66 protein-coding genes (2 of these 66 running past the window's edge) are annotated in these 53,595 nt (G+C 69.1%); 43 read left to right on the top strand and 23 right to left on the bottom strand.

What is annotated here, in order from left to right; translation table 11 throughout:
• Positions 1-74: the 3' portion of a hypothetical protein gene (locus P2Q00_RS38410; RefSeq protein ID WP_275778892.1), read on the top strand. It extends 55 nt beyond the left edge of the window; 74 of the gene's 129 nt are visible here — the last part of the coding sequence; its start codon lies beyond the left edge, outside the window; it ends in the stop codon at positions 72-74.
• Between the two features lie 101 nt (positions 75-175).
• The gene (locus tag P2Q00_RS38405; protein ID WP_275778890.1) at positions 176-1,960 is read left to right on the top strand and encodes an ABC transporter ATP-binding protein; all 1,785 of its coding nucleotides are present in this window, start codon (positions 176-178) and stop codon (positions 1,958-1,960) included.
• A 306-nt stretch (positions 1,961-2,266) separates the two neighbouring features.
• Here the strand turns inward: P2Q00_RS38405 and P2Q00_RS38395 are convergent, their stop codons facing one another.
• The 3 genes from P2Q00_RS38395 to P2Q00_RS38385 form a co-directional block, all read right to left on the bottom strand.
• A complete protein-coding gene (locus P2Q00_RS38395) occupies positions 2,267-3,037 on the bottom strand; it encodes a PH domain-containing protein (protein WP_275778888.1) in 771 nt (256 codons plus the stop codon).
• A gap of 55 nt (positions 3,038-3,092) precedes the next feature.
• The gene (locus P2Q00_RS38390) at positions 3,093-5,135 is read right to left on the bottom strand and encodes a pectinesterase family protein (RefSeq protein WP_275778887.1); all 2,043 of its coding nucleotides are present in this window, start codon (positions 5,133-5,135) and stop codon (positions 3,093-3,095) included.
• A 95-nt stretch (positions 5,136-5,230) separates the two neighbouring features.
• Complete coding sequence (locus tag P2Q00_RS38385; protein ID WP_275778885.1) at positions 5,231-6,115, bottom strand: helix-turn-helix domain-containing protein; 885 nt, start codon at positions 6,113-6,115, stop codon at positions 5,231-5,233.
• A 187-nt stretch (positions 6,116-6,302) separates the two neighbouring features.
• Here P2Q00_RS38385 and P2Q00_RS38380 point away from each other — a divergent pair, with 187 nt between their 5' ends.
• Entirely contained in the window at positions 6,303-7,064 is a 762-nt protein-coding gene (locus tag P2Q00_RS38380) for a D-Ala-D-Ala carboxypeptidase family metallohydrolase (RefSeq protein ID WP_275778884.1), read from the top strand.
• A 77-nt stretch (positions 7,065-7,141) separates the two neighbouring features.
• Here the strand turns inward: P2Q00_RS38380 and P2Q00_RS38375 are convergent, their stop codons facing one another.
• The 6 genes from P2Q00_RS38375 to P2Q00_RS38350 all read right to left on the bottom strand — a co-directional run bounded on the left by P2Q00_RS38375 (position 7,142) and on the right by P2Q00_RS38350 (position 10,236).
• The gene (locus tag P2Q00_RS38375) at positions 7,142-8,203 is read right to left on the bottom strand and encodes a peptidoglycan recognition protein family protein (protein ID WP_275778882.1); all 1,062 of its coding nucleotides are present in this window, start codon (positions 8,201-8,203) and stop codon (positions 7,142-7,144) included.
• Positions 8,203-8,580 carry a hypothetical protein gene (locus tag P2Q00_RS38370; protein ID WP_275778880.1) on the bottom strand — a complete coding sequence of 126 codons (378 nt, stop codon included), beginning with the start codon at positions 8,578-8,580 and terminating at the stop codon, positions 8,203-8,205. Before P2Q00_RS38370 ends, P2Q00_RS38375 begins: the two co-directional genes overlap by 1 nt.
• Positions 8,581-8,600: 20 nt before the next feature.
• The gene (locus P2Q00_RS38365; protein ID WP_275778879.1) at positions 8,601-9,020 is read right to left on the bottom strand and encodes a DUF2690 domain-containing protein; all 420 of its coding nucleotides are present in this window, start codon (positions 9,018-9,020) and stop codon (positions 8,601-8,603) included.
• 26 nt (positions 9,021-9,046) lie between these two features.
• The gene (locus P2Q00_RS38360; RefSeq protein WP_275778878.1) at positions 9,047-9,478 is read right to left on the bottom strand and encodes a DUF2690 domain-containing protein; all 432 of its coding nucleotides are present in this window, start codon (positions 9,476-9,478) and stop codon (positions 9,047-9,049) included.
• 171 nt (positions 9,479-9,649) lie between these two features.
• Complete coding sequence (locus P2Q00_RS38355; RefSeq protein ID WP_275778876.1) at positions 9,650-9,841, bottom strand: hypothetical protein; 192 nt, start codon at positions 9,839-9,841, stop codon at positions 9,650-9,652.
• Between the two features lie 77 nt (positions 9,842-9,918).
• A complete protein-coding gene (locus tag P2Q00_RS38350; protein ID WP_275778875.1) occupies positions 9,919-10,236 on the bottom strand; it encodes a hypothetical protein in 318 nt (105 codons plus the stop codon).
• Between the two features lie 263 nt (positions 10,237-10,499).
• Here P2Q00_RS38350 and P2Q00_RS38345 point away from each other — a divergent pair, with 263 nt between their 5' ends.
• The 8 genes from P2Q00_RS38345 to P2Q00_RS38310 all read left to right on the top strand — a co-directional run bounded on the left by P2Q00_RS38345 (position 10,500) and on the right by P2Q00_RS38310 (position 14,914).
• A complete protein-coding gene (locus P2Q00_RS38345) occupies positions 10,500-11,333 on the top strand; it encodes a helix-turn-helix domain-containing protein (RefSeq protein ID WP_275778954.1) in 834 nt (277 codons plus the stop codon).
• The gene (locus P2Q00_RS38340; protein WP_275778874.1) at positions 11,330-11,533 is read left to right on the top strand and encodes a DUF397 domain-containing protein; all 204 of its coding nucleotides are present in this window, start codon (positions 11,330-11,332) and stop codon (positions 11,531-11,533) included. Before P2Q00_RS38345 ends, P2Q00_RS38340 begins: the two co-directional genes overlap by 4 nt.
• Positions 11,530-11,745 (top strand): DUF397 domain-containing protein, encoded by a 216-nt coding sequence (locus P2Q00_RS38335; RefSeq protein ID WP_275778873.1) that lies wholly within the window; start codon positions 11,530-11,532, stop codon positions 11,743-11,745. Before P2Q00_RS38340 ends, P2Q00_RS38335 begins: the two co-directional genes overlap by 4 nt.
• Before the next feature lie 136 nt (positions 11,746-11,881).
• A complete protein-coding gene (locus P2Q00_RS38330; protein ID WP_275778872.1) occupies positions 11,882-12,232 on the top strand; it encodes a hypothetical protein in 351 nt (116 codons plus the stop codon).
• Positions 12,229-12,588, top strand: coding sequence for a hypothetical protein (locus P2Q00_RS38325; protein WP_275778870.1), 360 nt, complete (start codon positions 12,229-12,231; stop codon positions 12,586-12,588). Before P2Q00_RS38330 ends, P2Q00_RS38325 begins: the two co-directional genes overlap by 4 nt.
• A 136-nt stretch (positions 12,589-12,724) precedes the next feature.
• Positions 12,725-13,936: a hypothetical protein gene (locus P2Q00_RS38320; RefSeq protein WP_275778869.1), complete on the top strand. Its 1,212-nt coding sequence runs from the start codon at positions 12,725-12,727 to the stop codon at positions 13,934-13,936.
• Between the two features lie 27 nt (positions 13,937-13,963).
• On the top strand, positions 13,964-14,626 hold the full coding sequence (locus P2Q00_RS38315; protein WP_275778867.1) for a hypothetical protein: 663 nt from the start codon (positions 13,964-13,966) through the stop codon (positions 14,624-14,626).
• Between the two features lie 21 nt (positions 14,627-14,647).
• Positions 14,648-14,914: a hypothetical protein gene (locus tag P2Q00_RS38310; RefSeq protein ID WP_275778866.1), complete on the top strand. Its 267-nt coding sequence runs from the start codon at positions 14,648-14,650 to the stop codon at positions 14,912-14,914.
• Between the two features lie 9 nt (positions 14,915-14,923).
• Here P2Q00_RS38310 and P2Q00_RS38305 read toward each other — a convergent pair whose 3' ends face one another.
• The 6 genes from P2Q00_RS38305 to P2Q00_RS38280 form a co-directional block, all read right to left on the bottom strand.
• Positions 14,924-16,375 (bottom strand): HAMP domain-containing sensor histidine kinase, encoded by a 1,452-nt coding sequence (locus P2Q00_RS38305; RefSeq protein ID WP_275778864.1) that lies wholly within the window; start codon positions 16,373-16,375, stop codon positions 14,924-14,926.
• Positions 16,372-17,109 (bottom strand): response regulator transcription factor, encoded by a 738-nt coding sequence (locus tag P2Q00_RS38300; protein WP_275778862.1) that lies wholly within the window; start codon positions 17,107-17,109, stop codon positions 16,372-16,374. The genes P2Q00_RS38305 and P2Q00_RS38300 overlap by 4 nt, the downstream gene beginning before the upstream one ends.
• 96 nt (positions 17,110-17,205) lie before the next feature.
• On the bottom strand, positions 17,206-17,406 hold the full coding sequence (locus P2Q00_RS38295) for a hypothetical protein (protein WP_275778860.1): 201 nt from the start codon (positions 17,404-17,406) through the stop codon (positions 17,206-17,208).
• 33 nt (positions 17,407-17,439) lie between these two features.
• Positions 17,440-18,513 (bottom strand): S1C family serine protease, encoded by a 1,074-nt coding sequence (locus P2Q00_RS38290; protein ID WP_275778858.1) that lies wholly within the window; start codon positions 18,511-18,513, stop codon positions 17,440-17,442.
• A 166-nt stretch (positions 18,514-18,679) separates the two neighbouring features.
• Positions 18,680-19,702, bottom strand: coding sequence for a LacI family DNA-binding transcriptional regulator (locus tag P2Q00_RS38285; RefSeq protein ID WP_275778857.1), 1,023 nt, complete (start codon positions 19,700-19,702; stop codon positions 18,680-18,682).
• 97 nt (positions 19,703-19,799) lie between these two features.
• Positions 19,800-20,579: a winged helix-turn-helix transcriptional regulator gene (locus P2Q00_RS38280; protein WP_275778856.1), complete on the bottom strand. Its 780-nt coding sequence runs from the start codon at positions 20,577-20,579 to the stop codon at positions 19,800-19,802.
• 183 nt (positions 20,580-20,762) lie between these two features.
• Here P2Q00_RS38280 and P2Q00_RS38275 point away from each other — a divergent pair, with 183 nt between their 5' ends.
• The 8 genes from P2Q00_RS38275 to P2Q00_RS38245 all read left to right on the top strand — a co-directional run bounded on the left by P2Q00_RS38275 (position 20,763) and on the right by P2Q00_RS38245 (position 26,051).
• A complete protein-coding gene (locus P2Q00_RS38275) occupies positions 20,763-21,626 on the top strand; it encodes an alpha/beta hydrolase (protein ID WP_275778854.1) in 864 nt (287 codons plus the stop codon).
• Positions 21,627-21,702: 76 nt separating this feature from the next.
• On the top strand, positions 21,703-21,957 hold the full coding sequence (locus P2Q00_RS38270) for a MoaD/ThiS family protein (RefSeq protein ID WP_275778852.1): 255 nt from the start codon (positions 21,703-21,705) through the stop codon (positions 21,955-21,957).
• Positions 21,958-21,959: 2 nt separating this feature from the next.
• Positions 21,960-23,132, top strand: a complete 1,173-nt coding sequence (locus tag P2Q00_RS38265) for a hypothetical protein (protein WP_275778851.1) — start codon at positions 21,960-21,962, stop codon at positions 23,130-23,132.
• 145 nt (positions 23,133-23,277) lie between these two features.
• Positions 23,278-24,036 (top strand): LmeA family phospholipid-binding protein, encoded by a 759-nt coding sequence (locus P2Q00_RS38260; protein WP_275778850.1) that lies wholly within the window; start codon positions 23,278-23,280, stop codon positions 24,034-24,036.
• Positions 24,037-24,241: 205 nt separating this feature from the next.
• Positions 24,242-24,322 (top strand): putative leader peptide, encoded by an 81-nt coding sequence (locus P2Q00_RS51015; RefSeq protein ID WP_350310325.1) that lies wholly within the window; start codon positions 24,242-24,244, stop codon positions 24,320-24,322.
• Between the two features lie 134 nt (positions 24,323-24,456).
• Positions 24,457-25,296, top strand: a complete 840-nt coding sequence (locus P2Q00_RS38255; RefSeq protein WP_275778849.1) for a sulfurtransferase — start codon at positions 24,457-24,459, stop codon at positions 25,294-25,296.
• 99 nt (positions 25,297-25,395) lie between these two features.
• Positions 25,396-25,683, top strand: coding sequence for a DUF1416 domain-containing protein (locus P2Q00_RS38250; protein WP_003991226.1), 288 nt, complete (start codon positions 25,396-25,398; stop codon positions 25,681-25,683).
• Between the two features lie 107 nt (positions 25,684-25,790).
• On the top strand, positions 25,791-26,051 hold the full coding sequence (locus tag P2Q00_RS38245; protein WP_275778845.1) for a DUF3099 domain-containing protein: 261 nt from the start codon (positions 25,791-25,793) through the stop codon (positions 26,049-26,051).
• Between the two features lie 23 nt (positions 26,052-26,074).
• Here the strand turns inward: P2Q00_RS38245 and P2Q00_RS38240 are convergent, their stop codons facing one another.
• Positions 26,075-26,437: a DsrE family protein gene (locus P2Q00_RS38240; RefSeq protein WP_275778843.1), complete on the bottom strand. Its 363-nt coding sequence runs from the start codon at positions 26,435-26,437 to the stop codon at positions 26,075-26,077.
• A gap of 162 nt (positions 26,438-26,599) precedes the next feature.
• Between P2Q00_RS38240 and P2Q00_RS38235 the strand changes: the two genes are divergently transcribed.
• The 6 genes from P2Q00_RS38235 to ygfZ all read left to right on the top strand — a co-directional run bounded on the left by P2Q00_RS38235 (position 26,600) and on the right by ygfZ (position 31,445).
• On the top strand, positions 26,600-27,358 hold the full coding sequence (locus P2Q00_RS38235) for a hypothetical protein (RefSeq protein ID WP_275778841.1): 759 nt from the start codon (positions 26,600-26,602) through the stop codon (positions 27,356-27,358).
• Positions 27,355-28,218: a hypothetical protein gene (locus P2Q00_RS38230; RefSeq protein WP_275778840.1), complete on the top strand. Its 864-nt coding sequence runs from the start codon at positions 27,355-27,357 to the stop codon at positions 28,216-28,218. Before P2Q00_RS38235 ends, P2Q00_RS38230 begins: the two co-directional genes overlap by 4 nt.
• Entirely contained in the window at positions 28,215-29,072 is an 858-nt protein-coding gene (locus tag P2Q00_RS38225; RefSeq protein ID WP_275778838.1) for a hypothetical protein, read from the top strand. The genes P2Q00_RS38230 and P2Q00_RS38225 overlap by 4 nt, the downstream gene beginning before the upstream one ends.
• Before the next feature lie 300 nt (positions 29,073-29,372).
• Entirely contained in the window at positions 29,373-29,948 is a 576-nt protein-coding gene (locus tag P2Q00_RS38220) for a heme-binding beta-barrel domain-containing protein (RefSeq protein WP_275778836.1), read from the top strand.
• Between the two features lie 83 nt (positions 29,949-30,031).
• Positions 30,032-30,469, top strand: a complete 438-nt coding sequence (locus P2Q00_RS38215) for a Fur family transcriptional regulator (RefSeq protein WP_275778834.1) — start codon at positions 30,032-30,034, stop codon at positions 30,467-30,469.
• 10 nt (positions 30,470-30,479) lie between these two features.
• Positions 30,480-31,445: a CAF17-like 4Fe-4S cluster assembly/insertion protein YgfZ gene (gene ygfZ, locus P2Q00_RS38210; RefSeq protein WP_275778832.1), complete on the top strand. Its 966-nt coding sequence runs from the start codon at positions 30,480-30,482 to the stop codon at positions 31,443-31,445.
• Between the two features lie 4 nt (positions 31,446-31,449).
• On the opposite strand, the gene dtd is transcribed toward ygfZ, so the two are convergent.
• The gene (dtd, locus tag P2Q00_RS38205; protein ID WP_275778830.1) at positions 31,450-31,887 is read right to left on the bottom strand and encodes a D-aminoacyl-tRNA deacylase; all 438 of its coding nucleotides are present in this window, start codon (positions 31,885-31,887) and stop codon (positions 31,450-31,452) included.
• Positions 31,888-32,043: 156 nt separating this feature from the next.
• Between dtd and P2Q00_RS38200 the strand changes: the two genes are divergently transcribed.
• Both P2Q00_RS38200 and P2Q00_RS38195 read left to right on the top strand, forming a co-directional pair.
• Entirely contained in the window at positions 32,044-32,673 is a 630-nt protein-coding gene (locus P2Q00_RS38200; protein WP_275778828.1) for an RsiG family protein, read from the top strand.
• Positions 32,674-33,018: 345 nt separating this feature from the next.
• Complete coding sequence (locus P2Q00_RS38195) at positions 33,019-34,275, top strand: GNAT family N-acetyltransferase (RefSeq protein WP_275778826.1); 1,257 nt, start codon at positions 33,019-33,021, stop codon at positions 34,273-34,275.
• A 286-nt stretch (positions 34,276-34,561) separates the two neighbouring features.
• Here P2Q00_RS38195 and P2Q00_RS38190 read toward each other — a convergent pair whose 3' ends face one another.
• Positions 34,562-34,747: a hypothetical protein gene (locus P2Q00_RS38190; RefSeq protein ID WP_275778824.1), complete on the bottom strand. Its 186-nt coding sequence runs from the start codon at positions 34,745-34,747 to the stop codon at positions 34,562-34,564.
• A gap of 256 nt (positions 34,748-35,003) precedes the next feature.
• Here P2Q00_RS38190 and P2Q00_RS38185 point away from each other — a divergent pair, with 256 nt between their 5' ends.
• On the top strand, positions 35,004-35,843 hold the full coding sequence (locus P2Q00_RS38185; protein WP_425579669.1) for a GntR family transcriptional regulator: 840 nt from the start codon (positions 35,004-35,006) through the stop codon (positions 35,841-35,843).
• A gap of 54 nt (positions 35,844-35,897) precedes the next feature.
• Here P2Q00_RS38185 and P2Q00_RS38180 read toward each other — a convergent pair whose 3' ends face one another.
• Entirely contained in the window at positions 35,898-36,086 is a 189-nt protein-coding gene (locus tag P2Q00_RS38180; RefSeq protein ID WP_275778822.1) for a hypothetical protein, read from the bottom strand.
• Between the two features lie 194 nt (positions 36,087-36,280).
• On the opposite strand from P2Q00_RS38180, the gene P2Q00_RS38175 reads away from it, so the two are divergent.
• The 9 genes from P2Q00_RS38175 to P2Q00_RS38140 all read left to right on the top strand — a co-directional run bounded on the left by P2Q00_RS38175 (position 36,281) and on the right by P2Q00_RS38140 (position 44,866).
• Complete coding sequence (locus P2Q00_RS38175) at positions 36,281-37,174, top strand: GntR family transcriptional regulator (protein WP_275778820.1); 894 nt, start codon at positions 36,281-36,283, stop codon at positions 37,172-37,174.
• Entirely contained in the window at positions 37,123-37,905 is a 783-nt protein-coding gene (locus P2Q00_RS38170; protein WP_425579670.1) for an HAD family hydrolase, read from the top strand. The genes P2Q00_RS38175 and P2Q00_RS38170 overlap by 52 nt, the downstream gene beginning before the upstream one ends.
• Positions 37,906-37,910: 5 nt before the next feature.
• The gene (locus tag P2Q00_RS38165) at positions 37,911-38,408 is read left to right on the top strand and encodes a GntR family transcriptional regulator (protein WP_338059385.1); all 498 of its coding nucleotides are present in this window, start codon (positions 37,911-37,913) and stop codon (positions 38,406-38,408) included.
• A complete protein-coding gene (locus tag P2Q00_RS50860) occupies positions 38,405-38,620 on the top strand; it encodes a hypothetical protein (RefSeq protein ID WP_338059384.1) in 216 nt (71 codons plus the stop codon). The genes P2Q00_RS38165 and P2Q00_RS50860 overlap by 4 nt, the downstream gene beginning before the upstream one ends.
• Before the next feature lie 177 nt (positions 38,621-38,797).
• A complete protein-coding gene (locus P2Q00_RS38160) occupies positions 38,798-39,895 on the top strand; it encodes an aminoglycoside phosphotransferase family protein (RefSeq protein WP_275778817.1) in 1,098 nt (365 codons plus the stop codon).
• A gap of 126 nt (positions 39,896-40,021) precedes the next feature.
• Positions 40,022-40,927 carry an ATP/GTP-binding protein gene (locus P2Q00_RS38155; protein WP_275778815.1) on the top strand — a complete coding sequence of 302 codons (906 nt, stop codon included), beginning with the start codon at positions 40,022-40,024 and terminating at the stop codon, positions 40,925-40,927.
• 89 nt (positions 40,928-41,016) lie between these two features.
• Positions 41,017-42,102 carry a phosphotransferase gene (locus P2Q00_RS38150; RefSeq protein ID WP_275778813.1) on the top strand — a complete coding sequence of 362 codons (1,086 nt, stop codon included), beginning with the start codon at positions 41,017-41,019 and terminating at the stop codon, positions 42,100-42,102.
• A gap of 9 nt (positions 42,103-42,111) precedes the next feature.
• Positions 42,112-42,717 carry a TetR/AcrR family transcriptional regulator gene (locus P2Q00_RS38145; protein WP_275778812.1) on the top strand — a complete coding sequence of 202 codons (606 nt, stop codon included), beginning with the start codon at positions 42,112-42,114 and terminating at the stop codon, positions 42,715-42,717.
• A gap of 55 nt (positions 42,718-42,772) precedes the next feature.
• Positions 42,773-44,866, top strand: a complete 2,094-nt coding sequence (locus P2Q00_RS38140) for a HelD family protein (RefSeq protein ID WP_275778810.1) — start codon at positions 42,773-42,775, stop codon at positions 44,864-44,866.
• Here P2Q00_RS38140 and P2Q00_RS38135 read toward each other — a convergent pair.
• Entirely contained in the window at positions 44,863-45,738 is an 876-nt protein-coding gene (locus tag P2Q00_RS38135) for a nitroreductase/quinone reductase family protein (protein ID WP_275778807.1), read from the bottom strand. The genes P2Q00_RS38140 and P2Q00_RS38135 overlap by 4 nt on opposite strands.
• Before the next feature lie 175 nt (positions 45,739-45,913).
• Between P2Q00_RS38135 and P2Q00_RS38130 the strand changes: the two genes are divergently transcribed.
• The 5 genes from P2Q00_RS38130 to P2Q00_RS38110 all read left to right on the top strand — a co-directional run bounded on the left by P2Q00_RS38130 (position 45,914) and on the right by P2Q00_RS38110 (position 49,082).
• Positions 45,914-46,537 carry an RraA family protein gene (locus tag P2Q00_RS38130; RefSeq protein ID WP_275778806.1) on the top strand — a complete coding sequence of 208 codons (624 nt, stop codon included), beginning with the start codon at positions 45,914-45,916 and terminating at the stop codon, positions 46,535-46,537.
• A gap of 83 nt (positions 46,538-46,620) precedes the next feature.
• Positions 46,621-47,115, top strand: coding sequence for an HAD domain-containing protein (locus P2Q00_RS38125; RefSeq protein ID WP_275778804.1), 495 nt, complete (start codon positions 46,621-46,623; stop codon positions 47,113-47,115).
• A gap of 110 nt (positions 47,116-47,225) precedes the next feature.
• Positions 47,226-47,888, top strand: a complete 663-nt coding sequence (locus P2Q00_RS38120) for a helix-turn-helix domain-containing protein (RefSeq protein WP_275778802.1) — start codon at positions 47,226-47,228, stop codon at positions 47,886-47,888.
• 85 nt (positions 47,889-47,973) lie between these two features.
• On the top strand, positions 47,974-48,618 hold the full coding sequence (locus tag P2Q00_RS38115; RefSeq protein WP_275778801.1) for a hypothetical protein: 645 nt from the start codon (positions 47,974-47,976) through the stop codon (positions 48,616-48,618).
• A 131-nt stretch (positions 48,619-48,749) separates the two neighbouring features.
• Entirely contained in the window at positions 48,750-49,082 is a 333-nt protein-coding gene (locus tag P2Q00_RS38110) for a DUF2516 family protein (protein ID WP_275778800.1), read from the top strand.
• Positions 49,083-49,175: 93 nt separating this feature from the next.
• Here P2Q00_RS38110 and P2Q00_RS38105 read toward each other — a convergent pair whose 3' ends face one another.
• From P2Q00_RS38105 to P2Q00_RS38095, 3 genes are all read right to left on the bottom strand, one after another.
• Positions 49,176-50,486 (bottom strand): PP2C family protein-serine/threonine phosphatase, encoded by a 1,311-nt coding sequence (locus tag P2Q00_RS38105; protein WP_275778798.1) that lies wholly within the window; start codon positions 50,484-50,486, stop codon positions 49,176-49,178.
• Positions 50,487-50,763: 277 nt separating this feature from the next.
• Entirely contained in the window at positions 50,764-51,849 is a 1,086-nt protein-coding gene (locus P2Q00_RS38100; RefSeq protein ID WP_275778797.1) for a C40 family peptidase, read from the bottom strand.
• Between the two features lie 201 nt (positions 51,850-52,050).
• Complete coding sequence (locus P2Q00_RS38095) at positions 52,051-52,863, bottom strand: class I SAM-dependent methyltransferase (RefSeq protein ID WP_275778796.1); 813 nt, start codon at positions 52,861-52,863, stop codon at positions 52,051-52,053.
• Between the two features lie 524 nt (positions 52,864-53,387).
• Between P2Q00_RS38095 and mshA the strand changes: the two genes are divergently transcribed.
• Positions 53,388-53,595, top strand: the beginning of a protein-coding gene (gene mshA, locus P2Q00_RS38090) for a D-inositol-3-phosphate glycosyltransferase (RefSeq protein ID WP_275778794.1). It continues 1,130 nt past the right edge of the window; only the first 208 of its 1,338 coding nucleotides appear in the window; the start codon lies at positions 53,388-53,390; its stop codon lies beyond the right edge, outside the window.

The following is a 53,595-nucleotide window of genomic DNA, read 5'->3' as shown; positions in this document are numbered from 1 at the left end:
CGGCCCCCAAGAAGAAGGCCCCGAAGAAGCCCGCCCCGGCCCCGAGGCGCCGTCCCGTCGGTCACCAGGGCTGAGGCACACCGCGAGGCGGGGTCACCGGTTAGCGAGCGTGCGCGCTCGCGCCGGTGGCCCCGCCTCGGCCATGTCCCACGCAACCTGAAGGGAGTTGTCGACCATGAGAGAGGTCCGCGAGGCCTTCCGCCGTTTCTGGCCGCTGACCCGCGGCGACCGCAAGTGGCTCGCGGTGATCGTCGCGTGCGTGGTGGTGTCCGCGCTCGCCGAGACCGCGTCGATCCTGCTGTTCGCCGAGCTCACCGACAACGCCCTGGAGGCCGGCTCGCTCTCCGACTTCTGGGGCCCGGCCGCCGCATGGCTGGGCGTGGCCGCGCTCGGCGCGCTCGTCGGCTACCTCGGAAACTCGCTGGCCACCTGGACCGCCGAGAGATTCGTCCTCAGACTGCGGGCGAAGGTCTTCCGGCACGTCCAGGACCTGCCGCCGCACTTCTTCCAGAAGCACCGCCAGGGCGACCTGGTCGAACGCCTCACCGGCGACGTCGAGGCCATCGAGCAGATGGTCGTGTCGGGCGTCGTCGGCACGGTCTCGGCCGCCTTCTCGGCGGTCTTCTACTCCTGCGCCGCCCTCTATCTGCGCTGGGACCTGGCCCTGGCCACCTTCGTCCTCGCGCCCCTCTTCCTCCTCGCCGCGCGCCACTTCTCCGGCCGTATCAGGACGGCCTCCCAGGACGAGCGGGTCGCCGACGGCGCGATCACCTCGGTGGTCGAGGAGTCGCTCGGCAACGTGGTGCTGACCCAGGCGTACAACCGCCGCGCCGACGAGGAGAAGCGACTCGACGTCGAGGCCCGCGCCTGGATGCGGGCGAGCGTGCGCGGTGCCCGGCTCAGCGAGATGTACGAGCAGTTCGTCGAGGTCGTCGAGACGCTGTGCGTGCTGGCGGTCATCGGCCTCGGCGTCTGGGAGATCTCGGCCGACCGCATGACGCTCGGTCAGCTGCTCGCCTTCGCCGCCTTCATCGGCTACCTCTACCCGCCGGTCCGCAACCTCGGCCAGCTCGGCCTCACCCTCACCGCTGCCACGGCGGGAGCCCAGCGCCTCAACGAGATCCTGGACACCAGGCCCGCGGTCACCGACCCCGCCGAACCGGTCGCCGAATGGCCGGTGCGCGGCTGGGTCGGCCTGCACAACGTGTCCTTCCGCTACCCGGAGTCCCACCGAGCCTCCCTGCGCGACGTGTCCTTCAGCGCGGGCCCCGGCGAACTCGTGATCGTCACCGGCCCGAGCGGCGCCGGCAAGTCGACCCTGTCGAAACTCCTGACCCGCTTCTACGACCCGGCCCAGGGCACGATCACCCTGGACGGCGTCCCGCTCACCGACGTACGGCTGGAGTTCCTGCGCGAGAACGTGGCGCTGCTGCCCCAGGAGACGCTGATCCTGAACGGCACGATTCGCGAGAACATCGCGTGCGGACGCCCCGGCGCAAGCAACGAGGAGATCGAGCAGGCGGCGCGGGAGGCGGCGGCCCACAACTTCATCACCGCACTCCCCGAGGGCTACGACACCCATATCGCGCCCGGCACGGCCGCCCTCTCCGGCGGCCAGCTGCAGCGCGTCGCGATCGCCCGCGCGATGCTGCGCTCCGCGCCGGTCCTCGTCCTGGACGAGCCGACGGCCGGCCTGGACGCGGTGGCCGCCCGCCAGGTGGTGACGCCGCTGCGCAAGCTGATGGCGGGCCGTACGACGATCATGATCACGCACGATCTGAGCCTCGCACCGGACGCGGACCGGATCCTGGTCGTCGACCGGGGCCGGCTGGTCGAGACGGGCACCCACAAGGAACTGCTCGCCCGGTCGGGCGCCTATGCGCGGCTCGCCGAGCCCCTGCCGGACGCCGTGGCCGACGTACCGCCGGCGCACGACGAGACGATGATCCTCAGGTGGTAGGCCTGGCCGCCGCCCGGTTCACCCCCGCTTGGGGCCGGTGATCGCCTCGCCGATCACGAAGCCTTTGGCGGGGCCTTCGGGGATGGTGACCTCGGTGCCGTAGGGGACGCGGTGGACTCCCACCCAGTCGGCCTTGTCGGGCTCAGGCTCGGTGAGAACGGTGACGGTGCCGTGGCTGTCGTGGTCGTCGATGATGACGTAGACGGGGATCCCGGCGCGGGCGTACTCGCGGCGCTTGCGGACACGGTCGTCACTCGATCCGGCGATCGGAAGGCGAACGGCTGGACCGGCAGCCTGGGCACCCTGCTACGGCTGCTGTGCGAGCGAGCCCGGAGGACGGCTGGTCCAGTACCGGTCGAGTACGGCGCCCAGGACGCCGAAGGAAACCAGCGGCACACACACGAGCAGCAGGAACGGGTGGTCCGGCCGCCCGTCGACGATCTCCCAGAAGTCGACCACGAACATGGCGGCCAGCACCCCGAGCGCGCCGTAGACGGCCCACCGCCACGCCTTGCGCCGAGCCGCCCCCCGCAGGATCAGCGCCTCGACCTGAGGACGCGGCTCCCAGTCCAGACTGCGGTACGGGGCGGCCGACAGGCACAGCTCCGAGACCTCGGCGTACGGGTCAGCCAGCTGCCAGTCGTCGACATGCCAGAGCAGGCGCCGCCGGCCCTCGACGTCGTAGAGATAGGTGAGCCACTGGGGCCCCATCCCGTTCGTGCCGCGCGGGGCGCGCTCGACCCGGATGTCGTACACGTCCTGCCAGGCCCAGGAGCGCGACCGCAGCCGCCCCTGGACGGTGATGCCCGCGGCCGTGACACGGGTGTGCGCCCGCAGCTGCTCCAGCGCGACCCGGGCGAAGGTCGCCGCCACGAGCAGCCCGAACACCAACGGCGGCCAGCCGGACGGTCCGTCGTGATGGCCGTACGGATCGCCGAAGAAGCGGCCGGACTGGAAGCAGGCGTTCGCGCCGAGCAGCCCCATCAGACCGAGCTGCCCCAAGGGCGGCCTGCGCCGTGTTCGGTACACCCGCTCGATCCCGCCCGTGTCCCCGCCCGTGTCCCCATCCCCGCCCATACGCCCTCCCCGGCATCCATGTCCGAGGTGATCGTAGAGCGGGGTGCTGTGGGCCTTACGAAGCGGTCGGCGTCCAGTCGCCCAGCCAGTCCGCGACCTCCTGGTTCGCGGCCTGGGCGTCGGTCAGCTGCGGCCGGTCGCTGCTCGCGGCACCCGACCCCGCACCGGTGTTCTTGTACTCGGCGAACCGGTCGTCCTTCCAGGAGTAGCCGCTCATGTCGGTCCACGGGGTGGTCTTGATCGCACCGCTGAGGGAGGTGTTCCGGACGGTGGTCTGCGGATCGAGGGTGGCGTCACCACCGGCGTGCCAGGGCCGCCCGAGATAGAAGGACCGGCTCGAAACATCCCCGCTCACCGTGGAGTTGGCGATGAGGATGCCCTTGCGGTTGGCGGCGGTGGACGGGGCCGTGACAAAACCGGCCGACGTCCCGTCGTACCGCTTCTTCAGCGTGATGACGGACTTGTCGATCACGGCCGTGGCCCGCCCGAAGATGAAGTCGACGTTGCCGATGACGTAGGAGTTGGAGATGTAGACGCGGCCGATCTTCTCCTTGGCGGCCGTGTCCACCAGCAACGTGTCCTGGTCCCCACTCACGATGACCCCGTCCAGGAACACCTTGTCGGAGCCGGTGCGCAGGGCGACCGCCTGCTGGGCGATGTTCGTGTGGGCGGCCTCGTCGAAGTCGTTGGAGATGGTCAGGTTGCGGGCCTGGAAGTCGTCGGCGTCGACGGCGACGGTGGCGCTCCCGCCGGTCCCGTACGTCCCCGAACCGTCCGGCTTCTGCGTCCCCGCCGCGTTGTTGTAGACGATCACCGTGTCCTTACGGCTGCTGCCGGTGCCCTGGATGGTGATGTGCGGCTTGTTGGCGGGGACCTTGACCAGCTCGCGGTACGTGCCCGGCTTGACGGAGATGACGACTCGGGAAGGGTTGTTCGCCGGTACGGCGTTCACGGCGGCCTGGACCGTTTTGTACTGGCCGCTGCCGTCCTGGGCGACGGTGAGGGTGGTGGCGGAGGAGGTTGTGGTCGTAGTCGTAGCGGTCGTACCGATGGAACTGCGGGGCCCGGCACCGGACTTGAGGAGTGCGGGCACGTCGGCGGCCTTGTCGAGCGAGTATCCGTAGAAGCTCTTCGGATCCCAGGAGGCGCCGGAACCACCGCTCTCGTTGCGGCCGCTCGTCCCGGAGAAGACGCTGCCGCGCTGGACGAGGGTGGCGGTGGAGTCCCGTATGACGGGGTTGTTGATGCCCTGGAAGTAGGAGTTCTCCAGGACCATGTTGGTCTTGCCGCGGGAGTAGTCGCCGTAGGAGGACGTGATGTCGGTGCCCGGGTCGTCCTCCAGGTAGTTGTTGTAGAGGTGCGCGTGGGCGACGTTGTCGGTCGACGGGTTGCGCTGCTCGGTCTCGCGGATCCAGTTGTGGTGGACGGTGATGTCCGCGGTGACGTTGGAGGTCCAGCCGATGCCGAAGGCCTTGTTGTCCTGGCTGAGCTTGTTCCACGACACCGTGAGGTAGGTGGTGTCCTTACGGCTGTCGATGAGCCCGTCGGCCATGTGCCGGATGTCGTTGTGGTCGATCCAGACGTGGTGCGCGCCGTCCATCTGGATGCCGTCGTAGTCGTGGTCCTTGTCGTTCCAGGTGCCCTGGTACGTGTCCCGGATGGTGAGGTTCCGGATGATCACGTTGTGAACGCCCTGGCCGAGGAAGAAGCCGCCGCCGACGATCTGCCCGGCCGTTCCCGACCCGACGATGGTCTTGTTGCTCTGGACCTTGATCTCTTTGCCGACGGGGTCGATGTTGATGGCTGCGGCGACGACGATGACGTACGGGGCGGTGGAGGTCGCGTACTTCTCCAGGTCGGCCTGGGTCTTGACGGTGACCGTCTTGCCGTCCCGGCCGCCGTAAGTACCGTTCTGTCCAAGGGCGTTGACGGAGGCGAAGCCGTCGGCGGTGGCTGTTGCCCAGGCCGGGGCGGCGGTGGCGGCGGACGCCTTGGGCTGGGTGCTGGGGAGCAGGCTGTATGCCAGGGTTCCGGCAGCCGTGAGGGCGAGGGGGACGGTGACGGCGAGAGCGGTTCTGCGGCGACGGTGCTGAGCCATGCGGGAATCCGTTCCGTGCGGGGGATGGACAGGACCAGTGATGGGTCGTCACCCCGCAGGGAAAGGTTGCCGTGTTGCCGCTCAGCCTCGAAGAGTCAGGGCGCGGGTGGCTTGTCGGTCGGCGTGCACTCCTGTTCGTGCTGCTTGGGGAGCTTGCCGCAGATGGTGATGGTGGAGGCGGGCGCGTAGGCGGTGGAGAGCATGCGGGTGTAGGTGTCGGTGCCGACGCGGATGGTGGCGTCCTCGGTGCGGCCCCAGCGGTCGGTGATGGAGACGGCGTCGCCGATGGTGCCGTTCTCTATCCGGCCCCAGACGGCCTTGCAACCGGGGCTGTAGCGGAGCTGGATCTGCAGTCCTCTCAGCCAGGTCTCGCGGGCGGTCCTGGCGTCCCACTGACAGTTCTTGGCCTGGGGTTCCCCCTCGAGACAGCTGTCGCCCCGGCAGCCGGGTTTCTGGGACGCTGCCGCGGCATGGGCGGCGACCTCACGGGTCGGGAGCGCACGTGGTGTGGTGGAGGCCGGGTGGGCGCCGTCCATGCCCAGGACCGCGCCGAGCGCGCCCAGGAGGGCGCCGGCGGCGACGTAGCAGAAGGGCAGAAGCCGGCGCAGCAGCACGCCAACGCTGCCGCGGCTCCCACCGGTGGTGCGGAGAGCGCCGGGCTCCTCGCTGTCGGCGGGGGCTGCAAGTGCGTCCCGCGGTGTCTCGGCGAGCTCGCGGGACGCGCTGTCGAGGGCGTCCCAGAGGGCGAGCAGCGGGTCGGGTTCCTCGCCCACGGCTGCGGCCAGTTGCTCCACCGCGACCCTGGTGGGCAGTTGCTTGCCGTTCAGGAACCGCTCCCAGGAGGAGCGGCTGTAGTGCGTGCGGCCCGCGAGGCGTCCGTAGCTGAGCCCGGAAGCGTCCTTCAGTCTGCGCATCTCCGCGAGCAGTTGTTCTCTCGCACCGACGGGCGCGGTGTTCGCGCCACTGACCGTAGCGTTCACAGAATCCCCCTAGTTTTCCCCAGTCATGAGCATTTTGCGGTCACTCCCGGACTGGCCGAGACCGGCTGGCCGGTGATGTGCGTCACGGGATGTCCCAGACGTCTCTGGGATCCCGTGAACCCTGGTGGGACGGCGCCCCCGCGCACCACGCTGGTGGACGTTTCCGCCTTTCCTTCAGGAGCGTGACGTGACCCATTCCTCCCTCGACCGCCGTGGCTTCCTCCGCTTCGGCACCGGCGCCGCCGCGGCCGCACTCGCCCTCGCCGCCGACTTCGGCCTCGCCGGCCAGGCCTCCGCCTACAGCTGGGGCCGCAACCTCTCGCAGGGTTCCTCTGGCAGCGATGTCGCCGAACTGCAGATCCGAATCGCGGGCTGGGCCGCCGACTCCGCGTCGCAGACGTACGTGGCCGTCGACGGCTCGTTCGGACCGGGCACCGACGCGGCGCTACGGCGCTTCCAGTCGGCGTACGGGCTGTCGGCGGACGGCGTCGCCGGGCCGCAGACCTTCTCCGTGCTCAACAGCCTGGAGAAGTCCGACGGTTCCACCGCGCACTTCGACTTCTCGGAGTTCACCAGCCACGACGGCTCCGGCTTCAGCGGTGGCAAGGTCGGCGCGAGCGAGGTGAAGGAGAACGTACGGCGGACCATGTACAAGCTGGAGGCCCTGCGCAAGAAGGCCGGCGGCAGCTCGGTCACCATCAACTCGGGCTTCCGCAGCGTCTCGTACAACTCCCAGGTGGGCGGCGCGTCCAACTCGATGCACGTCTACGGAGTCGCCGCCGACCTCGCGGTCTCCGGCCACTCCACGCTGCAGGTGTACCGGATCGCCGAGACATGCGGCTTCTCGGGACTGGAGACGTACACCGTGTCCTGGCAGCACGTGGACAGCCGGGTCGAGCACTCGAACTACGGGTCCGGCTCCTGGTGGTGGCAGGACGGCGTGGCGTAAGCAGGCCGCACGACGACATGACGGTGCCCCCGCAGAACAGGATCTGCGGGGGCACCGTCATGTATCTGAGCGGGGCTCTAGGCCACCAGACGGCTCCAGGTCCGGGCGTCCACGACGCCGTCGGCGGGCAGGCCCGCCGAGGACTGGAAGGAGGTCACCCCGGCCGCGGTGGCGGGCCCGAAGGCGCCGTCCACCGTGGTGGCGATGGAGTGCGCGGTGAGCTGGCTCTGCACGGCCTTCACGGCGCTGCCCGAGGCGCCGCCGGCCAGCGGCGCCACCGCCTGGCTCCAGGTCTGGTTGCCCGCGATGCCGTCGGCGGCGGCGTGTGTGGTGTTCTGGAAGGAGGTGACCGCGGCCTGCGTCCCCGGCCCGTAGGAGCCGTCGACGGTGAGCGTCTGCCCGCGCTGCACCAGCAGGTACTGCAGCGTCCGCACCTTTTCGCCGGTGGAGCCGCTGCTCAGCATCGGCCACACGGGGCCGGTCGGGTCGCCGCCGATGCGGGCGGCGACGTCCCTGCGTATCTGCGGGATGAGCGCGTAGAGGCGGTCGCCGGGGCATTCGGTGTTGTTGAAGTCCCGGTGCCCGTAAACCTGGTAGGCGCGCAGCCCGTACTGCCGGCATATGTGGGTGATGAGGTCCACGAGCGCCGCGTACTGCGTGCCGAGCGGATCGACGCTGTTGTACGTGCCTTCGTTCTCTATGCCGATCGCCACCGTGTTCTGCGCCGTGCAGTGCGCCGACTCCACGTGCTGGGTGCCCGACTGCAGCGTGGACAGGCTGTTGTGGCGGCCCTCCGTGATGTAGCCGCCCCGGCTGATCGTGAAGTGCTGGCCGGTGTCGATCCAGCCCTCGGTGTCCATCTGGTACGTCTGCATCGCGCGGGCCAGCGCGTAGGCGTGGGCCTGCGAGTAGTCGGTGACGTTGTCGGTCGCCGTGTGGTGGACGATGACCTTGTCCGGGGCGCCGCCGATGACGTTGAGCGGCTTCGAGGACGGCCGGGCGCCCCAGGTGCCGGTCCCGGCGATCACCGGACCGCTCGCGGCCTGTGCGGTCCCGGCGGCCGACGCCAACAGGGTGCCGGCGCCGATGGCGAGCGCCCCGGTGAGGACGCTGCGGCGGCGGGGTGTGGGCGTCGGCATCAGCAGGCCTCCAGACCGGCGGGCGGGTCGGAGGGGGTGTTGACGTTGCCGCCCCACGAATAGACGTCGTAGTACTGGGTGCTGGTGCCGGGGTCATGGACGTTGCCCTTGTACCAGATGTCCGTGTGGTAGTGCCCGTCGTCCACGTAGGTGCCGCGGGCGTAGCAGTAGATCCAGAAGTCCAGGTCCTGGGTGGTGATGCCACGCGACGGGCTGGAGGTCGAAGGGCCGTTCCGCAGACGGGAGTTGGCGTCGATCGAGTAGTGCTGCCAGGTTGTCGCCTGCGCCGACGGCGCGGTGACGGCGAGTCCGGCCGTCGTGGCGAGGGTGAGGGCGAGGGAGGCGGCCGCGGTGCCGGCCTTGCTGCTGAAACGCATGTTCAACTCCATGGGACGGCTCAGAACCAGTCCGTGCAGATCGGGTTGTTGCCGTGGTCGTCGTACTGGCAGGCGTGGGACTTGAGATCGGCGTCCTGGATCATGGCCGTCCACTGGGTGTACGTGCCGGTGGGGATGAAGGAGTAGCCGAAGTACCGGTTGTTCATGACCTCGTACTTGTCGAAGGGCACAGGGTTCTTCACCCGGGCCCAGGCGGTGCGGCAGTACGGGCTGTAGCGCAGTTCGACGCCGGTGTACGTGGTGTGCACGGTCTCCGCGTCGTCCTGGCAGACGGTGGTGGCGGGGTCCAGGCCGTCGCACAGGTCCATCCGGCACCAGGTGGCCGCGGACGAAGGCGAGGCGGCGCCGAGGACCAGTCCGGACGCGGCGAGCAGCAGCGAGGCGCCGAGCGGGGCGAGCCGTCGGGTGAGGAAGCGCATGGGAGCGGGGGTCCTTCCGGCGGCCGTCAGTACTTGGACGTGCAGTTGTAGCCGCCGTCGCTGCCGAGGTTGTCGCAGGCACGGGCCCACAGGCCCTTGTCGTCGACCATCGCGGTGAAGTAGTTCCCGCTCGCGTTGCTCGGGACGTCCACCGAGTACGCCTTGCCGTTGGAGTTCTCGACCCAGATCGTGTCCGTGCCGCCGTTGATTCCGCCGACCCGGCGGCCCCAGGCGGCACGGCAGGTCGGGCTGTAGCGCAGCTCGACCTGGGTCCAGGTGGTGTCGATGGTTCTCGCGTCGTTCGCGCAGACCGTGTTGGCGGGGTTGAGGCCGTTGCAGGTGGGCCCGTAGCAGCTGGTCGCGGCGGAGGCGGGCGAGGCGGCGCCGAACAGCAGGCCCGAGGCGGCGAGCGCCATGACGGCGCCGGTCGTACCGAGACGGTGGGCGAGGGAAGGCATGGGGAACTCCGTTGTCTTCGCAGAGAGATGGAGAGGCTCGGATCTGCCGAGCCCGCCCAATCTCCCCCGCCACCCCGCGTCCCGGTAACCGTCCCGCGTCCAAGGGACGTCCCAGAGACGGGGGCGCCCGGCTACGACTTCCGCGGGGTGGTCTGCACCGGTGCAGGGGGCTTACGGGGTCGTCGCCGGGGACGGGGCGTCGTCGGGCGCGGTGTTGCTGCGGTTCTGCCGGCTCAGGTGGACGGCGTGCAGCAGGGTGCCCACGGCCGCGATGCCGCTCAGCAGCGAACCGAAGGCTGCGATCAGCGAGCCCCCGTCGTCGCCGCCACCGCTGCCGGGGATACCGCGATGACATTCGGTCACCGCGTCGAACGCCGCCTGATCGAAGGCATGTAGTCAGTCGGGACGTCGCTGCAGGGCTGCGCGGATCGAGTCGGGCGTCACCTTTCATTCCCTCCGATGCGTGCACCCCGGCTGACCGCGATACGGAGCGCTTCCTCCAGTGACTCACTGGCCCGAGTGAGCGCGAACCGCACCGCGCGCTCGCCGGCCCTGACGTCGGCGAGGACGGCTCTGGCACCGACCAGTACCTCTTCACCCGAGTCGAGTTGAGCCGCCTCCACATCGTCGGCGAGCAGGGAGAGCCTGCTCTGGTCGCTGTCGGTGCTGAGGTAACAGGGCTTGCCCTCGGGGGTCGTCCACGGGAGGAGGCGGAGCCCTTCAGCGCCCGGTGCTGACGGTTCTTCGGCGACGCTCATGCGGAGACCTCCCCATGCTTGCTGCGCCGCCCGGCGTCGAGGCCGTAGGCGGCGATCCACTGGGCACGGCGACGTTCCAGAATCCGTTCGCGCTCGCAGTGACATACGCCGACGGGGCGGCGGGGAGGTGCGGCCAACGGCCGTTCGACGAGCGGTGGTTGAGGTTGGGGCGGCGCCGCTCGGTGCCGCCCCCGGCTGGGCAGCAGTGCCCGGACGATGGCGAGCTGGCGTTGTCTGGGCGCCAGGCAACGGCGAGGGGTGACATGGGCGAACTCGTTGACGGGGACCGGGAGTCGAGGCGTGCCGAGCTCGGGCGGACGCTGAAGTTTTTACGGGAGAAGGCGGGCAAGACGCTGGCGCAGTTGTCGGCGGAGACGTCGTACGACAGGAGCTACCTCTTCCGCTTGGAGAAGGGGGAACGGCTCTCGAAGCGGGCGGTCATGGAGGACCTGGACACGTATTACGGCTCCGGTGACCTGCTGGTTCGCCTGTGTCGTGACGCTCGCAAGGAGGTCGTCAAGGACAAGTACAAGGCGTTCATGGACCTGGAGGCGACGGCCCGGGTCATGTGGATGTTCCAGCTGCGGGTGCCCGGACTGTTGCAGACCGAGGACTACGCCCGTGCTGTGTTGTCAGGGTTGTCTGGCGGCCAGACAACGGCTGGCAACGGCGAAGAAGTCGAGGAGCAGGTGGCCTTGCGTATGGGGCGGCAGGAACTGCTGTACCGCGACCCGGCGCCGAGCGTGCGCGTGATCCTCGACGAGGGGGCGTTACGGCGCCCGGTTCCCGACGCGAAGGTGTGGATGGACCAGCTGTCGCATCTGGTGGATGCGGCGGGACATCCGGATGTCGCCCTTCAGGTGCTGCCTTTCACTGCTGGGGTGCACGACCTCATGGACAGCCACCTGTGGCTCTTTTGGCAGCGAGTCGGCGATCCCGTTGCCTACGTAGAAGGCAACGGCTTCGGCGAACTCATCGACGATCCGGACAAGGTGCTGTCTTTCCGCTTGTCCTACGATCGCGTCAGGGACGCGGCCCTGACTCCGGTGGAGTCGACGGCGTTCATCAAACGCCTTCTGGAGGAGTGCAGATCATGAACGGGACCCTCGACCTCAGCACTGCTGTGTGGCGCAAGTCGTCCTACAGCGACGGGGGTGGTACGAACTGCGTCGAGGTCGCCGACGGCTACCCCGGCATAGTCCCAGTCCGCGACAGCAAGACCCCGGCGTCCCGCCCGCTGGTCTTCTCCGCCGTCTCCTGGTCCGCGTTCGTACGTGACGTGAAGGGAGCCGAGTGATCCCCGACCTCAGCACCGCCACCTGGCGCAAGTCGTCCTATAGCGACGGGGGAGCCTCGAACTGCGTCGAGGTCGCCGACAGCCACCCCGGCACCGTCCCCGTTCGTGACAGCAAGAACCCGTCCGCCCGCCCGCTGTTCTTCTCGGCCGCGTCCTGGTCCGTGTTCGTCGACGGGGTCAAGGGCGAAGGGGACGTGCGCACGTTCGTGTGACATATGCCGGAAGCCCTGATGTTCGAGGCGTCACCGCCGCCACGCTGGATCTCGTGACCGCTACAGGAACGACTGATCCACGAGATGCGAGGCGGCTATGGTCGTAGAGACGAAGCGTCGAAGGAGGGCATCGGTCATGACTGCTCACGCCACGGAAGACGGCCAGGTCATCCCGCCCATGCCGGAGCGGACGCCGCAGGCGCTGCGTGCGGCCATCGCCGAGCACACTCCCGAGCTTCTGCCGGATTTCGACGAGCACTGGAAGTGGGCGATCGCAGACGCCTACGACCCCGGTCCGGCGCCGGCGTTCATGGCCCGCTGGTGGGGTGCGTACGCCATCGCCCGCGACCCCAAGCTGGACGCGCATGTGCGTGACCTCGAACACCGAGCCGCGTACGAGTCCACCGACATCGCCGAAGCCAAGGCCCTCCTCGAAGAGGCGGCGAAGATTCACTACCGGGTGCGAGAACTGGAGCCTGGCGAGTGACTGATGGGTTCATGGGGCCGCCCTGGCAGATGGACTTTCGGATCGACGCGCTTGCCGAATTCGAGGCACTGCCCGATGACGTTCGTGAGATCGTTCTGGCCGTGCGGGGCGAACTGGTCACTGCGAAAGACCCGTATTTTCGAGGTATCGACGCCGATGCCGGGCTTCCCGACGGCATGAGCGTCAGTCCGGACCGGTCCACTGATCCGAAGGGCCGCCACATTTGTTTCTTCGATGACGGCTACGGCTGGCTGAAGTACACCTTCGTCCGCCGAACCGAGGATCCGCAGATCGTGGTCGAAGAGATCTTCTGGCAGGAAGCCGAACCCCTTGCCCCGCCTCCGGCGGAGCCGTAGCCGCCCCCGGCAACCCCGCCGCTCCACTGTCCCCAATATTTGCTAATGAACATGCCAACGGCCCCCCAAATCCCCCACTACCGCATGTAGTGTCCCCCGCGCCGGACACTGACATGACGTCAACAGGGGAGTGGCCGTGACAGGCTTCCGCACGCCCGCGCAGAGCGACTTTCACGCGTACGCCCAACTCACAAAACAGCAGGGCGACCATCTGGTCAGGCTCGGGCAGTGGAGCGGTCACGAGTGTGCGCAGGTCGACGGCCTGGACGGATTGCTCGTCCTGGCACGGGAGTTCGTCCCGGACATCTCTACCTTCTTCAGCGACAAGTTCGCGCAGTGCCAGCGCGGCATGGGCGTCATCGACGACAAGATCCAGCGCACCAGCGCCGCCTACACCCACGTGGACCAGAACACCGCGGCAGAACTGCGCAACATATATCCGCAGTCCTCCGTCCCCTTCCCGGACATCTCGACGCTCCCCGGCGGCTCCGACCTCGGCAACTTCACCGACGAGGACGTAGACCTCAAGAAACTGGACAGCGCCGACGACACCACGTCGAAGAGCATCCACACCGCGCTGATGCTGGCTCGCAACAGTTCCGACCTCAAGGCCGCGGAGCACGCCTTCCAGTGGTGCACCGGCCAGAGCCTGGTCGAGCTGATGCTGAAGCCCCTCTTCGGCGAGTACGGCCGGTTGAGTTGTCTGAGCGACGCCTACGACGAGTTGGGCGACGCGGCGTACACCGTGGCCGGAACACTGCGCAAGGGATCCTGGCGGCTCGGCAGCGAATGGTCCGGCGAGGCCGCGACCAACTTCGACTCCTACCTGTTCTGCTGGACCATGGGCATCGGCGGCGTCGGTGACGCGGCCAAGCTCGCGGCAAAGGCTTTCAAGGACGGCTACCACGTCGTCGTCGGACTCGTCTGGGAGGCGCTCAGCGAGATCGGGAAGCTGATGGACGAAGGAATCAAGAAACTGGCCGAGCAGTTCGCGGAGATGATCGCGGGCGACGCCGCCATCGAAGTGGTCGGCCTCGGGCCCGAAGACCCGGTCGCGGACGTCGTCGCGGGCATCTGGACCGCCGACAAGATCTACGAGATGTACAAGACGGTCAGGCTCATCATCAACGTCATCGGCATCATCCAGACGATCTTCGAGAAGATCTCCGACGCGGTGGACGGCATCAAAAAGGCTGTTCACGAGGCCGTGGAGTTCCTGAATTCGCCGCCCCCGACCATCGGCAGTCTCATCGACGACGTCGAGCAGCGCGGCTTCGAGTTCGAGAAGGGCGGCGGCTGGTCCCCGACCATGGGTGCGTCCCGTATCGCCCTGCTTCCCGCGGCCTGAACGCAGGGAACCCGACGAAGGAATCCAATGAACCAGTTGCTCCAGTCCCTTCAGGAGTTCACGGTCTCGGCCGACTACAGCCGGACGCACACCACCTGGGAGGTGCGGGCAACCGGGCAGCGCACGCCGGTGCTCCTGATGCACAAGGATTCCCCGCACCACTCCCTGCCCGAATACCGGGTGTACGCCCCGGAAAGCCCGGACGAGATCCTGGGCTTCGTCCTCTCGACGGGGATGGCGTTCGCGGCCGACCGCAGGCAGATCGGTGAAATGCGCACCGGGCCGTGGGAGGACCGTGAGTGGATCCTGGTCCAGCACGACCTCGGGGAACTGACCGGGAAGTGGAAAGGCCTGAACACCAGGTTTCGCCGTGCCCCGGTCATCGACAACTTCCTCGGCCACGAGAGCCTCGACGCCCTCCTCTCCGCAAAAGTGGGCTTCTCCGGGCCGCAGTCCGAGGGCTTCGACTTCGCCCGGCGCGCGGGCATCCGGGCGGAATACGAGGTCACGGTCCGCGACCCGCGCATGGACCGGCTGCTGATCCTGGCCTGGGTCGTGCACTTCAACTGGCACCACTCGGTGGATCCGCGCAAGACCGCGGTCGACCTGACCACCAACCCGTTCCGCGACCTGGGCGCAGCACGCCGGGCCAAGAAGCGCAGGCAGACCGGCCAGACCGAGCAGAACTGAGCGGAAGGAAGGAACCGGAGAATGACCATGCCTTCTTACGACGCCTACGGCCATGGAGACCGCGAAGACGATCCCGCCGCCCAGCGACGCGCGGCCCAACTCGCCGAGCTGGGCGAGGAGTTGGTGGCGGGCCAGACCTGGCGGCAGAAGGAGATCGCGGGCAGGATCTACCAGGAACTGAAGTCCGGCGCCCACGTCGATGACATCAAGCCCCTAATCTCGCAGCTGCGCCGCACCACCATCGAGGACGCCCGCGACCGCGGCACGGACAGGCGCGGCCGACGCTGAACGGTAGGACTACGGCCCCTCCGGCGGCGGCATCGGCGCCCCCGGCAGCCGTACCGTCGCCACCGTGCCGCCGCCGTCCGCGCGGGTCAGGGTGACCTCGCCGCCCGCCTGCTCCACCGTCCGCGCGACTATCGACAGACCCAGGCCCGAGCCGGGAAGCGCCCGTGCGCTCGGCGAGCGCCAGAAGCGGTCGAAGACGTGGGGGAGTTCCTCGGCGGGGATGCCGGGGCCGTGGTCGCGCACGGTCAGAATGCCGCTGCCGAGCTCGACCTCGATCGTGCCGCCTTCCGGGCTGAACTTCACCGCGTTGTCCAGGATGTTGACGATCGCTCGCTCCAGCGCGGACGGCTCCGCCCGCACGTACCAGGGCTGCAGATCCGCCGTGATCGTCAGCTCCGGTCCGCGCAGCTTTGCCCGGCGCAGCGCCGCTTCCACCGTGTCCTCCAACGAGATCACCTGGACGCGCTCGCCCCGCTGCCCCTCCGACCGCGACAACTCCTGCAAGTCGCCGATCAGGGCGGCCAGTTCGGTCATCTGGGCCTTCACGGAGGCGAGCAGCGCCTTGCGGTCCTCCGGGGGGATCGGGCGGCCGGTCTCCTCGCTGCGGGTGAGGAGTTCGATGTTGGTGCGGAGGGAAGTCAGGGGTGTGCGGAGTTCGTGGCCGGCGTCCGCGATGAGCTGCTGCTGCAGGTCGCGAGAGCTGGCCAGGGAGGACGTCATCGAGTTGAAGGAGCGCGAGAGCCGGGCGATCTCGTCCTCGCTGTCGTCCTCCACGGGGATGCGGATGCTCAAGTCCTCAGTGCGGGCTACGTGTTCGACGGCCTCGGTGAGTTTGTCTACGGGGCGGAGACCGGCCCGTGCGACCGCGAGCCCGGCGGCTCCTGCGCCGAGGACTCCTACGCCGGAGACGAGGAGGAGGATCAGGGCGAGGTCGTTGAGGGTCTTCTGGGTCTCCTTGAGGGACACCCCGACCATCAGGGCGACGCCGGGATAGGCCTGGGCGCCGGGGCCGAACCCGAGCATGAGGGGGGTGGTGCGGACACGTACGTCCTGGCCGTGCATGTCCGCGCTGTTGCGGAGGATGCGCTCGCCGAGCTGGGGGTCTGTTGCCATCTTCTTGTCCTGAGCGGTGGTCTTCACGACACCCGCGGAGTCACCGAAGACGCAGACAGTGCCGTCTGCCTTCACCACCTGCGCGTAGTAGTCCCGAGGCCGCATGCTGTTGGACGATCCCGTCGCGGTCTTCGGACAGCTGGCCAGCAGAACAGCGAGGTCCTCCTGGTTCAGCCTGATGTTGGCATTGCCGAGCTGGTTGTCCACCTGGTCGTACAGCTTCCCCTGCACGATGAACCAGCACGTCACCGAAACCGCCGCCACCCCGAACGCCACAGCGGCCGCGACCAGCATCGCCAGCCGCGAGCGAATCGGCAGCGTCTGGAACCGCCGTAGAACCTTCCTCACTCCGCGCCACCCTGCCGCAGCACATACCCCACACCCCGCACCGTGTGCACAAGCCGTGGCTCCCCGCCCGCCTCGGTCTTCCGGCGCAGGTACATGACGTACACGTCCAGCGAATTGGAGCTCGGCTCGAAGTCGAAGCCCCACACCGCCTTCAGAATCTGCTCACGCGTGAGCACCTGGCGCGGGTGTGCCATGAACATCTCCAGGAGGGTGAACTCCGTACGAGTCAGCTCCACTGCGCGCCCGCCCCGCGTCACCTCCCGCGTCGCCAGATCCATCCGCAGGTCCGCGAAGGTCAGCGCCTCGTCCTCCTGGGCCGTACCGGCGATGGCGGCCGCCGCGTACGAGCTGCGCCGCAGCAGGGCGCGGACGCGCGCGAACAGTTCGTCCAGCTCGAACGGCTTGACCAGGTAGTCGTCGGCCCCGGCGTCGAGCCCCGTCACGCGGTCGCCGACCGTGTCCCGGGCCGTCAGCATCAGGATCGGCGTCGTCGTGCCCGCACCCCGCATACGGCGCGCCGCCGTCAGGCCGTCCATGCGCGGCATCTGGATGTCGAGGACGACCAGGTCGGGCTGGTAGGCCGTCGCCTTCTCCAGGGCGTCGGCACCGTCGACCGCGACCTCCGTGTCGTAGCCCTCGAAGGCGAGGCTGCGCTGGAGTGCTTCGCGCACGGCCGGCTCGTCGTCGACGATCAGGATGCGCTGCGGGTCACGGTCGCCATCGGCGGGGCTCATGGGCTTCGGATTCCTCGGTGCGGTGGGACGACAAGGGGCTGAACCTGCGAAACGTGCTGAAGGTGCTGAACGTGCGAACGCCTTCAGCCTCGCATATCAGCCATGCATCGCCGCGAGACGGTTCAGCGGCACCTTGCGGCGGTGCGGGCGGGCGGCAGTGGTGTGCAGGCCCATCAGCTGCGGGGGCAGTTCGGGCGCCCGGGCCGCCGGCGCGTGCAGTTCGTACGCCACCGCGAGGGCCAGGGCGTAGCCGGCCGGGTCGGTGCCGGCGACCGTGTGGGAAACCTGCTTGATCATGACGTACTCCCTGCCGGGTTGAGGAGACTGCGGTCAGCTGGTGGAGCCGGACCTGAGCGTGGCCAGGTCGGACTTGACGGTGTTGATCGGGATGGCGAAGCCGAGGCCGACGCTGCCGGCGTCCGACGAGCCCGAGCCGGAGGACGAACTGGCCGAGTACATCGCGGAGTTGATGCCGATGATGTTGCCCGCGGCATCGATCAGCGCACCGCCGGAGTTGCCCGGGTTGAGGGACGCGTCGGTCTGGATCGCCTTGTACGTCGTCGTCGACGAACCGGTGTCGCCGTTGAACTGCTGGCCGCCGAAGGAGAACGGCCACTGGCCGTTGCCGCCGCCCTGGCCCTGCTGGCTCTGGCTTTGGCTCTCGTCCGTCGAGACGGTCACATCACGGTTGAGGGCGGAGACGATGCCGCTGGTGACGGTGCCGCTGAGGCCCTCGGGGGAGCCGATCGCCACGACCGTGTCGCCGACCTGGACGCCGGAGGAGTTGCCGAGGGTGGCCGCCTTCAGGCCGGACGCGCCCTCCAGCTTGATCAGGGCGAGGTCCTTCTTGCTGTCGGTGCCGACGACCTTCGCGGTGTACGACTTCCCGCTGCTGGTCGTCACCTTGATCGACGAGGCGCCGGAGATGACGTGGTTGTTGGTGACGATCTCGCCGTTGCTGGTGATGATCACGCCGGAGCCGGTCGACGACCCGTTGCTCAGCGTGGCGCTGACCTCGACCACGCTCGGGCTGACGGCCGCGGCGATGGTGGCGACGTCGCCCTTCTTGCCGGCCGGCACCACATTGGTGCTGGTGCTGCTGGAGGCGGCGGTGTCGTTGCCGGCCAGCTCCTGGAAGGCGTACGCGGTGCCGCCGCCGATGGCCGCGGCCACTATCGCCACGGCGGCCAGCAGGGCGAGGGGGCCCCGGGCCCGCTTCTTCGGCGCCGGAGCGGCGGCCGCGGGCTCGGCAAGGAGAGCCGTCGGCTGCACGGGCGGCTGCACCGGCGGGGGCGGCCACTCGGGGTTCACAGGGGAGACGTGCTGCTGCTGCGCGCCCTGGTACGGGTTCCCGTAGCTGTCATAGCTCTCGTACTCGCCGCTGCGGCGGAAGCTCTCGGTCATGACACCGAGCTTGAACCGTGACCATGAGAGCTTCCTGAGTGCTGGCTGAGAAGCCCGGCAGAACCTTGTTTGCCCGATATAAAGGCGCTACTTGCAGCTACGCGCCCCGATAGGGGCGCGGGGAACTGCGCGACCAGCCACAAACCACCCGCACACGCCGACGAACCTAAGCACACCCGCACGACCGGCGAGCCACCAGCCGCGAAGGAAACACCTTCAACCGCTCCCGCCGAGCCCCGGCCACCCGCAACCCGTCATCAAGCACGAGATCCACGGCCGCCCGGGCCATCGCGGACCGATCCGACGCAATCGTCGTCAGCGGAGGATCCGCCAGCGCCGCTTCCTTGATGTCGTCGAAGCCGATGACCGCCAGTTCCCCCGGCACATCGATCCGCAGCTCGCGAGCGGCCCGCAGTACGCCGATCGCCTGGTCGTCCGTGGAGCAGAAGATCGCGGGCGGACGCCGCGGCCCGGAGAAGATCTCCAGAGCTATGCGGTACGCGTCATAGCGGTTGTACGGCGCCTCGAAGAGCCGCCCCTCCGTGGAGATCCCGGCCTCGTCCATCGCGCGCCGCCAGCCCTCGACGTGGTCGGAGACCGGGTCGCCGACCGCCGGGGTCTCGGCGGTGCCGCCCATACAGGCGACGTACTCGTAGCCGTGCTCGATGAGGTGGCTCACGGCGAACCGGGCGCCGCCCAGGTCGTCGGTGACGACGGCGACGTCGTCGATGGCCTCGGGCCGCTCGTGCAGCAGGACCACCCGGGCGTCCCAGGCCTCGATCTCGGCGGCGGCCTGGTCGTTGAGGGCGTGGGAGACGAGGATGAGCCCCGAGACCCGCATACCCAGGAACGCGCGCAGGTAGTGGACCTCGCGCTCGCTGACGTAGTCGGTGTTGCCGACGAGCACCATTTTTCCGCGCTCGGAAGCGGCCTGTTCGACCGCGTGCGCCATCTCCCCGAAGAAGGGCTGACGGGCGTCCGGGATGATCAGGCCTATGAGATCCGTACGGCGGGACGCCATCGCCTGGGCGACCCGGTCCGGCCGGTACCCCAGCTCCTTGATGGCGGCGAGAACACGCTCGCGCGTGGCCGGGGCGACCGGCCGGGGTCCGTTGTTGATGACATAACTGACGACGGCGGTCGAAGTCCCCGCCAGCCGCGCCACATCATCCCGAGTCACCTTGGCCACGCGCGGAGTCTACGCGGATATACCGGCCCTGGGCAGGGCGAGAAGGAGCTTGCCCCCGCACTCCCTGTGCGGAAGCAATGCCCCTTCCGGCGGTCCGCTATGCCTCGGCCGTCACCTCGGCGGCGTCCAGGGCGGCGGTCTCGTCCGCATCCTCCGGCTTTGCCCGGTCTGCCTTGGCCTTGGCCTCGTCGGTGACCCGATCGGCCTTCTCAGGGGTAACGAATCGATAACCGACGTTCCGGACGGTGCCGATCAGCGACTCGTGCTCGGGGCCGAGCTTGGCGCGCAGGCGTCGTACGTGGACGTCGACCGTGCGGGTGCCGCCGAAGTAGTCGTAGCCCCAGACCTCCTGCAGCAGCTGCGCGCGCGTGAAGACGCGGCCCGGATGCTGTGCGAGGTACTTGAGGAGCTCGAACTCCTTGAAGGTGAGGTCGAGGACCCGCCCCTTGAGCTTTGCGGAGTACGTCGCCTCGTCGACCGACAGGTCGCCGTTGCGGATCTCCATGGGGGAGTCGTCGTTGACGATCTGCTGTCGGCCCATGGCCAGTCGCAGTCGCGCCTCGACCTCCGCCGGACCGGCGGTGTCGAGGAGCACGTCGTCGATGCCCCAGTCGGCGGTGACGGCGGCGAGGCCGCCCTCGGTGACGACGAGGATGAGCGGACAGCCGGGGCCCGTGGAGCGCAGCAGCTGGCAGAGGCTGCGGACCTGGGGCAGGTCACGGCGGCCGTCGACGAGGATGACGTCGGCACCCGGGGTGTCGACGAGGGCGGGGCCCTCCGCCGGAGCCACTCGCACGTTGTGCAGGAGCAGGCCGAGGGCGGGGAGCACCTCCGTCGACGGCTGGAGGGCATTGGTCAGGAGCAGCAGAGAACTCATACGTCTGGTTCCTCCTCGGTCCCTGCGAGGACGTGTGCGGTGTGTCACCTGCTCTGCGATCCCGAAAAGCCCCGTACACCAGCGGTCACCTTGAGTTTCCCGCTTCGTATACAACGCTTCCGAAAGCACAAAAGGACCCGGGGGCTACGCTGCCCGAGTCCTCTGCCCAGCAGAATAGCCCACATGAGCATTACTCCGGCAGGTCATGTGGCGCGATCCACCGTTCGTCCGAATCTTGAGACGGGCAGACAGGGGCCTTTCCGTACGTTTCTGCGCACGGACGACGGGGTTGCGATCGATTCCGTATACGAGCCGGGTTCGGTCGTATACGACGCCTCCTCGCCACCTTCCGTTGTCCCGGTGTTCGTCGTCGCCCATGGGTTCACGGGCGATGTGGACCGGCCGCATGTTCGACGGGTGGCGGAGGCGTTCGCGCAGTACGGGGCCGTGGTCACGTTCTCCTTTCGCGGCCACGGCGCCTCCGGCGGCCGCTCGACGGTCGGCGACCGGGAGGTCCTCGATGTGGCGGCCGCCGTGGAGTGGGCACGGGGGTTCGGGCACGCGCGCGTGGTGACCGTCGGCTTCTCGATGGGCGGTTCCGTGGTGCTGCGCCACGCGGCGCTGTACGGACGGGGGCGCGAGGGGCGCACGGAAGCGGCGACGGACGCCGTGGTTTCGGTGAGCGCTCCCGCCCGCTGGTACTACCGGGGCACAGCCCCTATGCGGAAGCTGCACTGGCTGGTAACGCGGCCCGAGGGCCGACTGGTGGGCCGCTACGGATTCAACACCCGGATCCATCACCAGGAGTGGGACCCGGTGCCGCTGTCTCCCGTGGAGGCCGTACCGCGGATCGCCCCCGCGCCGTTGCTGATCGTGCACGGCGACCGGGACGGCTATTTCCCGGTCGACCACCCGCACATGCTGGCGGCTGCCGCCGGTGACCACGGCGAACTCTGGCTGGAGCCCGGCATGGGCCACGCGGAACACGCGGCCACCGACGACCTGCTGGCCCGTATCGGAGTCTGGGCCGCCTCACAGGCGGGCTAGCCTGACCGGGTACACCGCCGATCCACTACTCGTCGATCACGTCGATTACTCGTCGAGCCACTACTTGAGGAACCGGATGTCAAAGGTCACGGTGCGCTACTGGGCCGCCGCGAAGGCCGCGGCCGGGATCGCCGAGGAGCCGTACGACGCGGCCACCCTCGCCGAGGCGCTCGACGCCGTGCGCGCGCGACACCCCGGAGAACTCGCGCGCGTGCTGCAGCGATGCTCGTTCCTCATCGACGGTGACCCCGTGGGCACCCGCGGACATGAGACGGTACGGCTGGCCGACGGCGGGACGGTCGAGGTGCTCCCGCCGTTCGCAGGAGGGTGACGATGACCAACCAGCCGTACGAGGGCTCGTACGACCCGTACCAACAGCAGCAGGCGTGGCCCGGCGAGCAGGGGCAGCAAGGGCAGCAGCAGGAGTACCAGGGGTACCCGGGCTATCAGGGGTACGACGACCCGCACGCCGCCCAGGCCCAGCAATACCAGCAGTACCAACAGCATCAGCAGTACACGCAGCAGTGGCAGGGGCAGACCTGGGAGTCGCAGCAGTCCTATGGGGTGACGGGACAGCCGCTGCCGCAGGAGGGCCAGTTCCAGGGCCAGGCGTGGAACCAGCAGATGCAGCCGCAGTCGGCCGCATACGCCCCGGCCCCGGCCGCCGCCGACGAACCGGAGGATTCGGCGGAACCGGAGGAATCCGAGGACGCCGACTACGGCCCCGCCACTCTCGCCGGCAATCCCCGCATCACGGACGCCCAGCGCGCCCGCGAGGAGGGCCGTTCCCCGGTCATCGAGCCCGGCATGCAGCCGGCAGGGCTCACGGCGCTGCTGGGCCTGCTCGTGTCCGGAGCGGCGGCGATCAATTCGTACGCCCTGCTCGTCCCGCTCATCGCCCTCCAGGCGGTCACCGCGGCGGGCTGGTTCCGGCTGAACGGCATGTGGCCCGCCCGGCAGGGCATCGCGCTGGCGTTCCTGGGCGCGCTGGTCGCGGACGTGGCGCTGCTGGCGGCCGGCCAGGAGAACGGCCCCGCGGCGATCCTCGGCACCCTCGGCGTCTGGGTCCTGCTCTCCCTGGTCCTCCAGCTGCGCTCGCACGCGGACCCCGACGAGCGGATGTACGGCCTGATGGCGACCGTCGCCTCGGCGGCGCTGGCCATCGTCGCGGCCGGATACCTCGCGGCCGACGCGGACGCGGTGAGCGTGGGCGGGGCCGCGGTCGCGGTGGCCGTCCTGGCCCGCGCCCTGCCGCTGCCCACCCCGGCGTCGATCGTGGTCTCGGTGCTCGCCGCTGCGGGGGCGGGCATCGCGGTCGGCGGGATGACCGGCTTCGGCGCGAAGGGCGCACTGCTCGGCGCGGGCGCGGCGGCCTGCGCCCTGATCGGCCACCGGGTGGCCAGCTACGACTACCCGTCGAGGTTCGTGCACTTCACAGCAGGCGTCGCCCTGCCGCTGGCAGCCGCGGCACCGGTGGTGTTCGTGCTGGGGCGGGCGCTGGCGTAGTTTTTCAGCCTGCCCTCGGGAGGCTCCCGTCACAGGTGATCCACAATCCCCGCCTGAGGCCCCGGCACAGGGTTACCCTCGCGCCAGGCGGCCACCCGGTCGTCGTAACCGTCGTCGTCGACCGGCTTGGTGGGGGAAACACCGTATGCGCGCCCTGCGAATACTTCTGATTGTCGTCGTGATCCTGGGCGGCCTCTTCGTGATCGCGGACCGCGTAGCGGTCTACTTCGCCGAGAACGAGGCGGCGGACAAGGTGAAGACCACCGAGAACCTGGCCGCCACCCCGGACGTGTCCATCAAGGGCTTCCCCTTCCTCACCCAGGTCGCGTCCGGCTCGCTGGACGACGTAGAGATCGGCATCAAGGACTACGAGGCCGACACGGGCACCGGCTCCGGCACCGGCACCAGCAGCAACGGCGGCCCGAAGACGATCCGTATCGACGACCTGAAGGCCGACATGAAGGGCGTCTCCTTCTCCGGCGACTACACCTCCGCCACCGCGGCCACCGCGACGGGCAGCGCCACCATCGCCTACGACGAGCTGCTCAAGGCGGCCAAGTCCCAGCCGACGGACCTGTTCCCCGGCGTCAAGGCCCAGGTCGTCGGCCTCTCCGACGGCGGCAACGGCAAGATCAAGGTCGACATCAAGGTCACGGCCGCCGGCGCCTCGCAGACGTATCCGGTGCTCAGCACCGTCACGGTCGACGGCGACACCGTGAAGGTGCACGCGGACAACCTGCCCAAGCTGGTCGTCGACCTTGCCGACTCCCGCATCCGGTCGATCACCGACTTCCAGCAGACCATCGACCAGCTGCCGGGCGGAGTGAAGCTGGACAGTGTGCAGGCTGCGCAGAACGGTGTTGAGATCACGGTGAAGGGTTCGAACGTCAAGCTCGCGGGGTAGTACGGCGTTCGACGTTCGATGGAACGACGGAGTCCGAAAGGTGAGACGGCATCGTCCGCACCGCAGCTGTGACGACGGATACAAGGGCCCGGAAGCCGTGCGAGCACGGCACGGTCGCTGATCGTTTCCCACATCGCGGACGATCGCGTCTCAAAATACGACACGCCGGTGACACGTCAGGCTGTCCGTCCCTACGATCGAGCCCATGAAGCGTCAGGCGGATCTCACGAAGCGGCGGGCAGTAGACCTGTGCCGTGTCGCCGCCATGCTCTGTCGCACCTTCTGAGCGGACGGCGCAGACCTCCGCATCCCCACGCCCTGCTCAGGGCACCCGTGCGCGACCCCGGCTCCACCGCCGGAGGCAACCCGCACCCCTCGCACTCGCACGCCCCGCCGCAACTGCCCCGGAGGAGAAAGAGCATGAGCCGCAGCGACGTCCTGGTCGACGCCGACTGGGTCCAGGACAACCTGGACAACCCGCACATCGCGATCGTAGAGGTGGACGAGGACACGTCCGCCTACGAGAAGAACCACATCAAGAACGCGATCCGCATCGACTGGACCAAGGACCTGCAGGACCCGGTCCGCCGCGACTTCATCGACCAGGAGGGCTTCGAGAAGCTCCTGTCGTCGAAGGGCATCGCCAACGACACGCTGGTGATCCTCTACGGCGGCAACAACAACTGGTTCGCGTCGTACGCCTATTGGTACTTCAAGCTGTACGGCCACGACAGCGTCAAGCTGCTCGACGGCGGCCGCAAGAAGTGGGAGCTGGACGCCCGCGAGCTGGTCGAGGAGGTCCCCGAGCGCGCCGAGACCTCCTACACCGCCAAGCCGCAGAACAAGGCGATCCGCGCCTTCCGCGACGACGTGGTGGCGGCCATCGGTTCGCAGAACCTGGTCGACGTGCGTTCGCCCGACGAGTTCTCCGGCAAGCTGCTCGCTCCCGCGCACCTGCCGCAGGAGCAGTCGCAGCGTCCGGGTCACGTCCCGTCCGCGCGCAACATCCCGTGGTCCAAGAACGCCAACGACGACGGCACCTTCAAGTCGGACGACGAGCTCAAGGAGCTCTACGCCGAGGAGCAGGTCGACCTCGCCAAGGACACCATCGCGTACTGCCGCATCGGTGAGCGCTCGGCCCTGACCTGGTTCGTCCTGCACGAGCTGCTCGGTGTCGAGAACGTCAAGAACTACGACGGCTCGTGGACCGAGTACGGCAGCCTCGTCGGCGTCCCGATCGAGCTCGGCGCCAACAAGTAGGACCGGCAGCAGGACCAGTAGCAACCAGTAGTAAGCGAAGACACCCGCAACCCCGACCGGCCTTCCATCCGTCCGGTCAGACCCCTCTTGGAGAAAGACATGTGCGGAGCGAAGGCCGGCGGCCCGGACGCCTCGACGATCAAGCCCGGTGAGACCACCATCCAGGGCCAGGTGACGAAGGACGGCGAGCCCGTCGTCGGCTACGTCCGTCTCCTGGACTCGACCGGCGAGTTCACCGCGGAGGTCCCGACCTCCGCCACCGGACAGTTCCGCTTCTACGCGGCCGAGGGCACCTGGACCGTCCGTGCCCTGGTCCCCGGCGCCACCGCGGACCGCACGGTCGTCGCCCAGCAGGGCGGCCTCGCGGAGGTCGCGATCGCGGTCTGACACCCTGACCGCACCTTGATCGCCAATGGGTCGCACCCTTCGGGGCGCGGCCCTTCGGCATGGCCCCTTCCGCGGCCCTTCGGCATGTACGGGCCTACCCTGGAGTCATGCTGGCACGTCGGCGTCACGTGTATTTCGCCATGATGGGCACCTGCATCACGCTGTTCGTCCTGGCGTGGGGAGTCGTACGCATCTGGTCGGTTCCGGTCGCGGTCGGGATGTGTGTGGTGGCGATGGTCATCCCCCCGGTCGCCGCCATGGTCGCCAACCGCCGGGGTCCCGACGACCGCTGGTGGGACGACCCGTCCGGCGACCCGAAGTCCGACGAGTGGTGGGACGAGCTGGACGGCAAGAAACGCCCTCGGTAGCGGCCCCCGGTAGCGGACGGCCGTCAGTAGACCAACGCCTGCGTCTCGTCCCCCAGTGCCTCCTGCACGAAGACCTGCGCGCCCGCGATCCGTACGCCCTCGATCACGTCCTTCTCCGTGATGTCCCGGCGGGCCGCGCACTGTGTGCACAACGTCAGCCGGCCGCCGGCCAGGATCGAGTCGATCAGGTCCGGCAGCGGGGCCGCATGCGGCAGCTCGAACTCGGCCGCCCGCCCCGGCAGCGCGAACCACGCCGACTCGCCGGTCAGCCACAGGGAGACGTCGACGCCGCTGGCCACGGCCACCGCCGCCACCGTGAACGCCTGCGAGCACCGCTCGGGCGCATCGGCCCCCGCCGTCACCTTGATCACGAGCTTCTTCGCCATGGCTGAATCGTAATCAACTCCCGTACAACCAGGTGTGACGGCCATGGGTCTCCTGTGAGCGCGCGTACGGAATGCGCGCTTCACGTTCTGTGGGGGGACGTCTTGGAAGTACCCGAAGAGGCCGCTGACGTGCCGGTTGAACTGGTTGAACCGGTTGAGCCGGTGGCGTCCGTTACGCCCGAGCCCGCGCCCGAGCCCGAGCCGCGGCCCCGTCGGCGGCGCGGCCGCACCACCCTGCTCATCGCCGGCGCCGCCGTCCTCGGTGTCGTCGCCGGCACCTGCACCGGCTACGTCGTCCAGGCGGGCCGCGCGCCGACGAAACTGCCCTCGCTGTCCCAGCCGGCGCTCGCGCAGGCCAAGGGCCCCGCCCCCGAGCCGCTTTCCGCCGCGCAGGACCGCCGGGTGCGGACCGACGGCGACCTGCGCAAGCTGCTGCTGAAGAAGCCGGCCGGGGCGAGGTACGACGGCGCCCTGACGGGCAACGACGGCTGGATGGACCTGGCCGATTACGCCGAGACCTTCGACAAACCGGGCTCGGTCTTCGGCGAGCTCATCTCCTCGGAGTACCGCCGTGCCGCCGTCACCGGCTGGGACGTCGGCAGCACGTACGGCGTGGAGATCCGTCTGATCCAGTACCGGCAGGAGGAGACGATGGACGCCTCCGTCGACAGCAAGGACCAGCAGTACTGGAAGGACCTCAAGGCCGGCACCGACAGCTGGCCCATCCCGGGCACCGGGGACGGCATGGTGTACGTCCACTCCCGGCCCGAGCACAAGCCCGGCTATCTGCCGCAGTACAACGCGGAGGCTGTCGCCTGGCGCGGAGACATCCTGCTGGAGATCTACGTCTGGGACATCACCAAGCCCGTCCCCAAGGCGAAGGTCATGGACGTGGCCAAGCGGCAGATGGAGCGGCTGTGACCGAGAACCAGAACGCCCAGGTGGGCGAGGTGAGCCCCGTCGAGCTGGTGCCCTCCGAGGCTCCACACGCCCCCGACGCCCCCGTCGAGCCTGCCGTGCCTCCCGGCAAGCCCCTCCGCCGCGGCCGTATCGCCGTGGTCGCCGGGTCCGTGCTGCTCGCGGGAGCCGTCGTGGCAGGCGTCGGCTACACGGTCGTCACCGTGAACGGTGCCGACCGCGACGCGGGTGCCCCCGTCTACAAGTTCCCGAAGGACGACCGGGCCGAGAAGGCGAAGCCGGCGTCCGCGAAGGGCCTCGCCGGGACGCTCGTGCCGTACGGCGCGGACGGCTGGAGCCGCGGTCCGGACATGGGGGAGTTCGGCTCGGACGCCGAGCTCAGCGGCGCGGAGGCCACGGCCCTGCGCAAGGAGCCGTTCAAGAGCCTGCCGCGGACCCAGCGCAAGCGGCTGGAGGAGCAGATCGACAAGGAGCGCATCAAGGGCATGGCCATGCGCAGCTACGTCAGCACCGATGAGACCTCCGCCGTCTACACGGACAAGGCCTCCGTCGTCAGCATCGAGCTGGCCCAGATGGACAACAGGGCGGCCGTCCGCCGTGTTTCGCAGAACGAGAAGCAGTTCCTCGGCGCCCTCGGCCTCTTCCGGGCCGGCCCGGCGATCGAGGGCCACAAGAACGCCGGCTGCTTCCTTTCGCGCGCGTTCAAGGGCGAGAAGCTCGACTGGATGTTCTGCACCGCCTATCAGGGAGACGTCCTGGTCACTGTCACCGCCAACAGCGCCAGGCCGATGGAGGCCAAGGGAATCGGGATGCTGCTGAAGGAACAACTCGACCGCATCGCAGAGCCGGGGGAGGCGGTATGACCGAGCAGCAGCAGACCGAGCTTCCGCCGATGCCGGACGCCCCGCCCCCGCTACCGATACCGGTCCAGGAGGCGCCGGCGAAGAAGGACCGCCGGGTCCTGCGTGCCGTGCTGCGCTGGACCGCCGCCGTGGTCGTGTTCGCGGCCGTCGGGGCGGGAACGGCGTATGGCATCGCAGGGCTGGACCGGACCGACGTGCCGGGTCTGCGGACGCAGTCGGACGGACGCTGGGACTACCCGACGCTGACCAGGCCGCCGCTGCCGTCCGGCAGCCCGGGACCCTTCGCCGAGGAGAACAAGACCGGCGCCCACTACGCCGACCTGCGCGCCCTGGTCCTGCCCGCGCCCAAGGGCGCGAGCGCGGACCTCAGGCTGCGCGGCGCGGACGGGTGGCTGGCGGCGAAGGACTTCCTGGCGCAGTACGCGGAGCAGGACGCCCGCAAGGAGCTGGGCCAGAAGCTCACCGACCACGGTCTGCGGCACATCGCGGCCCGCGGCTGGACCACCCCGGACGGCACGCACACCCGCATCTACCTGCTGCAGTTCGACACGGCGGCCGTCGTGGACGACCTGTTCTCCGGCGACGTCGCCCCGTACGGCGGCCCGGGCTACGCGCTGCGCGGGGCCGCCACCTCCGTGGCCGACGAGGACTTCCCGTCCGAGGCCCGGGTCGGGCAGATCACCTCTTCCGATTCCGAGTACGTCGAGAGCAAGCCGTACGGCGCCGAGCAGTTCCGGCAGGCGTATCTGTCCGCCGGTGACGTCCTCGCGGTGATCGTGCAGTCCAGGAAGGGCGCGGCGAAGGCCGTACCGTTCCAGCAGACGGTCGTCCTGCAGAGCCAGCTGCTCGGCTGAGCGGCGGCGAGTTCCGTTCGAGTACCGCTTGGGCGTACCTCACAAGGAGTGCCGGGCCCCGGCCGCGTAAGCTGGGCCCCGGCCTTTTGTGTACCCCTGTGTACCGCCCACCCCGCTCATCCGAGGAGCACCCCGTGCTTGAGGCATTCTTCGAAGCCCTGCTGGTCCTGGTCTGCGTCGGCGTCCTAGCCTTCGCCGGACTGACCGTGAAGAAGCTGTACCAGGGCCAGCGCTGACCCCGTAAGGCATTCGTACGGCATTCGTACGGCATACGTAAGGCATAAAGGAACCGCCGATCCCATGATCGAGATCCCGTCCGACCTCCACAAGGACCTCCTCCCCCTCGCCTTTCTGCTCGGCACCTGGGCGGGCGCGGGCGTGCACGACTTCCCGGGCTCCGAGAAGTGCAACTTCGGGCAGGAGGTCACCTTCACCCACGACGGCCGGGACTTCCTGGAGTACCACTCCCACACCTGGGTCCTGGACAACGACGGGAACAAGGTCCGTCCCCTGGAGTCCGAGTCCGGCTTCTGGCGCATCGACGCCGACCGCAAGGTCGAGGTCACCATGGTCCGCAACGACGGTGTCGTGGAGGTCTGGTACGGCGAGCTGGCCGACAAGAAGCCGCAGATCGACCTCGTGACGGACGCGGTGGCGCGGACGGCCGCCTCCGGCCCGTACACCGGCGGCAAGCGCCTGTACGGCTACGTCAAGAGCGACCTGATGTGGGTCGGCGAGAAGCAGACCCCCGAGGTCGAGCTGCGCCCCTACATGTCGGCGCACCTGAAGAAGGTCGTCACCCCGGAGGACGTCGAGCGCTGGGCCAAGGCCCTGCCGGACGACATGCCGGACGACGGCATCGCCTTCTTCAAGTAGTACCGCCAGTACCAGTACCGCTGGTACCGCATCGCGTTCTTCAAGTAGTTCTGACAAGTACAAGTAGTTCTAGACTCTTCGGTGTGGTGAGCACCGACTGGAAGAGCGACCTCAGGCAGCGCGGTTACCGGCTGACTCCGCAGCGCCAGCTTGTCCTCGAAGCCGTGGACACCCTGGAGCACGCGACCCCCGACGACATCCTCACGGAAGTGAAGAAGACGGCGTCGGGGGTCAACATTTCCACCGTGTACCGGACCCTGGAGCTCCTGGAGGAGCTCGGGCTGGTCAGCCACGCCCACCTCGGGCACGGCGCGCCGACGTACCACCTCGCGGACCGCCACCACCACATCCACCTGGTCTGCCGCGACTGCCAGAACGTGATCGAGGCCGATGTGTCGGTGGCCGCGGAGTTCACCGCGAAGCTGCGCCGTGAGTTCGGCTTCGAGACGGACATGAAGCACTTCGCGATCTTCGGCAGATGCCGCGACTGCGCTCTGAAGAGTTCAACTACCGAGTCGTAGGCTTGTGCCCATGAAGAGCCCCCTCCTGTCCCTGCCCGGCGCCGTTCCCGCCGAGGGAGTGGACGAAGGCGTCGCCGCCCACTACGGCGAACTGTTCCGCGAGCAGCGCGTCCTCGCCGACGGCACCGGCTTCGTCGACCTCTCGCACCGCGGGGTCGTCACCGTCACCGGCAAGGACCGGCTGAGCTGGCTGCACCTGCTCCTCACCCAGCACGTCAGCGACCTCCCGACCGGCCAGGCCACCGAGGCGCTGATCCTCTCCGCGCACGGCCACATCGAGCACGCGCTGTATCTGGTGGACGACGGCGAGACGGTGTGGGCCCATGTCGAGCCGGGGACCCAGGAGGCGCTCCTCGCATACCTGGAGTCGATGAAGTTCTTCTACCAGGTCGAAGTCGCCGACCGGACGGCCGAGTTCGCGATCGTGCACCTGCCGGCCGGTTCGATCGCGGAGGTCCCGGAAGGCGTGGTGGTGCGCGAGACGCCGTACGGCCGCGACCTCTTCCTCCCGCGCGCGGACCTGGAGTCGTACGCCGAGAAGGCGGGCCCCCCGGCCGGAATCCTGGCGTACGAGGCGCTGCGGGTGGAGAACCACCGTCCGCGCCTCGGCTTCGAGACCGACCACCGCACCATCCCGCACGAGCTGGGCTGGATCGGCACCGCGGTGCACCTGCAGAAGGGCTGCTACCGGGGCCAGGAGACGGTGGCGCGGGTGCAGAACCTGGGGAAGCCGCCCCGCCGCCTGGTCTTCCTGCACCTCGACGGCAGCGAGGTGCATCTCCCCACCCCCGGCACGGAGATCCGCCTCGCCGACGAGGACCCCGACGGCCGCAAGATCGGCTTCATCACGACCTCCGTACGCCACCACGAGCTGGGCCCGGTCGCCCTCGCCCTGGTGAAGCGGAATGTGCCGGTGGACGCGCGGCTGGTGGCGGGGGACACGGCGGCGGCGCAGGAGACGGTCGTAGAACCCTAGGGGTTCAGATCTCGACGAGGACCGTGAACGGGCCGTCGTTCGTCAGCGAGACGCGCATCCGGGCGCCGAAGCGACCCGTCTCCACCGTGGCGCCGAGGGCCCGCAGCTGGGCGACGACCTCGTCGACGAGGGGCTCGGCGACGTCGCCCGGGGCGGCGGCGTTCCAGGTGGGCCGGCGCCCCTTGCGCGCATCCCCGTACAAGGTGAACTGACTGATGACCAGCAGCGGCGCATCGACATCACTGCACGACTTCTCGTCGTGCAGCATGCGGATCGACCAGAGTTTGCGGGCGAGCCCGGCCGCCTTCTCCTTGGTGTCCTCGTGCGTCACCCCGACGAGGACGCACAGCCCCTCGCCGATGATCTCGCCCACTGTTTCGAGGCCGTTCTCGCCGTCGACGACGACGCTCGCGCCGTCCACCCTCTGCACCACTGCACGCATGAACCCATCATGCCGTGCGGCCGGAACAGGCCCGCAGGGGGCTTCTTTTTGATCATTACCCCCCATCTGGGGCCGATCGGGGGCACTCGGTCACATAGCGGCCACTTGGGGTGGCACGATGCTTCCACACGCCGGTCGAGGGGACGGTTGAGGCACATGAGCACACCGAGTACTGGGCAGCCTCCTGGGGTTGTCTCGTTGATTCGTACGGGAGAACGGGCGCCGCTGCGGCCGCCCACGCAGCGCACGGACAGCCCGGACAGCACCGACGGCACGGACAGCCCGCACCTGCCATCCGGTCCGCCCGAGCACGAGCTGGCCGTGCTGAACCTGCCCGAACTGCGCACCCTGCGCCGGGACGCCCAGCGCGAGGAGGCCGACCTCAGCTATGTACGGCGGCTGCTGCAGGGCCGTATCGACATCCTCCGGGCCGAGCTGGCACGGCGGTCGCCGACGGGCGCGGGCTCCGTGGTCGAGCGGCTCCCCGAGATCCTCACGGACGCCCCGGCCCGGCACCGCTCCTCCGCCCGCCATGTGACGCTGGGGACGCCGCACAGCGAGGAGTACGGCCGGCTGGCCACCGACATGCTCGCCGAGGTCGAACTCTCCGACCTGGACGCCCGCACCGACCTGGAACTGAACACGGCAATGGGCCGGCTGGTCCGGTACGAGCAGCAGGTGTCCCTGCGGCGACAGCGGCTGCAACGGACGACGGACGACTGCAGCGGCGAGATCGCGCGCCGCTACCGCGAGGGTGAGGCGCAGGTCGACGACCTGCTGACGTGAGGACTGCGGGGCACGGCCTCCAGAGGCCGCTGGGCACTTTCGGCCGGCCGGCCGGTGATCGGACCCGGGAGCGAGCCACTCCAGGCACCGGTCCGTGTCTTTCAGCCCGTCCGGCGTTTGAGGACGAGGCCGTTCAGGCCGATCGGGGTTCGGGGCGGAGCCCCGGCGGGGTGCTGGGGCGGAGCCCCGCGAGGGGTGCAGGGGACGCAGTCCCCGCCGGGGTTCAGGGGCGGAGCCCCTGGCGGGGTCGAAGGGGCGGAGCCCCTGGGGATGGGACGGGTAGGGGCGGCGGGGGCGAGGAAAATCCACGCGACACCCTCCCCACCCTGCACCTACCGTGATCCCATGACCAAGGCACGCCCCGACATCGACATCCGCCCGATCACCGAGCCCGAGTTCCCCGAATGGCTCCGCGCCGTGAAGGTCGGATTCGTGCAGCAGCCGGTGGTCCCGGAGACCGAAATCGAAGCCCGCCGCCCCCGGTTCGAACCGGGCCGCTACCTCGGTGCCTTCGACGGGGCCCGCTGCGTCGCGACGTTCCGGTCCTTCAGCCAGGAGGTCACCGCGGTAGGCGGCAGCCCGGTGCCCGCCAACGCCGTCACCGCCGTCACGGTCACCGCCACCCACCGCCGCCGCGGCCTGCTCACCCGCATGATGAGCCGCGACCTCGCGGCCGCCAAGAAGCGCGGCGATGTCGTCGCCACCCTGATAGCCGCCGAGTACCCGATCTACGGCCGCTACGGCTTCGGCCCGGCCACCTCGGCCGCCGAGTGGACCGTCGACGTCCCGCGCACCGGCCTCGACCCCAGCTGGTCAGGCCCGGACGACGGCGGCCGTATCGACATCGTGGACCCCGAGGACATACGCAAATTCGGCCCCGAACTCCACGACCGCGTCCGCCGCGCCACCCCGGGCACAGTCAGCCGCAACGACTGGTGGTGGCAGATCAACACGGGCGTCCTGCAGATCGACCCGAAGTGGACCGAGCCGTTCTTCGCCCTGTACCGGGCAGCGGACGGCGATGTCGAGGGCCTGGTCGCGTACGAGGTCGACGACAAGTGGGGCGACGCCAACCAGCCGCAGGACACTGCGACCGTGCGGGGCCTGCTCGCGGCGACCCCGGCCGCCGAGCGCGCCCTGTGGCGCTACCTGTGCTCCATCGACTGGGTCACCCAGGTCAAGAGCGGCCCGCGGGCCCCCGACGACCTGCTCCCCCTGCTTCTGCCGGACCCGAGGGCCGCCCGCCTCACCACGGTCACGGACTGGTTGTGGGTGCGGATCCTGGATGTCGTACGGGCCCTGGAGTCACGGACGTACGAGGGTACGGGCTCCCTGGTGCTGGAGGTCGTCGACCGCGCCGGCCTGGCGGGCGGCCGCTACCGGCTGGAGGCGTCGGCGCAGGGGGCGTCCTGCACACCGACCGCCGAGAGTGCCGAACTCACGCTGGACATCGCGGAGTTGTCGAGGCTGTGGCTGGGCGACGAGTCGGCCGTACGGCTGGCGGCGCTGGGCCGGGTGCGGGAAGAACGAGCGGGCGCCGCCCGAGTGGCCGACGCCCTGCTGCGTACGTCCAGGCGGCCTTGGTGCCCGGACATGTTCTGAACCCCTTCCTTCCGACAACGACTGGCGACTGACTGATGGCTCATCCGTAGCTGTGCTCTTCAGTTGTGGCTGTGCTGATGGAACTGTTCAGTTGTCGCAGTGCTGATGGAGCTGTTCAGTTGTGGCTGTGCGGGTCGGGCTGTTCAGTTGTGGCTGTGCCGGTCGGGCTGTTCAGTTGTCGGTGTTCAGTTGTGGCTGTGCGCTTGGTGCAGACTGACCGAGCTCCCGGCTCCCCTCCGGAAGGGAGCCCGGCCAGCCGGATCCTGGGCCGGTGAACCCGTCGGGTTCAGCCGGACTGGGCGAGCAGCATCACGAGGATGACCGCACCGATGCCGCTGATCACGGTGTTCCTGGCCTTGAGTCCGATGGACAGCGCGGCGAAGGCGATGATGCCCATCGGTCCGTACTTCCACTGGACGAGGGTCTCGAATCCGACTGCGAGGCCGGCGACGGCGAGGGCGATGAGCGGCATGACGGTCCCTCCTTCGGGACGGGGAGGCGGACCTCTGGTTGCGGCCAACCCTCCTGAAGTTTGACCATGTTGCTGAAGTTGGCGACCAACTTCTCTGTACTTATCTCCGCTTGGAAGCGGCTTATAACCACCTTCCCTGGAACTGCCAAAAGATGGCGGGAAGTTGTAGTGTTTGGTCGTGGACCCGAAACACGCCTCCGTCAATGGGCGGAAGAGGTCACAGCGGCCACAGACGCCTCAGACGTCGCATCAGGACGTGGCCGACGAGCTGCGCGCCCGCATCAGGTCGGGCGAGCTGCGACCGGGTCAACGCATGCCCACGCAGGCGAAACTGGCCGACGAGTTCGGTGTCGAGCGCGGCGCGGTACGCCAGGCCCTGCGCATCCTCCAGTCGGAGCACCTGCTCACCAACGTGTCGAAGGGCGCTCCCGCGACCGTCGCCCCCGACCTGGGCCTCGGCAAGGCGCTGACCGGCCCCGGAGCCCCGCCGCTGCCGACCATGGTGGCCCTGGCGCCCCGTATAGCGGACGCCTTCGCCGCCCATCACGTGGAGATAGACGCCCTCTGCCTGACCGCCGTCTCCCTGACCCTCGCCATCGGCGAACCGCTGCGCCGGATCCACACCGGACAGCTGAAACCGGCCAAGCTGGACGTCCGCGTGCTGCTGCCCAGCCGCGACATCGACCTGGCCTTCCCGACCCCGGTGGATCCGTCCGCCGACGGCCGGCTGCAGCGCCGCTGGCTGGCCAATCGCAACGCCCAGGGCCAGGTGCTCCAGCACAACCTGTTGGCCCTGCGCGCCACGCACGGCATCGATGTGAACGTCACGTTCCGCGCCCTGCCCTTTACCCCGCCCGTGAAGCTCTACCTGCTCAACGGCATGGAGGCGCTCTTCGCGTACTACACGGTCACGCGGCGCGAGGAGGAGATCGACCACGAGCAACTGGAGATGTACGACGCCGAGGGCACCCAGTCGATGCTGTTCGCCTTCGAGCAGGGCCCGGGCCTGCGGGACACGACCTTCGTGGAGCAGTCGCACCTGTGGTTCAACGCACTGTGGGAGACGATCAGTTCGGAGCTGGTGCTCACGAGCTGATGTCTCCCACAGCGACTGAGCCGGCGGCCGACCGGGCCGCAGGTCGCCTTCCGCTCATAGAGCTGGCCCCGCGACCAGGAGGGCGAGCACCACGGCCCCGATGGAGCTGATGGCAGGGTTCTTCGCCTTGATGCCTATGGTGAGCAGCAGCAGACCGATGATGCCGGTGGCGCCGTACTTCCACTGAACGGTCTGCTCGATGCCGACGACGAAGACGGCGGAGAGGAGGGCGAGGACGGGCATGGTGGTTCCCCCTTCAGGCTTCGCGGGCGGGACGGTGCGTGGGGGGTGAGGCGGATCCAAGGAAGTGCAAGGAAGCAAAACTTCCGCCAACTGGACCAAGTTGGCAACCAACTTCAACTAAGTTATCCCCACTTGGCTGCTACTTATAAACAAGTCACAAACAACTCCCCGTAGATGGATCCGAGTTGTAGCGTTTGGTCGTGACCCAGGAGAACGTGGCGGAGAACGTGGCAGTGAACGGCAGCAGAAGGCTCTCGCCCCAGGAGATCGCGGACATCCTGCGGGAACGAATCAGCAACGGCGACCTCAAGGCCGGAGACCGCCTGCCCACCCAGGCCGAACTGGCGGACGAGTTCGGTGTGGAACGAGGCACCGTCCGCCAGGCCCTGCGCGCTCTCCAGGACGACGGGTTGCTCAGCAATGTGAGCAAGGGAAGCCCACCGCGGATCGCCGAGCCTCCGGCGCCCGGCCCGGGTGAGCCGCAGCCGACGATGGTGGCACTGGCCCCGCGGCTGAGGGACGCGTTCGCGGAAGAGCACGTACACATCGACGTCGTGTGCCACACGGCGGAGACGCTGATGGTGGCTCTCGGTGAACCGGTCCGCCAGATACACGAGGGCAGCATCCGCCCCAAGTCGATCGCCGTACGCATCCTCGTGCCGTCCCGGAAGATCAACCTCGCCTTTCCCGTCCTGGTCGAGGGCCGAGGCGACGACGACCAGGTCCACCAGCGCTGGCTGTCGATGCGCAATGCCCAGGTGCAGGTGCTCCAGCACAACCTGCAGGCCCTGCGGTCCACGCACGGCATCGACGTCCACGTCACCTTCCGCGCGCTTCCGCTCACCCCGCCGATCAAGATGTACGTGCTCAACGGTGAGGAAGTCCTGCTCGGCTACTACGTCCTGACCGAACGGGAGGAGGAGTACCAGAACCAGACCCTGGAGATGTACGACTCCCTCGGCTCCCAGTCGCTCCTCTTCTCCTTCCTGAAGCGGGCCGGCCATCGCGACGCCGCGTTCGTGGAGGAATCCCAGAAGTGGTTCGACGCCCTCTGGGAAACCATCACGACGGACCTGACACTCTCCTAGTGACTTCTGATACGACGCAGACTGAACCGATGGCGGCACAGACCGAGCGACTGCAGGAGCTGATCGGGCACGCCCGCGTCGTGCTCTGGGACTTCGACGGACCGATCTGCCGGCTGTTCGCCGGGCACTCGGCGGAGGGGGTGGCGACCGACCTGGTGGACTGGCTCGAAGGGCGAGGGCTGCGCGATCTCCTCACGGAGGACGAGCGGGACACCGAGGACCCCCATGTGGTGCTGCGCGCGGTCGACCGCCGGCACCCTGCCAGCGACCTGGTGGTGGAAGTGGAGGAGCGTCTCACCCACGAAGAGCTGCGGGCGGTTCCCTCGGCCCTGCCGACCCCGTTCGCCGACCCGCTGATCCGCACCTGGAAGGCGGTCGGCGCGCGCCTGGCGATAGCCACGAACAACTCCCCGCAGGTGGTCCGCGCCTATCTGACCAGCCGCGGCCTGCTCGACTGCTTTCTGCCGCACATCTACGGCCGCACCCACGACCTCCAGTACCTCAAGCCCCACCCCCACTATCTCAACCGCGCCCTGACGGCCATGGGCGTGGCCCCCACCGGCGCCCTCTTCATCGGCGACACCCCCACCGACTGCGAGGCGGCCCGCCAGGCCGGAGTTCCCTTCCTCGGCTACGCGCGTAACGAGTACAAGGAGAAGCTGCTCCAGGTCGCCGGGGCGACGGACATCGTGGGGTCACTGGAGCCGTTGTTGGAGGCGTTGCGGGGCTGAGCCGTGTGACAGTCGGCACACACGCCAGTGGCCGGGGCGGCAAGGAGTACGACCGCGTCGCTGCGGAGCTGCGCGCTCGTATCACCAGCGGCACGTATCCGCTGAACGGGCTCTTGCCGGCGCAACGTGAACTGGCCAGCGAGCTCGAAGTCTCCCGCGACACCGTGCAGCGGGTGCTCAGGGACCTCAAGAACGAGCGCTGGATCGAGTCGCGCCAGGGCAGCGGATCCAGGGTGATCCGGGAGCAGCGCATCCACTCGCCGAGGAGCGAGAAGGAGCCCGGCCACCAGGTCACGTTGGGGGAACTCATCGGCGAGGCCTTCGAGCAGACCGAAGTGACCCTGGATGTCTTTACGTTGACGTCGGAGTCCCTGGGTGCACACATCCGCACGCAGGCGGAGCGGATCCAGGCGGGGCACATCTCCCCGCAGCGGATAACCCTGCGCGTCCTGCTGCCCTCCGACACATTGGACTGGTTCCGTACTCCAAGCTCTACCTGGTGAACGAGGCGCAGGCACTGGAGGGCCCGTACGAGGTCTACATGCGAGCCTTCACGCTGGACGACGGCCTGGAGGTCGAGTTCCCCGATGTGATCGGCCTGGGTGCGGGTCTCACGCTCTACGTCAAGGACGACGACCCGGCTTCCCAGGGCACGGAGTTCGTGAAGAAGCGGCAGGCCTGGTTCACGTCCCTTTGGGAATTGCTCGGTCGGTAGCGCATGGCCCGAACGGGTTGTCTCGTACGAGTCGTCGCGCGCTGCCGAACAGGCTGGGGCAAACCGGCGATCGCTTCCCGGACCTGCACGAATGGGTTTGTGCAACGCGCCACACCAATCGGAACGTTATGCACTTGTTGGCATGCCCCACAGATGGACCCGCTAATCTCGGCCATCATGCCCCCGCTGTCACACGGAGCGCGCTGGTCGCTCGCGCAACGCCGCCTCGAGCGCAAACTCGGAGGCAGCGGTGAGGTGTTCAAGGGCCACCACAACACGAATTACGTTCTGCGTGTGGGCCTGGTACTCGCCCTGCTCCTCGGTGTGATGCCCTTCGTCCGGTACAAGTACCGGGTGCCGTTGAAGACGGTTGAGGTCGTACCACGGATCTGGCCCCGCGAGGCCGATGTGCTCGAGGTCGTCTGCCGGTATCTGCGGGAAGTGCCGCGCTGTTTCGCCGTACTGGGCGATCGTTCCGTTCACAGGTACCGCCGGGGCAAGCCGCTCAGTGTACGGAATCCCGACGGCGGCATTGACGAGAAGCTGATGCGGGAGTTCGCGGCCTTCTTCGTGAGGACGGCCAAGGTGCCGGTGGAGGAGCTCCCGCCGCCGCCCGAAGACTGGCCGGCCAACGGTGACAGCGACGGATTCCTGCACTGGCTCGTCGACTTCACCGAACAGCGCGTGCACCAGCCCAACCGGCGTCGATTCGGTCAACTGTTCGATGCTGTGGGTATTCCCCGGGACGCGATGGCGACGTTCAAGGAGAACCACCGCGACCTCGCCCCCCGTCCCTTCGTACTCCTGCACACCGACGTGCACCGCGCGAACGTCGTCGTCCGCCGCCACGGCATCTCCGTAATCGACTGGGAGTTGGCGATATACGGCGATCCTCTGCACGAACTGGCGACGCATATCGTCCGGATCGGGTACACGAAGGCGGAACAGCAGCGATTTGTATCCCTGTGGGCCGAGGCCCTGCAGGAGGTCGACCGCGGCAAGCTCACCGCTGGCCTGCACAAGGACCTCGGCACCTACCTGGCCTTCGAGTACGCACAATCGGTGTTCACGGACGTCATGCGTGCTGCACTCTCCCTCCCTGTCGATGCCGGGGAGCAGCACTTCCTGGCGGCTGGAGAGCGGGTGAGCCTGGCCATGGAGCGGGCCCGTGAGTCCTTGAAGCTCGATGACGTACCGGTCCCGGAGAAGCTCGTGCAGGCCCTTCGGGAGTGGCACAGCCTGTTCGCGACTCCGACACCGGCGATCGTGCTCTGACCGTACGCCGGGGCGGGGTCGCCGGCGGTGATTCCGTGGTGATTCCGTTGGCCTCTTCCTGACGGCCCGTCCAGCCAGGCACCATGAGCAGGATCGGGTCAAGTCGGGGGCTGGCGGGGGGAATTGGTGTCGGACACAAGGTCGTCCTGGAGCGAGAGACTTGCTGCCCGGTGGGGGCGCGCGGAGTCGACGGTCACGAAGCTCTTCCTTGCCACTGTCTTCGCAGTCAACCTGTTGGCACAGTTCGTGAAGCCCCTCGGTGACGCATTGCAGGACAAGGTCTACCTGGGTGGCGCGCTGTTCACTTTGGTGGGGTACGTGCTCTACGCCGAGGTGCAGCGCCTCAACGCGGCGCTGCAGCCGCGAGCGGGAGAAGCGGTCACGCCCAGGGACCTGGAGCGCGAGTTCGAGGACGCGCTCGAGTCGGGGGGAGAGGTTCGGCTCACGGCGATGGGATTCACGGGAGAGACGTTCGCGACCCCGTTGAAGACCATTCTCCAACGGTTGAGCAAAGATCCCCGGCGCAAGGTAAGACTAAGAGTCCTGGTACCGGACTTCACCAAGGAGATCGAGGTTCCGGGTCAAATGGGCACAGACGGTAAGGTCTCTGACGCTCCGAACTTCCGTGAACACCTGCGGGGTCAGATAGCGGACTACGAGCGCAGCCTGAAGTCCCAGATAGGGCGAATGGCCGACGCCAGGCGCGGGGTGCTGACAGTCGAGTTCCGTGTTCTGCACATGTCCCCCTCCCTCAAGCTCTACTTCATCAACGACGACGTGGTGTACGAGGGCATCTACGACAAGCTCGACCTGCGGCGCCCCGACTCGTCGAACACCACCCCTGAGACGCCGGAGGGCCGCCTCCTCGACCTCATGGGCTACGACTCCCTGCTCACCCGCTGGTCCGTGAACGGCGGCAGCCACGCCCGCACGATCATCGAGCGTCGTCGGGAGCTCTTCGAGACGCTCTGGAACGCGGCGCACGAACTGACGCCGGTGACTCGCCTGCCGGCTCAGCCAAGCACCTCATGAACACGGTTGTACGTTGGCGAGATTCCTGAGCGGAGATCGTGCCCCGAGGCGTACCCTCCATTGCTCGACCAGGCGGAGAAGGGGTGCCGATGAGTCGGGTTCGCATTTCCTCGGCGACAGGGCGGGGCGAGGAGGCGTCAGCTTCCCGTGTGATCGAGGGGCCATTGCGCGGCTATCACCACGACACCTACGCGCTTCGGCTGGAGGATGGGGCGCAGTTCGTCAAGGTCCGTGAGCCGCGTGCCGAGATCCTCTGGTTCGACCGGCGGTGCTTCGAGTCGGAGGAGAAGCTGCTGCGCGCCCTCAAGGGGGAGATCGAGCGGATCCCCGATGTCCTCGACATCGCGGGCATGGGCTTGCAGGGGTTCATCGAAGGGCGCACTCTCCCCGCGCGGCGCTGGGTGGGTCGGCGCGTCTCCGACGCAGTCTTCGACCAGATCGTCGAGCTCTTCCGGCAGATGGCGCGGATCAGGCCGGCCATGCTCGAGAGCGTGCTGCGGCGCTGCATGCCGGAGGACCGTGCTGAAGACTGTGACACGGACGGATTCCTGGAGCGTCTGATCGTCTTCACAGAGGAGCAGGTCTACAAGAAGAACCTCGCGGAGTTCGGCGACGTATTCCAAGAACTCGGCGTGAGCGGTGAATCGTTCACCTGCCTGAGGAAGAGGGTTTCCGGGCTGCGGCGGCGCCCCTTCTCCCTGCTGCATGCGGATCTGCATCGCAAGAACTTCGTCCTCGACTCCCGCAGTCAACTCTGGACCATCGACTGGGAGTTGGCGATGCTGGGTGATCCCCTGTACGACCTCGCCACCCATCTGTACCTCATGCGCTATCCGGAGGACCAGCAACGCCGTATGGCCGCGGAATGGTGCCGGGTCGTCGAGAGTGCCAACCCCGGTGGTTCGTACGGCTGGGTGGATGATCTGGACGCGCTCCTCGACTTCAAGAGGGCGCAGTCGGTCTTCACCGACGTCATCCGTGTATCGATGTCGCTGGGCGACGGAACGGGGTTCAACTGGGCGGCTCTGCCCTGGGCCGCGCGGAAACTGCAGAGAGTGCTGGACGCTGCGGCCGGGCCGCTCGATCTTGCCGAGGTGCCGAGCCAGGCGGAGATCATGGCCGGGCTCGCGCGACGGCACGCTGGGCGAGACTATGCCGCTGCACAGGCTACGTAAGCTCATCCCATGACCCAGCCCGGCCTGCGTGAGCGCAAGAAGCAGCGGATGTACCAGGACGTCTCCGAGACCGCCATCCGCCTGTTCCTGGAAAAGGGCTTCGACGCCGTCTCCGTGGCCGAGGTCGCCGCCGCCGCCGAGATCTCCAAGCCGACCCTCTTCCGGTACTTCCCGGCGAAGGAGGACCTCGTCCTGCACCGGATCGCGGATCACGAGGGGGAGGCCGCCCGTGTGGTGGCCGAGGGGCCCACGCCCCTCGCCGCGCTGCGGCGGCATTTCCTCGACGGGCTGGAGCGGTGCGATCCGGTCACCGGGCTCAATGACCATCCCGCGGTGCTGGCCTTTCACACCCTGCTGTACGGCACGCCCGCCCTGGTCGCCCGGGTCTACGCCCACCTCGAACGGTCCGAGACCGCGCTCGCCGAGGCCCTCGGCGGCGGACTGGAGGCGCGGCTCGCCGCCGGGCAGATCGTTGCCGTACAGCGGATCCTCGCGCTGGAGAACTGGCGGCGGATCGCCGATGGGGAGCGGGTCGAGGACGTACGGCCGGATGCCGTGGCCGCGGCGGAGCGGGCGTTCGGGGCGCTGGCGGCCGGGCTGCCGCATCTCGCATAGGCGAGACAGGGTAAAAAATTTAACTCGGTAACGTTATTTGGGTAGGCTCGTCTCCATGACGTCAGCCGACCCTGCCCTGACCGAGTCCCTCCACACGTCCCTCCATCACGAACGCACTCACCACGACCGCTGCCGCACCGCCCTCACCGCCATGGTCGAAGGCGCCCAGGAACACGTCGTCACCGGCGAGGACGTCTCCGCCTCCGGTGCCGACGCCGAAGTGCTCGGGTACCGGCTGCGCAGCCAGGCCAAGCACATGCGCGAACTGCCCGAAGGGCCTTTGTTCTTCGGCCGGTTGGACTTCGGCGAGGGAGCCGGTGACCACAGCCGCCAGAGCTATCACCTCGGGCGGCTGCGGATCAGCGAGCACCCTGCCGCCCCACCCCTGGTCGTCGACTGGCGCGCCCCCGTCTCCCGCGCCTTCTATCAGGCGAGCGTCGGCGATCCGCAGGGTGTCGCCGTGCGGCGGCGGTTCGGGTGGGCGCCGGGCAGTCTCGGCGACTCCGCCGATCTCACCGGGCTCGAGGACGAGCACCTGGAAAGTGACCGGTCGAGTGACCGGTCGAGTGACCGGTCGAGTGGTCGGTCGAGTGGGCAGTCGCAGGTCAGCGGTATCGTCGCGCGCGAGATCGAGCGGCCTCGGGTCGGGCCGATGCGGGACATCGCGGCGACCATCCAGCCCGAGCAGGACGATCTCGTACGAGGGGACCTCGGCGTTTCCGTCTGCGTCCAGGGCGCTCCGGGCACCGGCAAGACCGCCGTCGGGCTGCACCGCGCCGCCTACCTCCTCTACACCCACCCGCAGCGCATCAAGCGCGGCGGACTGCTCATCCTCGGGCCCAACCGGACCTTCCTCTCCTACATCTCCCAGGTGCTCCCGGCCCTCGGTGAGACCGGTGTACGGCAGTCGACCCTGCCGGAGGAGATCGCCGTGCACCCGGTCAGGGGGATCGACGGCGAGCGGGCCGCCCTCGTCAAGCACGACGCCCGGATGGCCGAGGTGCTGCGCCGCGCGCTGTATGCGCAGGTGAGCAGCGACGGGGTCGACTCCCTTGCCGTGCACGACGGTTCGTACCGGTGGCGGGTCGGGGCCGGTGAACTCGTGCGGATCGTCGAGGGCGTACGGAGTGAGGAGCCGCCGTACGGGATCGGGCGTGAGCGGGTGCGGATGCGGGTCGTGCGGTGCATTCAGGCGCAGGCCGAGCGGCGGGCCGGGCCGCAGTCGAACGCCTGGGTGCAGAAGATCTCGCGGGCGTGGGCGGTCGGGGCGTACGTCGACGCCGTGTGGCCGCGGGTGCGGCCCGAGGAGGTTGTCGCTCAACTCCTCACTGAGGAAAGGGTGTTGGAGGCCGCTGCCGACGGGCTGCTGGACGCCGACGAGCAGCGGGCGCTGCTGTGGGCCAGGCCGCCGCGGTCGTGGAAGTCGGCCCGCTGGTCGGCCGCCGATCTGGTGCTCCTCGACGAGGTCGGCGGGCTGATCGAACATCCCGACGGGTACGGCCATGTCGTCGTCGACGAGGCGCAGGACCTCTCCCCCATGGAGTGCCGGGCGATCGCGCGGCGCGCGTCCTTCGGGTCGCTCACCGTCCTCGGCGACCTGGCGCAGGGGACCACGCCCTGGGCGGCGCGGTCGTGGGACACGGTCCTGCGGCACCTGGGGAAACCGGACGCGGCGGTCGTGCCGCTGACGACCGGGTTCCGGGTGCCGCGTGCCGTGGTCACGCTCGCCAACCGGCTGCTGGAGCGGCTGGACGTCGACGTTCCGGCGGGCCGCTCCCTGCGCAGGGACGGGGAGCTGAGGGTCCGGGAGGCGGCGGGAGATGTGCCGGGTGCGGTCGTGGACGCCGTACGCGATGCCCTTGAGCGGGAGGGATCGGTCGGGGTCGTCGCCGCCGACGCCGATGTGGACCGGGTGCGGGCGGCGCTCGGCGCGGCCGGGATCCCGGCCGCCGGGCCGGACGAGCTGGGAGCGCGCGTGACCGTCGTACCGGCGACTCTCGTCAAGGGACTCGAATACGACCATGTCGTCGCCGTCGAGCCCGCGGCGATCGCGGAGGCGGAGGCGCGCGGGCTGCACCGGTTGTACGTCGTGCTGACGCGGGCGGTGTCACGGCTGGAGGTGGTGCACGGGCGGCCGTTGCCGTTCTAGACCGGCTGCGACCGCCCGTCGGTCAGGCGCCGGTGCCGGCGTCGAGGAAGGGGGATCAACTCCTCTTCCTCGTACGTCAGATGGGCTTCGAGGTCGAGCGTCAGGCGTTCGATCCCGGCGCGGGCGGCGGCCGGGTCCGAGGCCCCTTCGGCCACGGCCCGGCGCAGTTCCGCCACGATGTCCGCGATCCGCTCGTGCTCCTCGCGCAGGCGCTGAAGCACCGGGGCGGCCTGCGGGTGGCGGTCGCCGAGGAACGGGAACATCATCGTGTCCTCGCCGGTGTGGTGGTTGTGCAGGCCCTGGCAGAAGGTCAGGCAGTTGATGCGTAGCTGGGCGCCGAGGGTGCCGGAACCCGTCGCCAACTCCTTGCGGATCAGGGCCAGTTCGCGTCGGAACATGTCGTGGACCACCTTGATCGCCTCGCCGGGGGAGGAGGCACTGATGTTCCCCGGGCCGCCCTGCGCGATCCTGTCCAGGGCGACCACCGGGATGATCCGCTCGGTCTTCTCCTGGTACGCCGCCCAGCCCGCGTCGGCCTCCACCGCCCGCGCCCAGGCCCGGTCCCGCTCCTCGCCCGCCAGCACGACGGCCCGCGCCTCGTACGTGAACACGCCGCTCTCGACGGTGACTTGGGGCTGGACGAGGAGGTTGCGATACCAGTCCGGGTGTTTGTCCGCGCCTCCCGCCGAGGCGATGACCAGGACACGGTCGCCGCCGTCGGGGAGGTAGCCGACGGGGGTGGTGTGCGGGGTGCCGGTGCGGGCGCCGGTGGTGGTCAGGAGCAGCAGGCGGGCGTTCTCGAAGTAGCCGGTCAGACGGCCCCTGTTGGCCCGGAACTCATCGATGACCTGTTGATTGAAATCATTGGGCATTCTCTACTTTTCACTTCTTTCTCTGCAGTGGGCGTCTTCCGAAGGATTCGAAGGCGGTGCAGAGAAAGAGGCGGGCTCCTGGCCCGCCGGGGCCTCACTCGGAGGCCGGGCACCCAACTCGCTCACGGCACAAGGCCGACCCGGCAGTCATGGACCGGACGATAACGTCCGACGTATGACTGACGCCACCGAATTCCAGACCGTCCCCACGACCACCCTCGCCGACCTTCTGGGCCGCGGGCAGGTCATGGACATCGGGATCCGCCCCCTGTGGGGACCGCCCGCGCGGGTGGCCGGACCGGCCTTCACCGTCAGCTGCGCTCCCGGCGACAACCTGATGCTGCACGCCGCCATCCATCGCGCCGAGCCGGGATCGGTCGTCGTCGTGGAGTCCGGAGACCTGGACTGGGCGCTCGCGGGCGGCAATGTCTGCGCCGTCGCCCAGCGGCGGGGCGTCGCGGCCTTCGTACTGGACGGGCTGATCCGCGATCTCGCGGAGGTGCGGGAGGCACGGTTCCCGGTGTTCGCCCGCGGCGTCATCCCGATCCCGGGCGCCAAGTCGGTCGTACGTCCGCTGGGCGCGCCCGTGACCTGCGGCGGCGTACGGGTGGAGGCCGGCGACCTCGTCGTGGCCGACGAGGAGGGCGTCGTCGCCGTACCCGCCGCCCGCCGCGACGAAGTGCTCACGGCGGCCCGGGCGAAGCTTGCGAAGGAAGCGGACGAGTCGCTGGACGCATGGGAGTCGGCGCACCGGGCACGCATCGACAAGATCCTGGCGGAGCAGGGGTTCGAGGGCTGATCCGGCTACAGGGCTACAGGGCTACAGGATGCTCCTGGTTCCCTTTGTTCCCTTTATTCCCTTGTTCGCGGATCCTGTCCCTGATGCTTCTCTTCCTTGACGTCGACGGAACGCTGATCCCCTTCGGGGCGGCGCACTCGTACCCGTCGTACGAGGCGCGCTTCGCGTTGCCGCAGACGGCGGCCGCCGCCCGTCCGCTGCTCAGCCGAATCGATCCGGCGCTGGGCGCGCGGCTCACGGCGCTGGACTGCGAGCTGGTGTGGGCGACGACCTGGATGGACGACGCGAACGTGTGCCTCGCGCCCTGGCTCGGCCTGCCCCCGCTGTCGCTGGTGGACTGGCCGGACGAGGAGGAGCCGCCGACGCCGCTGCACTGGAAGACCCGGCCGCTGGTGTCCTGGGCGGACGGCCGCCCCTTCGTCTGGGTCGACGACGAGATCACCGCGGTCGACCGCACCTGGGTCGCCGCGCATCATCCGGCGCCCGCTCTGCTGCACCGCGTCGACCACCGCCACGGGCTCACCGACGCGGATTTCGCCGTACTGGAGGAGTGGCTCGGCGGTCGCGGGTGCAGCTGACGACCGTATGGCTCAACGGCGCACCCGTCGGCCCACCCGCCCGAGTGGCGTGGCGCACTATTGCAAGCGGCTGCTTGCAATAGTTAGCGAGAGTGGTGCAAGGTGGGGGCATGGCATCGCTCAACGTCGGCAATCTCGGCGAGTATCTGCGCGAGCAGCGGCGCACCGCGCAGCTGTCGCTCAGGCAGCTCGCCGACGCCGCCGGGGTGTCCAATCCGTATCTGAGCCAGATCGAGCGCGGGCTGCGCAAGCCGAGCGCGGAGGTGCTGCAGCAGGTCGCCAAGGCGCTGCGGATCTCCGCCGAGACGCTGTACGTGCGCGCCGGCATCCTCGACGCCGAGCGGGACCGGGACGAGGTGGAGACGCGCGCCGTCATCCTCGCCGATCCCACGCTGAACGAGCGGCAGAAGCAGGTGCTGCTCCAGATCTACGAGTCGTTCCGCAAGGAGAACGGCTTCGGGATCGCCGGCACGGCGGACGAGATGACCGAGGCGGCCCCCGAGGCCGGCTCGGCGGTCCTGACCGCCGAGCCCCGCCCGGGTACGCCCGGGGCCCAGGACGTCGAGGACATCGACGACGTCGAGGACGACGACACCGCGATACGCCGCACCCGCAAGGGCGACGGCGAGGAGACCGGCGAGCGCCGTACCCGCAAGACCCGCACGGCCGGCGGACGCAGGTCCGCCACGCGCCGCACCCGCACGTCCGGCGGCAACGACGCCGCACCGCAGGACCCGCACCACCCGAACGACCCGCAGCAGACGGCCGGCTGACCATGAGCAGCACGTGCACACGCCCGGCCCACTGACCGCGGGACCCAAAACCCTCAGCTGCAAGCGATCCGGGAGGACCATCACCATGGCCATCACCGACGACCTCCGCAAGACCCTCAGCGACCCGACGCCGCTCTACTTCGCGGCCGGCACCGCCGACCTGGCCCTTCAGCAGGCCAAGAAGGTGCCCGGCATCGTGGAGCAGCTGCGCGCCGAGGCCCCGGCCCGTTTCGAGGCCGTCCGCAGCACCGATCCGAAGGCCGTCCAGGAGAAGGCCCAGGCCCGCGCCAAGGAGGCCGGCGCCAAGGTCAAGGAGACCCAGGAGTCCCTCCAGGCCAAGGTCACCGAGTTCCTGGCGACCGTCGACGGCGACATCAAGAAGCTCGGCGCCACCATCGACGCCGACCTGAAGAAGTTCGGCGAGTCCGCCCAGGACCTCGCGCTGCGCAGTGTCGGCGTCGCCGCCGAGTACGCCGTGAAGGCCCGCGAGACCTACGAGAAGGTCGCCGAGCACGGCGAGCAGGCCGTGAAGACCTGGCGCGGCGAGGCGGCCGACGAGATCGAGGAGCTGGCCGCCACCGTCGAGCCGAAGCCCGAGCCGGTCGAGGTCAAGGAAGAGGCCGCCAAGCCGGCCGAGGCCACGGCCGCCCCCGCGAAGAAGCCCGTCGCCAAGAAGGCGCCGGCCCGCAAGACCACCACCGCCAAGAAGACGACGCCGCCCGCGAAGTGACACGGACGGGTGATCGGTAACGGGTCGGGCACTCCTGGAGCGCCCGGCCCGTTGTGCGGGTAACCGGTGTTCGAGAACGGGTACGGTGACCGCGTAGGAACAAGCCGAGTCTGGTGGTGGACGTAGTGCTGATGCAGGGATTCGCAGGGTTCATGTGGCTGCTGAGCATGGCCCTGATCCTTTTCAGCGGCTTCGCGCTGATCGACGCGGCCATCCGCCGCGAGGACGCCTACCGCGCGGCCAGCAAGCAGACCAAGCCGTTCTGGCTGATCATCCTCGCCATCGCCTTCGTGGTGAACGTGCTCTTCCCCATCCTGTCCTTCCTGCCCGTCATCGGCCTGGTGGCGACCATCGTCTACATGGTCGACGTCCGCCCGGCCCTAAGAGGCCTCTCGGGCGGCGGCCGCAACCGCAGAGGCTCAAGCAGCGACGGCCCGTACGGCCCTTACAACGGCGGCCGCTGAAGCGGCCCCTTTTAGGGGCGCGGGGAACTGCGCGACCAGCCACAACGAACCCGCACCCGGCATACGACAGACCCCGCAACGGCGGATTCCCGCTCAGGCCTCACGGTCCAACAGCAGCACCGCCACGTCATCCGTGAGCTCCCCACCATTGAGCTCGCGAACTTCGTTCACGGCAGCCCGCAGCAGCGCCTCGCCGCGCAACCCCGCGGCCAGCTGCCGCCGCACCATCTCCACCATCCCGTCCTGCCCCAGCCGCTCAAGGCGCCCCGCCCCGATCCGGCCCTCGATCAGCCCGTCGGTGTAGAGCATCAGGCTCCACTCCCGCCCAAGCTCCACCTGCATCCGCGGCCACCGCGCACCCGGCAGCAGACCGAGAGCGGGCCCGTTGTTCTCGTACGGCAGCAGCTCGGCCGTCCGCCCCGGCCGGGCGACCAACGGCGACGGATGCCCGGCCAGACACAGCCCGGCCCGCCGCCCGTCCGGCGAGATATCCACCGTGCAGAGCGTCGCGAAGATCTCGTCGTCGGACCGCTCGTGCTCCAGCACCTGCTGCAATGTGCCGAGCAGCTCGTCGCCGCACAGCCCCGCCAGGGTGAGCGCGCGCCAGGCGATGCGCAGCTCCACGCCGAGCGCCGCCTCGTCCGGGCCGTGCCCGCAGACGTCGCCGATCATGGCGTGCACGGTGCCGTCCGGCGTCCGTACGACGTCGTAGAAGTCACCCCCGAGCAGCGCCCGGGAGCGCCCGGGCCGATACCGCGCGGCGAACTGCAGCGACGACCCCTCCAGCAGAGGGGTGGGCAGCAGCCCCCGCTCCAGACGCCGGTTCTCCTGCGCCCGCACCCGGCCCTCGGCGAGCCGCCGCTCGGCCGTGTCGGAACGTTTCCTCTCCACGGCGTAGCGGATCGCCCGGCTCAGCAGTCGGGCGTCCAGTTCGTCCCGGAAGAGGTAGTCCTGGGCGCCGACACGCACCGCCTCCGCGCCGCGCTCGGCGTCGCCGGACGCGGTGAGCGCGAGGACGGCGTGCCGGGGCGCGAGCTCCAGTACGTGCTTGAGTACGGCGAGCTCGTCGTCGTCCTCGCTGCGGCCGGCGGCGGGCAGCGCGAGGTCCAGCAGGATGCAGTGGACGTCGTCGGTCAGCAGCCGCGCGGCCTCGGTGAGGTTGCGGGCGGTGCGGACGCGGAGCGGACGGCCGGCCGAGTCCTGCAGTTCGGGCACGACGGTGGCGCCGCCGGGATCGTCCTCGATCAGCAGCAGCGTGAGGTTTGTGGTGGTGGCGGCGTTGTTGTCGACCGTGGCTTCCTTGCGCGGGGTCTGGTCCTTGGAGGTGCCGCCTAGTTGCGCGGCCTGCGCCTGACCACTCTCCGCGGCCGGGATCGCTCGCTGCCGCGGTATGGGTACGGGCATCTTGTTGAGTTCCTTCCCTCCCCCCGAGGGCACGCGGAGCGAGAGATCTCGATCCACCGACCGGGACCATAGCGGGTGCCGGCGCCGTAAAGGAATGGCGTGAGACACGCCGCTTGGAGAGGCGCCACTGTCATATGCCGCGATCCGTACCGCAGTTGGACAGGAGGGGCGTGGGGCGGGAATGACGAACGTCACGTCCGCCGTGGGTTTACCGGGGTGTTGCACGTGCACTGGGTCACGTGACGGGGCTCACGCGTCCACCGTCGGCCACCCGTCCTCACGCGTCCGGCCGTACCACCCCGAGGATCGGCATCGACCCCGCGCCCGTGATCGTCACGGTCCGCCCGGGCCGCGGGGCGTGCACGATCGCGCCGTCGCCGATGTACATCCCGACATGGCTGGCGTCATCGAAGTAAATAATGAGATCGCCGGGCCGCATGTCCTTGATGTCGACGTGCTTGAGCTGCTTCCACTGCTCCTGCGAGGTACGCGGAATGGCATGCCCGGCATCCGCCCAGGCCTGCGAGGTCAGCCCCGAGCAGTCATACGTCTCAGGGCCCTCGGCGCCCCATTCGTACGGCTTTCCGATCTGGGCCGTGGCGAACTCGACAGCCCGCTTCCCCTGTTCGGACGCTTTTCCACTGATTTCATCCAGAATCCCGGAGTCGAGCCAGGCGGTCTGCGCCTTGAGAGCGGCCTCCTGCTCCAGCTTGGCAAGGCGCTCCTTCTCCGCCTTCTCCAGCCGGCCTTCGAGCTTCTCGGCGGCCGCGATCTCCTTCTTGATCTTCTTCCGCGCGGCGTCCTTCGCCTTGCGCCCCGCCTCCAGCTTCTTCCACTGGTCGGCGGCGTCCGCGGCGTACTGCTTCAAGTCGTCCTGGGTACGGGTCATTTCCGTGATCAGGTTCCTGGTCGCACGCTCGCCCTGCAGCGCCCGGCCGGCCCCGTCGAGGAATTCCTGCGGGTCGCGGCTGAGCAGCAGCTGGGCCTCGTCGGGCAGCCCGCCGGTGCGGTACTGGGCGGCGGCCGCGGCGCCCGCGCGCTGCTTCAACTCGTCCAGTTTCTGCTGCTCTTCGACGATCTTCTTCGCCAGGTCGACGATGGCGGCGGACTGCTGCTGGGCCTTTTCCTCGGCGGCGTTGTAGGAATCCGTGGCGACCGCCGCGTCGTGGTACAGCCTGTCCAGCTTCTCTCGGATCGCCTCAAGGTCCTTGCCGGCCGCGGGGGTCGTGGATGCGGAGGGGGATGTGCTCGGGGAGGGTGTCCGGCTGGAATTCGCGAACGCCGTGCCCGGCGCCGCCAGCACGGTGACCGCACAGACCACGGTCACGGCCGTCGCGATCAGGCCGCGCTTGCCCGTACCCATACCGCTCCCCAAACCTGATTTACCGTCAGTAACTTACGACGCCCGGGGGATCGTGCCACGCCGACGCGCAAAGCGACAGAGGCACACGCAAGTCGGATTCCCCCCTTCCCCCTCGCCCCACGCGGTCTCCCCGCCTTCTCCCCGCCTTTGTGACGAACGACCCACGGAGATCGTTCCCCGCAGGTCAGAGGCGTCCAGGGCTCAGCCGCGGGGCGCCAACGCCTCCCACTTCACCGTCACTTCACCCTGCCGCCACCGTCCGGCCCCGTCCGTCACCGGCCAGTCGGCCGTCAGATCCCGCACCGCACGGATCCAACGCTGACGGGCGCCGTACGAGGCGTAGGGCGCGGCGGCCGACCAGGCCCGGTCGAAGTCGCGCAGAAAGGCGTGCACCGGCTCGCCGGGAACATTGCGGTGGATGAGCGCCTTCGGCAGCCGCTCGGCAAGGTCCGACGGCCGCTCCAACGAGCCGAGCCGCGTCGCAAAAGTCACCGTCCGCGGCCCCTCCGGCCCCAGCGCGACCCACACATGCCGCCGTCCGATCTCGTCGCAGGTCCCCTCGACCAGCAGCCCGCCCCGGGAGGACTCCGTCACCGGGGCCAGCCGGGCACACAGCCGCCGCCACACCCCGGAGACCTCGCCCTCCTCGTACTGACGCAGGACATTGGCGGCCCGCACCAGCAGCGGCCGCTGGGGGATCGGGATCTCGAACCCGCCGTGCCGGAAGACGAGCCCGTCGCACTCGTACGGCTTCGCCGCCGTCACCCGGGCCGGTTCGATCTCGACGCCGACCACGCGCGCGCGTGGCGCTGCCGCGCGCAGCCGGGTCAGGAGCTCGACGGCCGTCCAGGGGGCGGCACCGTAGCCGAGGTCCACGGCGACAGGATCCACAGCGCGCCGCAGCTCGGCGCCGTGCACGGCCGCGATCCAGCGGTCCATGCGGCGCAGCCGGTTGGGATTGGTGGTCCCGCGTGTCACGGTTCCCACCGGGCGGGCCGTGGCGCGGGATGTCATGCGTACGAGGGTATGCGGCGCGCGTCCGCAGCTGTGCGCCGTAGAGGGTGCCGCGGAATGTCGTAGTGCGACTGCGGATCCGTCGTGGCTGGTCGCGCAGTTCCCCGCGCCCCTTGGGTGGCTGCAGTCGCCCACGGCGGAAACCCGAGCCCCTTGGGTGGCTGTAGTCGCCCACGGCGAGAAGGGGACGTGTCGGGGGGTGTCCGCCCGCAGCGGCGGGCGTCCGCCACCGATCGCGTCCCCACCAGGCAGCACCGCCCGACCGAGGACGGACACCCCCCGGCGCGGCCCCGACCCCCAACTCACCGCAGGCGCGACACGCACCCCCACCGAACCCGCGGATGCGCCGCAGGCATCTCCACCCCACGCCAACCCACCCACCCCCCGAACGGTTGAGCGAGAAACGGTAATGCCCAGGCAAAAATCACCGCCCCCGGAATGGGACCAGCCCCGCCGATGTTGCACCCCCTTGGAGGGCGCCCCACACCCTCCCTCAGGCATGCCCGCACAAGGAGGAACGCCACGTGAGCCAGTACGTCAGCAGGCTCGGGCGACGCTCCCAGGCGGCCCCCACGCGGCTCAGGCTCCACCGCCGCCCCCGCCGCGTCGCCATGCTCTCCGTGCACACCTCACCGCTCCACCAGCCCGGCACCGGCGACGCCGGCGGCATGAACGTCTACATCGTGGAGCTCGCACAGCGCCTCGCCGCGATCAACATCGAGGTCGAGATCT

Origin of the sequence: Streptomyces coacervatus (assembly GCF_029223485.1) — a bacterium.
Classification (GTDB): domain Bacteria; phylum Actinomycetota; class Actinomycetes; order Streptomycetales; family Streptomycetaceae; genus Streptomyces; species Streptomyces coacervatus.
Note: the sequence above shows the minus strand (reverse complement) of the source record. Positions and strands in the feature narration are given on the sequence as shown.

Coding starts and splice junctions, on each gene's coding strand:
- P2Q00_RS38110 (WP_275778800.1), top strand. CDS start 48,750: ATGCAGGGATTCGCAGGGTTCATGTGGCTGCTGAGCATGGCCCTGATC.
- P2Q00_RS51015 (WP_350310325.1), top strand. CDS start 24,242: ATGAAGCGTCAGGCGGATCTCACGAAGCGGCGGGCAGTAGACCTGTGC.
- P2Q00_RS38100 (WP_275778797.1), bottom strand. CDS start 51,849: ATGGGTACGGGCAAGCGCGGCCTGATCGCGACGGCCGTGACCGTGGTC.
- P2Q00_RS38370 (WP_275778880.1), bottom strand. CDS start 8,580: ATGCGTTTCAGCAGCAAGGCCGGCACCGCGGCCGCCTCCCTCGCCCTC.
- P2Q00_RS38345 (WP_275778954.1), top strand. CDS start 10,500: ATGGGCGAACTCGTTGACGGGGACCGGGAGTCGAGGCGTGCCGAGCTC.
- P2Q00_RS38125 (WP_275778804.1), top strand. CDS start 46,621: ATGCTTCTCTTCCTTGACGTCGACGGAACGCTGATCCCCTTCGGGGCG.
- P2Q00_RS38250 (WP_003991226.1), top strand. CDS start 25,396: ATGTGCGGAGCGAAGGCCGGCGGCCCGGACGCCTCGACGATCAAGCCC.
- P2Q00_RS38310 (WP_275778866.1), top strand. CDS start 14,648: ATGACCATGCCTTCTTACGACGCCTACGGCCATGGAGACCGCGAAGAC.
- P2Q00_RS38375 (WP_275778882.1), bottom strand. CDS start 8,203: ATGCCGACGCCCACACCCCGCCGCCGCAGCGTCCTCACCGGGGCGCTC.
- P2Q00_RS38315 (WP_275778867.1), top strand. CDS start 13,964: ATGAACCAGTTGCTCCAGTCCCTTCAGGAGTTCACGGTCTCGGCCGAC.
- P2Q00_RS38105 (WP_275778798.1), bottom strand. CDS start 50,486: ATGCCCGTACCCATACCGCGGCAGCGAGCGATCCCGGCCGCGGAGAGT.
- P2Q00_RS38295 (WP_275778860.1), bottom strand. CDS start 17,406: ATGATCAAGCAGGTTTCCCACACGGTCGCCGGCACCGACCCGGCCGGC.
- P2Q00_RS38330 (WP_275778872.1), top strand. CDS start 11,882: ATGACTGCTCACGCCACGGAAGACGGCCAGGTCATCCCGCCCATGCCG.
- P2Q00_RS38290 (WP_275778858.1), bottom strand. CDS start 18,513: ATGACCGAGAGCTTCCGCCGCAGCGGCGAGTACGAGAGCTATGACAGC.
- P2Q00_RS38095 (WP_275778796.1), bottom strand. CDS start 52,863: ATGACATCCCGCGCCACGGCCCGCCCGGTGGGAACCGTGACACGCGGG.
- P2Q00_RS38270 (WP_275778852.1), top strand. CDS start 21,703: ATGTCAAAGGTCACGGTGCGCTACTGGGCCGCCGCGAAGGCCGCGGCC.
- P2Q00_RS38115 (WP_275778801.1), top strand. CDS start 47,974: ATGGCCATCACCGACGACCTCCGCAAGACCCTCAGCGACCCGACGCCG.
- P2Q00_RS38365 (WP_275778879.1), bottom strand. CDS start 9,020: ATGCGCTTCCTCACCCGACGGCTCGCCCCGCTCGGCGCCTCGCTGCTG.
- P2Q00_RS38265 (WP_275778851.1), top strand. CDS start 21,960: ATGACCAACCAGCCGTACGAGGGCTCGTACGACCCGTACCAACAGCAG.
- P2Q00_RS38220 (WP_275778836.1), top strand. CDS start 29,373: ATGATCGAGATCCCGTCCGACCTCCACAAGGACCTCCTCCCCCTCGCC.
- P2Q00_RS38120 (WP_275778802.1), top strand. CDS start 47,226: ATGGCATCGCTCAACGTCGGCAATCTCGGCGAGTATCTGCGCGAGCAG.
- P2Q00_RS38390 (WP_275778887.1), bottom strand. CDS start 5,135: ATGGCTCAGCACCGTCGCCGCAGAACCGCTCTCGCCGTCACCGTCCCC.
- P2Q00_RS38275 (WP_275778854.1), top strand. CDS start 20,763: ATGAGCATTACTCCGGCAGGTCATGTGGCGCGATCCACCGTTCGTCCG.
- P2Q00_RS38200 (WP_275778828.1), top strand. CDS start 32,044: ATGAGCACACCGAGTACTGGGCAGCCTCCTGGGGTTGTCTCGTTGATT.
- P2Q00_RS38240 (WP_275778843.1), bottom strand. CDS start 26,437: ATGGCGAAGAAGCTCGTGATCAAGGTGACGGCGGGGGCCGATGCGCCC.
- P2Q00_RS38280 (WP_275778856.1), bottom strand. CDS start 20,579: ATGAGTTCTCTGCTGCTCCTGACCAATGCCCTCCAGCCGTCGACGGAG.
- P2Q00_RS38140 (WP_275778810.1), top strand. CDS start 42,773: ATGACGTCAGCCGACCCTGCCCTGACCGAGTCCCTCCACACGTCCCTC.
- P2Q00_RS38190 (WP_275778824.1), bottom strand. CDS start 34,747: ATGCCGCTCATCGCCCTCGCCGTCGCCGGCCTCGCAGTCGGATTCGAG.
- P2Q00_RS38195 (WP_275778826.1), top strand. CDS start 33,019: ATGACCAAGGCACGCCCCGACATCGACATCCGCCCGATCACCGAGCCC.
- P2Q00_RS38135 (WP_275778807.1), bottom strand. CDS start 45,738: ATGCCCAATGATTTCAATCAACAGGTCATCGATGAGTTCCGGGCCAAC.
- P2Q00_RS38350 (WP_275778875.1), bottom strand. CDS start 10,236: ATGAGCGTCGCCGAAGAACCGTCAGCACCGGGCGCTGAAGGGCTCCGC.
- P2Q00_RS38255 (WP_275778849.1), top strand. CDS start 24,457: ATGAGCCGCAGCGACGTCCTGGTCGACGCCGACTGGGTCCAGGACAAC.
- P2Q00_RS38145 (WP_275778812.1), top strand. CDS start 42,112: ATGACCCAGCCCGGCCTGCGTGAGCGCAAGAAGCAGCGGATGTACCAG.
- P2Q00_RS38405 (WP_275778890.1), top strand. CDS start 176: ATGAGAGAGGTCCGCGAGGCCTTCCGCCGTTTCTGGCCGCTGACCCGC.
- P2Q00_RS38130 (WP_275778806.1), top strand. CDS start 45,914: ATGACTGACGCCACCGAATTCCAGACCGTCCCCACGACCACCCTCGCC.
- P2Q00_RS38395 (WP_275778888.1), bottom strand. CDS start 3,037: ATGGGCGGGGATGGGGACACGGGCGGGGACACGGGCGGGATCGAGCGG.
- P2Q00_RS38245 (WP_275778845.1), top strand. CDS start 25,791: ATGCTGGCACGTCGGCGTCACGTGTATTTCGCCATGATGGGCACCTGC.
- P2Q00_RS38360 (WP_275778878.1), bottom strand. CDS start 9,478: ATGCCTTCCCTCGCCCACCGTCTCGGTACGACCGGCGCCGTCATGGCG.
- P2Q00_RS38340 (WP_275778874.1), top strand. CDS start 11,330: ATGAACGGGACCCTCGACCTCAGCACTGCTGTGTGGCGCAAGTCGTCC.
- P2Q00_RS38160 (WP_275778817.1), top strand. CDS start 38,798: ATGCCCCCGCTGTCACACGGAGCGCGCTGGTCGCTCGCGCAACGCCGC.
- P2Q00_RS38180 (WP_275778822.1), bottom strand. CDS start 36,086: ATGCCCGTCCTCGCCCTCCTCTCCGCCGTCTTCGTCGTCGGCATCGAG.
- P2Q00_RS38150 (WP_275778813.1), top strand. CDS start 41,017: ATGAGTCGGGTTCGCATTTCCTCGGCGACAGGGCGGGGCGAGGAGGCG.
- dtd (WP_275778830.1), bottom strand. CDS start 31,887: ATGCGTGCAGTGGTGCAGAGGGTGGACGGCGCGAGCGTCGTCGTCGAC.
- P2Q00_RS38260 (WP_275778850.1), top strand. CDS start 23,278: ATGCGCGCCCTGCGAATACTTCTGATTGTCGTCGTGATCCTGGGCGGC.
- ygfZ (WP_275778832.1), top strand. CDS start 30,480: ATGAAGAGCCCCCTCCTGTCCCTGCCCGGCGCCGTTCCCGCCGAGGGA.
- P2Q00_RS38300 (WP_275778862.1), bottom strand. CDS start 17,109: ATGAGCCCCGCCGATGGCGACCGTGACCCGCAGCGCATCCTGATCGTC.
- P2Q00_RS38225 (WP_275778838.1), top strand. CDS start 28,215: ATGACCGAGCAGCAGCAGACCGAGCTTCCGCCGATGCCGGACGCCCCG.